The organism is Cellulomonas sp. H30R-01 (assembly GCF_010119915.1).
Lineage (GTDB): Bacteria > Actinomycetota > Actinomycetes > Actinomycetales > Cellulomonadaceae > Cellulomonas > Cellulomonas algicola.
Genome location: NZ_CP048210.1, coordinates 4424539 through 4480929 on the forward strand (window position 1 = coordinate 4424539; position 56391 = coordinate 4480929).

Below are 56391 nucleotides of genomic sequence, written 5' to 3' on the forward strand. Positions count from 1 at the left end.
CTCAGGCCCTCCGACTCGAGCTTCTCGTCGACCTGCCCGACCATCGTCCCGCCGAGCAGGGTCGCGCTCACCACGCCGGCCAGCACGAGGCCGAGACCCACGAGGACGGTGATGATGCCGACGAGCCGGTGGACGAGCGGCACGGCGTCCCACCGCGCGCGCAGCGACGTGGGCCGCGTCGGGCGTGCGGAGCCGGGCGTGTCGGGCTCGTCCTCGGGCGGCACGGGAGGCGTGGAGGACGAGGCCGTCGGACCGGGGACCGCCGGGGGCGCCGGGTCGGTGACCGGAGGGCCGGGCGACGGGGACGACGGGGACGACGGCGACACGGTCACGTCGACTCGCGCAGCAGGTAGCCGACGCCGCGCTTGGTGTGGATGAGCGGCGGCAGGCGGTTGCCGTCGTCGTCGGTGAGCTGGTCGACCTTGCGCCGCAGGTAGGAGATGTACGACTCGACGATGTTCGCGTCGCCGCCCCAGTCGTACTGCCAGACGTGGTCGAGGATCTGCGACTTCGACAGGACCCGGCCGGGGTTGAGCATGAGGTAGCGCAGGAGCTTGAACTCGGTGGGGGAGAGCTCGACGGGGTGCCCGGCGCGCACGACCTCGTGGCTGTCCTCGTCGAGCTCGAGGTCGGAGTACCGCAGCACGCTCGACGACAGCTCGATGCCGGGCGACGTGCGGCGCAGGATCGCGCGGATCCGCGCGACGACCTCCTCGAGGCTGAACGGCTTGGTGACGTAGTCGTCGCCGCCGACCGTCAGGCCCTGCACCTTGTCGGCGGTGTCGTCGCGCGCGGTGAGGAACAGCACGGGGACGTGCTGGCCCTTCTCGCGCAGCCTGCGCGTGACGGTGAAGCCGTCCATGTCGGGGAGCATGACGTCGAGGACGACGAGGTCGGGCTCGACGTCGCGGGCCAGCCGGAGCGCGGCACCGCCGTCGGCGGCGGCGTGCACCTCGAAGCCCGCGAACCGCAGCGACGTCGCGAGGAGCTCGCGGATGTTCGGCTCGTCGTCGACGACGAGCAGGCGGGCCTCGGGCTGGGCGGGCGCACCGGTCATCCTCCCAGTCTGGTCCTGGTTCCTGGGTGCCGCCTGGGAGCGCGCTGCGTGCCACGCGCGCCGTGGGCAGCCGCCGTGGGCAGCCGCCGTGGAGCGGCTGCGGGCCGCGCTCGGCCACCACGACGCCCGACGGCGGTGCGCGACGCGTGCCGCGCACCGCCGTCCGGGTGGTGCTGGGTACCGGAGTTCCCGGCCGGGGTCAGCGTCGCGTGCGGACCCGCGGCGTGGCGACCATCGCGGCGCCCGCGACGAGCAGGGCCGCGACGAGCCCCAGGAGGCCTGCCGGGTCGGCGCCCGTGCTCGCGAGCCGCGCGCCCGACGACGTGCCGGCCACCGCGACCGTGAGCTCGATCTGCGCGGTGCGCTGCGACGTGGTGCCGGTCGCGACGACGTGGTGCAGGCCCGCGGCCGTGCCCGCGGGGACCGTCGTCACCAGCGTCGCGACCCCGGAGGCGTCCGCGACGGCCGTGCCGAGCAGCACCGGCTCGGAGTGCAGGTGGAACTGCACGGTCTCGCCGGGCAGGAAGCCGCGCGCGACGAGCGTGACCGACGAGCCGGGGGTCGTCGACGACGTCGAGCCGGCGAGGGCCGGGACCGGTGCGGGCGTCGGGACGACGGGCGTCGGCGTGGGGGTCGGCGTCGGGGCGGACGGCTGCGGGTCGGGCGTCACGACGGGAGCCGTGACGGTGAGCGCGTGGTACGCCGAGTCGGCCTGCGCGTACACGCCCTGCGTGCTGGACCCCGAGTAGTGCGCGAGGACCGTGTACGAGCCGGCGGCGAGCGCGGGCGTCGTGACCCCGACGCTCCCGTCGACGAGCGTCGCGTTCACGTGCAGGAGGTAGTGCTCGTCGGCGTCGAGCACGATGAGCTGGACGTCGCCCTCGGGCGTGACGGCCTCGCTGTGCGGCCCGACGACCGTGACGGTCGCCGTGACCGGACCGGCGACGACGGTCGACGGCACGTCGACGGTCACGACGGGACGGGGCGCGACGTGCTCGGCGACGACGAGCGTCTGCGCGGCCGACGTGGCACCGCCGTGGACGCCGTCGCCCGAGTAGGTGGCGGTGACGCCGGTGAAGGTGCCCGCCGGGAGCGGCAGCGTGAGCTCCGCGACGCCCGAGACGACCGGGGCCGAGCCGAGCGAGCCGTCGTCCCACGTGAACGCGACCGTCCCGCCGGGGGCGGCCAGGCCGTCCGTGCCGGTGACGGCGGCGCGCAGGAGGACGGGGTCGACGTCGGTCGCGCTGGTGGGCAGGGTCAGCGTCACGCCGGCCTCGGCCAGCACGTGCACGGGCGAGCCGGCCGACGCGGAGGCCGCGAGGCCCGACGCGCCGAGGTAGCGCGCGGAGACGCTGCGGAGGCCGGGTGCCGGCGCCCCGAGGTCCGTGCGAGCCTCGCCGTGCGCGTCGACCGCGACGGGCGCACCCACGTCGACGCCGTCGACGGAGAACTGGACGGAGCCGGTGGTGACCGCACCGCCGCTCGTGGCCACGGTGGCGACGGCCGGCAGCGTGGCGGGCAGCGTCACCGACGGGGCGACCGCGACCGCGGTGGTCGTCGCGACGACCGGTGCGGCGACCGAGATCGGGAAGCGGCCGGACGACACCCAGGTCTCGCGACCGTCGCCGTCCTCGTACCCGCACCTCACGTCGACGTAGCCCGCGGGCGCGGGGGAGGAGAACCAGACCGAGCCGCTGTAGACCATCTGCGCGTCCGCGAGGACGCCGTGCGCGGTCTTGAGGATGCCGCTGCCCTCCGACGTCACCCAGGACGCGATCGTCCACGGCTGGTCCTCGACCAACGGGCAGACCACCGTCACCGGGATGGTCGTGTGCACCGAGCCCGTGGCGGGGACGTCGGCGACCGGGTAGCCGTCGGGCACGGCGCTCGCGGGCGCGGACAGGCCCACGGCGGCGGCCAGGACGAGCGCGGCGGTCGTCGCGACGGCGCGCAGCCGTCGGGGGAGGGAAGGACGCAGCACGGAGAGACCTCTCGGGGGCGGGGGACGAGGACGACGCCTCTTTCCCGACGCCGCTCGTCCCATCGGCGCACCGCGACCAGGCGTGAGGGGGTGGAACCTGCGACGCGCGTCACGTGCTGACGTGGGCCGACGCCCCGGACGGTCCACAGGACCCGGGTGAGGCGGGTCGTGCACCGGGTACGGTGCTGCCTCGTGACTGCCACGTCCCCCCACGCCCCGGTGCTCACGGTCGTCCAGCTCGACGCCGGTGTGCCGCTCGACCGCTTCGCCGGATGGCTCGACGGCGTCGAGGTGCGCCTCGTGCGCGCCGACCTCGGCGAGCCCCTGCCCCCGGCCGACACCCTGGACGGCCTGCTCGTCCTCGGCGGCCAGATGTCCGCGCTCTCCGACGAGGCGCCCGGCATCCCGGCCACCCGCGCGCTGCTCGCCGACGCCGTGCAGGCCGGTGTCCCGACACTCGGGATCTGCCTCGGCGCCCAGCTGCTCGCGGTCGCGACGGGCGGCCGCGTGCACGTCGCCGCCCCGCCCGGCCGCGAGTCGGGCGTCGTCGACGTGCGCTGGCGCCCGGAGGCCGTGGGCGACGCCCTCGTCGGTGCGCTGGTGGACGTCGACGTGCCCGAGGACCACCGGTCGACCCCGATGCCGAGCATGCACGCCGACGCGATCGTCGACCTGCCGCGCAGCGCGACGTGGCTCGCGCACTCGCGCCAGTACCCCTACCAGGCGTTCCGCGTCGGGTCGGCGTGGGGCGTGCAGTTCCACCCCGAGGCGTCGCCCGCGACGCTGCACGCGTGGGCCGAGCTGCACGACGACGTCGACACGGCCGCGGTCGACGCCGCGACGGCCGAGCACGACGCGTCCGTCGCGCGCGCAGGGGAGACGATCGCCCGCACGTTCGCGGCGCTCGTCGTGGCGCGTGCCGGAGACCGCACGCCCGCCTGACGCCCCCCGGCGACGGCCCGCACGAGGGCGTCGTACGAAGAAGACCGCCCCGACGACGCGGACGACGACCGCACGACGACGGCCGGCCCCCATCCGGGGAGCCGGCCGTCGTCGTGCGTGCGGTGCCGCGAGCGGACCGCGGCGTCACTGCTCGGGCGCGGCCTCCAGCTGCGGCGTGACCGGCGTCGTGCCGAGCGCCTGCGGCGCGCTGCCCTGCTTGAGGGCCGCGAGACGCGCTTCGACCTCGATCTGCGCGCCCGACGCCTCGAGCTCCGCGAACTGCGCGTCGATCGACGACGCGGCCAGCTCGGCCTGGCCCATCGCCATGGCCTCCTCGCGGCGGACCTTCTCCTCGAACCGCGCGAGCTCGCTCGTCGGGTCGAGCACGTTGATCGAGGAGATCGCGGTCTGCACGGTCTGCTGCGCCTGCGCCGACTTCTGCCGCGCCACGAGGGTGTCGCGGCGCGTCTTGAGCTGGCCGAGCTTGTCCTTCATGAGCGCCAGGCCTGACTTCAGCTTCTCGACCGTCTCGCGCTGCGACGCGATGAGCGGCTCGGCCTCGCGGACCTCGCCCTCCGCCTGGATCTGCTTGCCGAGCGCGACCTTGGCCAGGCTGTCGAAGCGGTCGGCCTTGACGGCGTCGCCCGCGGCACGCGCCTGGTCGGCAGCCGTCGACGCGGCGAGGGCCTTGCCGCCCCACTCGCGCGCCGCGGCGACGTCCTCGTTGTAGTCCTGCTCCGCGAGCCGCAGGTTGCCGATCGTCTGCGCGATGGCCTGCTCCGCCTCGGCGATGGAGTTGGTGTAGTCGCGCACCAGCTGGTCCAGCATCTTCTGCGGGTCCTCGGCCTGGTCGATCAGCGCGTTGATGTTCGCGCGCGCCAGCTGGGTGATCCGCCCGAAGATGCTCTGCTTCTCGGTCATCGCCGTGCCTTCCCTCGCTCCGTGGTCGTGCCGTGGTCCTGCGCTGATGCTGTCGTGCTCGTCCTGTGCCGTCGTCGGGCGGGGGCGTCAGTCCTCGGCCGGGTGGCCCGTGGGGTCAGAAGCCGCCGCCGAAGCCGCCGTCCCCGAACCCGCCGCCGTCGAAGCCACCCCCGCCGCCGCCTCCTCCGCCGCCGCCCCAGCCGCCGCCGCCGCGCAGGATCGAGTCGAGCAGGATGCCGCCGAGCACCATCCCGCCGACGCCGTTGAGGCCGCCGCCACCGCGCTGGCCCGTCGACTGGTAGCGGTACGCGTCGGCCTGCTCGACGTCGGCCTGCGCGAGGTACTGCGCGTCGGCGACGAGCTGCTCGGCCTTCCGCGCCGACTCGAGCGCCGCCTCCGGCTCCGTCCCGGCCTCGTCCTCGGCCTGCCGGCACCACCGCTCCGCCTCGGCGAGCCGCGTCCGCGCCTCGGGGCCGACCGCACCGCGACGCGTCGCGACGAAGTCGCTGGTCGCACGCAGCGCGGAGCGCAGCCGGCCGAGCGTCTCGTCGAGCAGGCTGCGTGCGCGGTCGGCACGCTCCCGCGCCTCGCGCAGCGGCGCCAGGGCCGCGTCGATCGCGGCCTCGGCCTCGGTGATGGTGCGCAGCGCCGCGAGCGGGTCACCCGCACCCGTCCGCGCGGACTGCGCCGTGGCGATGGCCGTCTGCGCCGCCGCGACGCGCGGGGCGACCTCCGGCCGGGCGGGGCCCAGGCGCTGCGCGTCGGCGATGTCCGAGGTGATCGACGCGATCGCCGCGTCGAGGCGCGGACCCGCCGACGCGAGGTCGGCGCCCGCGTGGTCGACCGCGTCGAGCAGCACGCGTGCCTGGCCGAGCGCCTCCTCGGCGGCCCGCGCGTACCGGACGGCCGTCGCGCGGTCGCCCTGCTCGAGGGCCGTGCGCCCCTGGGCGAGCGTCGCGCCGGTCTCGTCGAGCAGCAGGCGCGCCTGGTCGGGGTTGTGCACGACCGAGGCGAGCGCCGTCGCCGGGTAGCGCGTCTGGAGCGTCTGCAGCGTCGCGCGGGCCGTGTCGACGCGCGCCTGCAGCGCCGCGGCTTCGCGCGCGTGGGCCTCGATCGCGTCGCCGGCCCGCGACTCGACGTCGCGCAGCTCGTCGAACGCCTGCTTCTGCGCGTCGAGCGCCGCGGAGACCTGCGCGACCGTCCGGATGATGCGGGTCGCCGTGTCGCGCACCTGCGGCTCGGTGTCGGGGATGTCGTCGTCGAGCGTCTGCCGCAGGCGGAAGGCCTCGGTGACCTGCTGCTTCGACGTCGCGAGGACCTGCTCGAACTCGCGCGTCGCGTCCGGCCCGAACTGCGCCTGCGCGAAGCCGAGCTCCTGCTCCGACGTGCGCAGCGCGTCGTCGATGCGCACGAGCGCCGACGAGGACCGCTTGTCCAGCTCGGCCGTCGGGAGCGCCGCGAGCTCGTCGACCGGCCCGACGGCCTGCTGCTGCGCGGGCGGTCCGGACTGACGGTCCCGCCGACGTCGGAGGAAGGCCGACAGGACGAAGAACCCGCCGATGACGACGAGACCGAGCAGCAGCAGCCCGCCGAAGCCGAAGCCGCCGCCCCCGCCGGCACCCGTCGCCGAGTCGCGCAACGAGTCGGCCGTCGCGACGGCCGCACCCGCCCAGTCGTCCTGCGACAGGTGGTCCTCCGCAGCCGTCGCGGCCGCCTGCACCTCGCCGCTCGACAGGTCGCCCGTCGACTCGGGCACGAGCGCGTACCGGCGTGCCTCCGTCGCCACGGCCAGCACGAAGTCGGACTCGCCCAACCCGGACTGCGCCGCCGTCGCCTGCGCCCAGTCGACCGGGTTCTGCCCCCCGAAGTCCGCGACGTACACCACGTACAGGTCGTACGGCGTCGCGGCGGACAGCTCGTCGAGCGAGGCCTGCACCACGCCCTCCGACCCGCCGAGCGCGCCCACCTCGTCGGTGATGTCCGCGGTGATCGACACCGGCTCGGCGGCGCGCAGCGGCACCGCAGCGGCCGGTGGGGCGGCGAGCGCGGGCACGGCCGCGAGGGCGAGCGCAGCGGCCGCGCACGCAGGACCGACGAGGGGCACGGGCGACGACGCGCGGGACCGGGGACGCACGCGACGATCCTTTCTCAGGGTGGTACCCGCCGCAACGAGACACCGGCCGCCCGGGTTCCCGCGGCCGCCGTCGACCGGCCGCGCCCTGTCGGCGCCGGTGGCGCGTCGCCGCAGGTCAGCGCGGCGCGGCACGTTGACCTGCGGTCGCCGGCGGTGGGAGGGTCGTCGCACACAGCGGACTCACAGGGACGAACGCGTCCCGCCGGCCCGCGTCGACAGGAAGGTGGGGCAGGTGCCGCGGACCAGACGCGTGAGCCACGTGGCCGCGGTCGCGGTCCTCACGCTCGTCGGCCTCGTCGCCCTCACCGCACCCGCCCACGGCGCCGGCCCGGCCGGTCACGCCACGGCGGGCACGGTCGTCGCACCGGACGCCCGGACGCGGTCGCTCGTCGACCGCGCTCGTCTCGACGCCGCCGTCACCCAGGTCGTGGGCGACGTCGCTGCCGCCGTGGAGCGCGCCCGGACCGACGTCGCCGCACGCCTCGTCTGGCAGCGGGACGCCGTCGCCGCCTGGTGGACCGGTTCGGCACCCGCCTGGGCGCACGACGCCGCCCGCGTCGGGCCCGCGCTCTGGGACCTCGCCGAGCACGTCCGCGAGCTCATGCGGTCGCAGGCGGTGCGGTGGCTGTCGTGGGCGACGGGCGACGGGGCCGTAGCGCGGGGCTGAGGTCGGGCCGGTTCCCTGCCGACAGGTCGGGTCCAGGTCGCTGTGCTTGTGGTCGGACCTGGACTGCGCTCCGACTACTGCGCTACGTCCAGGTCCTCCGTGCTCGTGGTCGGACCTGGACTGCGCTCCGCAGTCGGCGGATGCCGCCGCAGGCGGCCTCCACCGACTACTGCGCTACGTCCAGGTCCTCCGTGCTCGTGGTCGGACCTGGACTGCGCTCCGACCGCCTGCGCGACGTCCAGATCTCTGTGCTTGTGGTCGGATCCGGACTCCGCTCCGTAGATCGCGAGTGCGGCCTCCGGCCGACCTCACCACCTACTGCGCGACGTCCAGATCCTCCGCGCTTGTGGTCGGATCTGGACTCCGCTCCGTAGATCGCGAGTGCGGCCTCCGGCCGACCTCACGATCTACTGCGCTACGTCCAGATCCTCCGTGCTTGTGGTCGGATCTGGACTCCGCTCCGTAGATCGCGAGTGCGGCCTCCGGCCGACCTCACGATCTACTGCGCTACGTCCAGATCCTCCGCGTCGACGATGGAGTAGGCGTAGCCCTGCTCCGCCAGGAAGCGCTGGCGGTGGGCCGCGAACTCCTGGTCGACGGTGTCGCGCGCGACGACCGTGTAGAAGTGCGCGGTCTTGCCGTCGGACTTGGGGCGCATGATCCGGCCGAGGCGCTGCGCCTCCTCCTGGCGGGAGCCGAACGACCCGGACACCTGGATCGCGACGGACGCCTCGGGCAGGTCGATCGAGAAGTTCGCGACCTTGCTCACGACGAGCTTGTGGATCTCGCCGGCGCGGAACGCGTCGAACAGCCGCTGCCGCTCGCGCACGGGCGTCTCGCCCGTGATGAGGTCGGCGTCGATGTGCTCGGCGAGCTCGTGGAGCTGGTCGAGGTACTGGCCGATGACGAGCACCTGGTCGCCGTCGTGCTGCGCGACGAGCCGCTCGACGACGCGGTTCTTCCCGGCGGCGGTCGCGGCGAGGCGGTACTTGTCCTCGGGCTCGGCGGTCGCGTAGAGCATGCGCTCGTGGTCGGGCAGCGTGAGGCGGACCTCGATGCAGTCGGCGGGCGCGATGTAGCCCTGCGCCTCGATGTCCTTCCAGGGCGCGTCGAACCGCTTGGGGCCGATGAGGCTGAACACCTCGTCCTCGCGGCCGTCCTCGCGGACGAGCGTCGCGGTGAGCCCGAGGCGGCGGCGGGCCTGCAGGTCGGCCGTCATGCGGAAGATCGGCGCGGGCAGCAGGTGCACCTCGTCGTAGACCACCAGGCCCCAGTCGCGCGCGTCGAGCAGCTCGAGGTGCGTGTAGACGCCCTTCCGCTTGGTGGTCAGCACCTGGTAGGTCGCGATGGTGACCGGGCGGATCTCCTTGCGGGCGCCCGAGTACTCGCCGATCTCGTCCTCGGTGAGCGTCGTGCGCTTCACGAGCTCGTCGCGCCACTGCCGCGCCGACACGGTGTTGGTCACGAGGATGAGCGTCGTCGTCGACGACTTCGCCATCGCCCCCGCGCCGACGAGCGTCTTGCCCGCGCCGCAGGGGAGGACGACGACGCCGGACCCGCCGTGCCAGAACGACTCGACCGCGTGCTCCTGGTAGGGCCGCAGGTGCCAGCCGTCCTGCGCGAGGTCGATCTGGTGCGCCTCGCCGTCGACGTAGCCCGCGAGGTCCTCGGCGGGCCAGCCGAGCTTGAGCAGCACCTGCTTGAGGTGCCCGCGCTCCGACGGGTGCACCACGACGTCGGTGTCGTCGAGGCGCGCGCCGAGCAGCCCGGCGGTGCGCTTCGACCGCATGACCTCGGCGAGGACGGCGGCGTCGAGCGCGTGCAGCACGAGGCCGTGCACGGGGTGCTGGACGAGCTGCAGCCGCCCGTACCGCGACATGGTCTCGGCGACGTCCACGAGCAGCGCGTGCGGCACCGGGTAGCGCGAGTACTCCAGGAGCACGTCGACGACCTGCTCGGCGTCGTGCCCCGCGGCGCGCGCGTTCCACAGGCCCAGCGGCGTCAGCCGGTACGTGTGCACGTGCTCCGGTGCTCGCTCCAGCTCGGCGAAGGGGGCGATGGCCCGCCGGCAGGCGTCGGCCTGGTCGTGGTCGACCTCGAGCAGCAGCGTCTTGTCGCTCTGCACGATCAGCGGGCCGTTCGTCACGTGGTCTCCTTCGCCTCGTCGGCGGCAGTGGTGTCGCCCCGGGTGCCGGTCGGGTCGTCGTCGGCGCGCTGCACGGACGCGATGCGGTGCACCGCGACGGTCAGCTCCGCCTCGCGCGCCGGGTCGACGGCCCGCAGCCGTCCACCCTCGACGTGCACCGGTCGCAGCAGCCGCCGCTCGGGCACGCCCTGCGGCCCGACGAGCTCGACCCAGACGGTCGAGCGCTCCGCGGCCGCCTCGCGCAGCAGCACCAACGCCGCGGCAGGGTCGGCTGTTCCCTCGCCCCCGAGGGCGGCTCGGCCCGACCCGCGGGTGCCGCCCGCACCCTCGCTCGCGACGGCGTCACCCGCGCCCGGGAAGGCGCCAGCGCCGCTGCGGCCCGCGCCGCGCGCGTCCCCGACCTCGGCACGCACCGTGCCGCGTGCGCGGACGGCGGCCGCGCGACCGGCGTAGGACGCCCCCGCCTCGTCGACGCTCGTCCCCACGGCGCCGACGCCTGCGGTCGCGCCAGGTGCCGGACCGCTGTCGCCGCCCGCGCGGTCGGAGGAAGACGCACCGGCCCGGGTCGCGTCGTACCCCGGGTGCACGGCGTCACGCGCCGCCCGCGTGACGCGGTCGCTGACGAGCTCGGCGTCGGCCCGGCGGAGCTCGGGGACGAGCGCGGCGAGCCGCTCGTCGGGCAGCGGCTCGCGGAACGCGGTCGGCCCGGTCGGCGCGACGGCGGCGCTCGCGCGGCGGCGGGCCGCGGCCGCACCACGACGCCCCACGCGCCGCACGAGGGGCGCGAGATGCAGCACCTCGCCGTCGGGTCCCTCGGTCACGGGTGCGAGCCCGCGCTCACGGAGCGTCTCGACGAGCTCACGCGTGCTCGCCTGCGCGGCCAGGACGGTCGGCGCGAGCGCGACCAGGCCGAGGTCGGCGAGCCGCGGGTCGTCCACCAGCCCGGCCAGGAGCGTCGGGTCGTCGGCGCGCACGTAGCTCGACGCGGTCCCGGCGCGCAGCCGACCGTGCCGCCGGGCGGCGTCGCGCACCAGGTACTCCAGGGGCTGCGGGACGACGCCCCGCGCGTGCGCCGCGAGGTCCGCGAGCACCTGGTCCGCCGTCGCGCCCGCGTCGAGCGCCGCGCGCACGGTCGTCGGCGTGAACCGCACGGTGAGCGCCCCGCCGCGGGACTCGGCGTGCGACGTCGCGTCGAGCAGCGCCTGCAGCGCGGCGCTCGGGCGGCCCGGGACGATGCCCGTCAGGTCGCCCTGGAGCAGCACCTCGTCGACGGCGGGCGGCAGCGCGGCGGCGAACGCGTCGGCGGGGGCCGGGTCGTCGGGCGCGGAGCCGAGCAGCGCACGCCCCGCCGGCGACAGCGCGCCCGCACCGAGCACGCCGAGCCTTCCGGCCTCGACGAGCACCGCGGTCACGGCCTGCTCGGGGGGCACCGAGCGGGGTGCGCGCCAGCGCAGCACGTCGAGCACCTGGTGCGCGGTGAGCGCCACGCCGTCCGCGTCGGCCAGGACGCCGAGCACCGAGCGTCGCAGCCGCGGTGCCCACGTCCGGTGCAGCTCGGGGTCGAGGGCCGCGCGCACGGCGCCGCGCTCGTCCCGGCTGCCCACGAGCCACGGGGTCCGCGGCGTGGACAGCCACGTGCGCGCGAGCACGGCCCACCGGGCGGGCACGTCGAGCGCGGCCCAGTCGTCGAGGTCGAGCGTGGGCAGGAACGTCGGCGACTCCTCGCCGTCGTCCGCGACGAGCCCCGCGGCGCCCGCGAGCTCGACGACGAACGCCGCCTCGGCCTCGTCGACCTCGAGCGTCGTGGCGACGCGCCGGAGCTCGCGCACGCCCAGCCCACCGGACCGCAGGACGGGTGCGGGGGCCTGCTCCCACAGGTGCGCGAGGCGCGCGACGAGCCGGACGACGTGCTCGCCCGCCGCGGCGGACTCGGCCGTGACCAGCGCGTCGGCGCGGTGCGGGGCGTCCGTCGGCACGGTCGGCGCGAGCGCGGGCGCGCGGTGCGTCCGGCCGCCGCGCAGAGCGAGCGCGACGCGCCGCGGCAGGACGACGTGACGGCTGTCGCCGTGCACGAGGAGCCCGCGCCGCAGCAGCCACTGCACGGCGCCCGCGGTCGCGGTCGCGTTGGTCGGGGCGAGACCCACCGGAGGACCCCACAGGAGCGCGTCGACGACCTGCCGGGCGCCCGCGGGCGCCTCCTGGAGCAGCGCGCGCACCTCGGCCGGGTCGTCGGGGCCGGTGCCGCGGCCCTCCGCGGGCTGCTCGCCGCGGTGGTGCTCGACCGGTGCGAGGCCCGCGGGGTACGGGCCGAGGAGCTCCGCGAGCCCGGGTGCCGCGTGCAGGGGCACGTCGGCGCGCGTCGACGACCGGCCGCGGGGACGCGAGCCCGGCTCCGCGAGGTCGGGGTGGATCAGCGCGCGTGCCTGCGCGTCGACGATCGCGGCGTCGACGAGCCGCCCGCCCGCGGCGTCGTCGCCCGCGACCGCGGCGCGCACCGCGGCGGCCGTCACGGGACGCTCGGCGCCGAGCGCGACGACGGCCTCGACGACCTGCAGGACCCCCGCGTCGACGGCGGCGAGCGCCCGTTCGAGGCTCGCGCGGCTGGTCGCACGGGCGGCCAGGGACGACAGCGTCGAGGGGGACGGCGACGCGAGGTCCGGGCGCAGGCGCAGCAGCGTGACGAGGTCGTCGTCCCCGCACGCGCGCAGGTACCCGGTGAACGTGGCCATCCGTCCCACGATACGTTCCCGCCCTGGCGGCCGGTGGTGGCCGGGGCGACGCTCCACCGCACGGCGGAGCGTCACGGCCGGCTCCGGACTAGCGTGCGAGACGTCCACCCGCCCTCGTCCGGAGGTCAGCCGTGACCGGATCCCTCGACCCCAGCGCCGGCCACGTCGGCGCCGACGCGCTCGCGGCGCTGCTCGCCGACGCCCGCACGCAGCACGACGGCGTCGTCGCGCTCCGGCACGCGCTGCACCGCTCGCCCGAGATCGGCCTGTCGCTGCCGGCGACGCAACGCCTGGTGCTCGACGCGCTCGACGGTCTCGGGCTGGAGGTCACGACGGGCAGCGGCCTGTCGTCGGTGGTCGCGGTGCTGCGCGGCGCGCGCCCCGGCCCTGCGGTGCTGCTGCGCGGCGACATGGACGCCCTGCCCGTCACGGAGGAGTCGGGTGAGCCGTTCGCGTCCGAGAACCCGGGCGTCATGCACGCGTGCGGGCACGACCTGCACACCGCGGGCCTGGTCGGCGCGGCCCGGCTGCTCGCGGCCCGCCGCGACCAGGTCGCCGGCTCGGTCGTGCTGATGTTCCAGCCGGGCGAGGAGGGCGACCACGGCGCGCGGCTCATGATCGAGGAGGGCGTGCTCGACGCGGCCGGGGACCGGGTCGTCGCCGCGTACGCGCTGCACGTCATGTCGTCGCTGCTGCCGACGGGCGTCGTCATGTCGCGGCCCGGCACGATCCTGGCCGCCGCCGACACGGTGCACGTCACCGTCCACGGACGCGGCGGGCACGGGTCGATGCCGCACCTCGCGGCCGACCCCGTCCCGGTCGCGGCCGAGATCGTCCTCGCGCTGCAGGCGATGGTCACGCGCCAGTTCGACGTGTTCGACCCGGTCGTCGTCACGGTGGGCCACATCCTCGGCGGCACGACGGACAACGTCATCGCCCCGACGGCCCGGCTCGAGGCCACCGTCCGCACGTTCTCGGAGGCCGCGCACGCGGTCGTCCCGGAGCGCCTGACGCGCGTGTGCGAGGGCGTCGCCGCGGCGCACGGGCTGACCGTCACGGTCGACTACCAGCGCGGCTACCCGGTCACCGTGAACACCCCCGACGAGGTCGCGCGGGCGGCGCGCGTCGTCCCGGCGCTGCTGGGTCCCGGCGCGTGGCAGGACGCGGCACAGCCCCTGCCGGGCGCCGAGGACTTCTCCTACGTGCTCGAGCAGGTGCCCGGCGTGTTCGTCGCGGTCGGGGCGACGCCCGTCGGCGAGGACCCCCGCACGGCCGCGTACAACCACTCCGCGCACGCGCGGTTCGCCGACGACGCGCTCGTCACCGGCCCCGCCGTGCTCGCCGCGCTCGCGCTCGACCGGCTCGCGCAGGGCTGACCGCGCCCGCCGAGCGGGCGGGCGGGTGGTCGAGCGGAGAGGTACGCGCACCGCGGCGGCACGGGCCGGTAACCTGGAGGGTCAGGACGTCGAGGGGACGTCGTCACGCAGAAGGACAGGGGTTGCCGTGCCCACCGGCAAGGTCAAGTGGTTCGACACCGAGCGCGGGTTCGGGTTCATCGCCGACGACGACGGCGGCGAGGTGTTCCTGCACGCGTCCGCGCTCCCCGCGGGCGTCGCGCCCAAGCCCGGCACCAAGGTCGACTTCGGCGTCGCCGACGGTCGTCGCGGGCCGCAGGCGCTGTCCGTGAAGATCCTCGACCCGCTGCCGTCCGTCGCGAAGGCCGCGCGCAAGCCGGCCGACGACATGGCCGTCATCATCGAGGACCTCATCAAGGTGCTCGACCGCGTCGGCAACGACCTGCGCCGCGGCCGCTACCCCGAGAAGGCACGCGCCACGCAGTACGCCACGCTGCTGCGCCGCGTCGCCGACGACCTCGAGGCCTGAGCATGGCGGTCGCCACGAAGGACGCCGTCCTCGGCAACGCCGTCGACCTGGCCCGCGAGGTCGCGATCGGTATCGCCGAGAACCCGGCGGACGTCGGCGAGCACCTCGGCCACGTCGTCGAGGGCGAGCGGCTCGTGTCGCACCGCTTCGCGTGCCTGGCCCGGGGCTACCGCGGGTGGGAGTGGACCGTCACCGTCGCGCGCGTGCCGCGCGGCCGCACGCCCACGGTCTGCGAGGCCGAGCTGCTGCCCGGCGACGACGCGATCCTCGCCGCCACCTGGGTGCCGTGGTCCGAGCGGCTGCGCCCCGGCGACATCGGCCCCGGCGACGTCCTGCCGTTCCGCGCCGACGACCCGCGCCTCGAGCCCGGCTGGACGCCCACCGGTGACGACGAGCTCGACTCCGTCGCGATCGACGAGCTCGCCCTCGCCCGCGCCCGCGTGCTGTCCCCGCAGGGTCGCGACGAGGCCGCCGAGCGCTGGTACCGCGGCTCGCACGGCCCGACGACCGCGGGGTCGCTCGCAGCGTCCGCGGCCTGCGCGTCCTGCGGGTTCCTCGTGACGCTGCAGGGGTCGCTCGGCACCGTGTTCGGCGTCTGCGCCAACGAGTGGTCGCCCGACGACGGCAAGGTCGTGAGCCTCGACCACGGGTGCGGTGCGCACTCCGAGACCGAGGCCGAGGCGCCGCCGAGCGACTGGCCCGCGCCCGACCCGCTGATCGACGAGATGCGCGTCGAGGTCGTGGCCCACGCCGCGCCGGTCCCTGCCGCGGACGAGGTCGTGGTGGTCGAGGCCGCGGCGGGCGAGGCCGTGGTCGTGGAGGCAGGAGCGGACGAGACCGTCGTCGTCGTGCCGGCCGCCGCCGACGAGGCCCACGCCGACGGCGCCGTCGCCGACGAGGCGGGCGCGGACGAGGGCGTCGGCGGCGAGGCTGCTGCGGACGAGGTCGTCGTGGAGCCCGCGGTGGCGGCGGAGCTCGTGGAGGAGGCCCTCCTCGAGGAGCCCGTCGCCCGGGACGACGCCCCCGCCGGCACGCCGGCGGCCGAGACCAGGACCGACCCGGAGCAGTGACGCCCGACGCCCTCGGCACCGCGGCCCTGCGCGCCGCCGTGCTGGGGGCGTGGCGCGCGTCCCCGGCACGCCTGCGGGAGGACGCGAACACCGAGGAGGACCACGCGCGCGGCTACTACCGCGACCGCGTGGTGGTCGAGCTCGCGCAGAACGCGGCCGACGCGGCCACGCGCGCGGGCGTCGACGGGCGGCTGCTGCTGCGCCTGGCGCGCGCCGACGACGGCACGCTCGTGCTGGTCGCCGCGAACACGGGTGCGCCGCTCGACGAGGCGGGGGTCGCGTCCCTCGCGTCGATGCGCGCGTCGTCGAAGCGACCGGACGGGGGCACCGCGCCCGAGCGTCGGGTCGTCGGACGGTTCGGGGTGGGCTTCGCCGCGGTGCGCGCGGTGTCCGACGAGGTCTCGGTCGTGTCGACGTCGGGCGGTGTGCGGTTCAGCCTGCGGGACACGGCGGGGCTGCTCGCGGACGCGGCCGCGGAGGTGCCCGCGCTCGCGGACGAGGTGCGTCGCCGGGACGGCTCGTTGCCCGCGCTGCGGCTGCCGTTCCCGGCGGACGGCCCGCCTCCCGCGGGCTACGACACCGCGGTCGTGCTCGAGCTGCGCGACGAGGTCGCGGCCGACGAGGTGCGGGGCCTGCTGCGCGCGGTCGACGACGCGCTGCTGCTCGCGCTGCCGGCACTGGTCGAGGTGGTCGTCGAGGACCTGACGTCCGACGAGCCGCCCCGGCGCGTGGCGGACGTGGGCCGCCGGTGGCTCGTGGCGTCGGCGGAGGGTGAGCTGCCGCTCGCGCTGCTCGCGGACCGCCCGGTCGAGGAGCGGGCCGCGCGGGACTGGCGCGTCACGTGGGCGCTGCCGCGGTCGGGCGTGCACGCGGGGGCGCGCGTGGTGCACGCGCCGACGCCGACCGACGAGCCGTCGACGCTGCCCGCGCTGCTCGTCGCGACGCTGCCGCTCGACCCGACGCGTCGGCGTGTCGCGCCCGGGCCGCTCACGGAAGCCCTGCTGGACCGCGCGGCGCAGGTGTACGCGACGCTCGCGCAGCGGGTCGCGGCGGACGGCGGGGACGCACTCGCGCTGGTCCCGACGGGCCTCGCGGACGGCGCGCTCGACGGTGCCCTGCGGGCGCGCGTCGTCGAGCGGCTGGCGCGCACGCCCCTGCTGCGGCGTGCGGGCACCACCGGCCGCCCGGACGCGGACGGAGGGCGCGCGGATCACCCCGACGCCGACCGCGACGCGGGGCGGCGCCCGGATCGCGCCGACCTCGACGCGGGGCGGCGCACGTCGGCCGTGGTGGACGGCCCGGACGACGGCGGCGGTCTCGTCGCGCCGCGCGACGCGGTCGCGGTGCAGGGGGAGGCCGGTCGGGGGGACGCGGTCGCGGCACTGGGCGCGCGCGTGGCGGGCCTCGTCGAGCTGCCGCCGGGTCGCGAGGCGCAGGCGCGGACGCTGGGCGTCGAGGTCCGGTCGCTCGCGGACGTCGTCGAGGACCTGCCGGCGGTGGCGGACGCGTCGTGGCCGGACCTGTACGCGGCGCTCGAGGGGCTCGCGGACGACTCGCGCGCGCGGGAGTCGCTCGGCGCGCTGCCGGTCCCGCTCGCGGACGGCCGGGTCGTGCGGGGCGCGCGCGGCACGCTCATGCTGGACGGCGACCTCGCGGACCGGCTCGGCGCGGACGCGCTCGACGTGCTGGGCCGGTGGGGGCTGCGGATCGTCCACCCGGCGGCGGAGCACCCGTTGCTGCAGCGGCTCGGGGCGTTCGACGCGGACGCGGAGGCGCTGCTGACGCAGCCGGCGGTCAGGGCGGCGGTGCTGGCGGCTGCGGACGACGACGACCTCGACGCGGCCGTGGAGGTGACCGACGCGGTGCTGACGGTCGTCGCGGCGACGCTGCCGGGCGGCCCGCCGCCGGAGGCACGCCCGTGGCTCGGGCTGCTCACGCTCACGGCGGCCGACGGTGAGCCGACCCCGGCCGACGGGCTCGTGCTGCCCGGCGGTCCTGCGGCGGCGCTGCTCGACGACCGCGTGCTCGCGCCCGTGTCGGTCGGGGACGTCGACCGGTGGGGTGCGGACGTGCTCGAGGCCGCGGGGGTCCGGGCGGACCTCGTCGTCGTGCGCGTGGACCACGTCGTCGCGGACGCCGCGTCGCTCGGCGACGACACGTCCGACCCGTGGGTGCTCGCCGCGCAGTCGCTGGACGGCTGGGAGGAGTACCTGGACCACCTCGCGGACCGCCTGGGCCCGGGCGCCTACGTGGGCGAGGCAGTGGCGGTCGCGGACCTGGACGCGGTCGCGGACGGCGCGTGGCGGGCGGTGCTCGCGCGGGTCGGCGGGGAGCCGGCGCTGCGTCGCGCGCTCGTCGAGCGGGTGCGCGGGGAGGACGGCGCGACGGCCCCGTCGTACACGGCGTGGTGGCTGCGGACGCACGCGGACCTCGCACCGGCGGGTCCGTTCGCCGCGAGCGGCCCGGGTGGGGAGGCCGGCGCGGACGCGGTCGTCGCCGCGCTCCTGCCGCCCGCGCCCGACCTGCTCGCGGCGTGCGACGTGGGCGTGCAGCGCGCGCTCGGGGGTGTGGCCACGCTCGCGGAGGTGGACGAGCCGGCGTGGACGGCGCTGCTCGACGCGGGGACCGTCGGGTCCGCGGTCGACCCGCGCGTCGCCGCGGCCGTGTGGCGTGCCGCCCGGCCGGACGTGCCGCCGCAGCGGGTGCCGGCGCTGGTCGGCGTGGGGCGCGTGGCGGTCGTGCGGGCCGACGACGCGGCGGTCGCGGACCGGCCGATGTGGTGGCAGCGCACCGACGTGGCGGCGGTCGTGCCCGGGTCGGCACGCACCGCCGAGCTGCTGGACCTGCCGCTGGTCGACGAGCTCGCGCCGGGCGAGGTCGGTCCTGGGGGCGAGGTCGTCGACGTGCCGGCCGAGGCGCGGGCGCTGCTGCCCGACGCGCCGGCCACGTGGGTCGAGCACGACGACCTCACGGTCGACGGCGCGCCGGTCGACTGGTGGGTCGAGGGCGCGGGCCGGGACGCCGTGGTGCACGCCGTGCACGTGTCCGGGCTCGCCGCAGGGCTCGCGCAGGCGGCCGGGCGGTGGGCGGCGAGGTTCGCGGTCGAGACGGTGCTCGTCGACCCGACGCGCGCGGCTGAGGTCGCGCTCGACGCCGCCTGGGGCCCCGAGGGCTGATCTCCGCCCGCGGGTCAGGCCGCGGCGGTCGCCAGGGCGGTCGCGGTCGCGAGGGCCTCGGGGATCGCCGCGAGGTGCACGTGCGCGACCTCGATGGGCTCGTACCCGGCGGCGACGACGGCGGCCGTGTCGTTCTCCTCGTGCGCGAGCACCGCGGCGAGCACGGGACCGAGCGGGCCGGTCTGGTCGCGCAGCGCGTCGGCGATGGCCTCGGAGACGCCGGACCGCTCGATGATCGAGTCGATCGACAGCTTGAGGTGCGACGCGACCGCGGACAGCATCCCGACGACGTACCCGGCGTCGGTCCCGGCGAGCCGCGAGCAGGTGAGCGCGCGCGTGAGGACCGACCACAGGGGGCCGACCGCGGCGGTGCGCGCGTCGACGAGCGACGCCATGGCCAGCGCGTTGAGCTGGCGCGGGCCGACCAGCACGACGGCCTGACGCACGGAGTCGATCCGCCGCCGCACGCCGCTCGCCGAGGAGTTCACGAGGTGCAGGACGCGCATCGTGAGCTCGGGGTCCGACTCGACGACGTGCACGACGGCGTCCTGGTCGGGGTACTCGGCGGACAGCAGCCGGACGAGCTCGAAGCACTGCACCTCGCCCGCGGACAGCTGGCGGCCGGCGTCGGAGCGGTGCCGCTCGAACATGGGGCCCTGCAGCAGGTCCGCGCCGGCGGACAGCGCCGCGTGGATGCGGTCGCGGGAGTCGGCGCGCTCGGCGATGACGTGCGCACCGCACTTGTGCACGTGCGCGACGAGCTGGTCCAGGCGGTCGAGCTGCGCGGCGACGTCGATCTTCACGTAGTCGACGATCGAGAGGAACTCGTCGTGCGCGGGCAGGCCCGCGTAGTCGCCGAGCGCGAGCCCGTAGCCCATGTGCTTGAGCGCGATGACCTGCTCGGCCGCGTCCTCGCCGGACGTCATGTGCCCGGGGATCTCGACGACGACCCCGCCGCCGGCGGGCGGCAGGTCGTGGCCGCCCATCATCACGCGGGTCGTGGCGCGCAGGATCAGCAGCTTGTCGCCGGACAGGAGGTCCGGGTCGAGGATCCGGTACTGCGCCTCGACGAGGTGCTCGACCCGGTGCTCGGGCTCGACGGAGCCGTCCGGGGCCATGACGGACGCACGGACCGCGTACCCGAACACCGACCTGTCGGGGTGCACGATCGGCTGGCGGTGGACGACGGCCGATCCGACGTGGGCGGGCGGCTGGTCCAGCTGGTACATGCGGTCGTCCCTCTCCTCCGAGGTGCGAAGTGCTGCTGGTCCACCTATCGGCAGGAGCCGCGCGGAAGTGAGGAGACGGGTGCGAGCACGCCCGTCCGGGCGTGCTCGGCGCGCCCCGGCGTCAGCCGACCGGCGCGCGCAGCGGCCAGTCCTCGTCGAGCACGGACTGCACGGCGAGGCCGCGGACCCGGTCGACGAGCACGGGTGCGAGGAGGTTGGCGGTGGGCGGCTCGCCGGCCGCGCCGGGGTGCACGACCACGAGCACGACGACGTCGGCGGGGTCGGTGTCGTCGCCGAGGACGCCCGGGCGGATCCGCGGGTGGTAGTCCGGGAAGTACAGCGTCGGGCTGACGACGAAGAGGCGGACCTCGCGCTCGTCGTCGTCGACGGACCGCAGCGCGAACAGCACGCCGGTGTCGTCGAGCGCGTCGAGCACGTAGGAGGTGCGTCCGGGCAGGCCCGGCAGGGCTGTGACGAGCCGCAGCTCGCCAGGCACGTCGAGGACGTGGCCGCCGACGGCGACCCGGACGGTGGCGGGGGCGATGTTCATCGGAGGAAGTCCATGAGGCTCGGCTGGAGGACCTTGCCGGCGGCGCCGAGCGCCCCCTTGTAGGCCACCTCCTGCATCTGGATGTCGAGGATCGTCTGCGCGAGGTCGATGTCCTCGATCCCGGACAGCTGCGTCTTGGTGGTGAGCTGGTTGCTCACGATCGAGGTCTGCGCGGAGCCGACCTGGTTCTGCCGGGCGCCGACGGACGACAGCTCGGTGAGCATGGCGTCCATGCGGTCGTCGATGGCGTTGAGGTGGGTCGTGGAGTCGCCGCCGCTGCGCAGCGTCGCGGCGACCTGGTCGAGGAGCGCGAACACGGACGTCGTGCCCTCGCCGAAGACCGCGGACCCGTCGGCGTCGACGCGGACCGTGGTGGCGTCGCCGACGCGGCGGTCGACGGACGCGCCCGCGGTGCCGGTCCAGCTGTAGTCGGCCTGGAACGCGCGCCCGGCGTCCGAGGTGCCGGCGAAGACGGAGCGTCCCGCGTACGACGCGTTGGCCTGGTCCATGAGCGCGTCCCGGACGCCCTCGATCTCCGCGGCCAGGGCCTCGCGCGACGTCGGGCCGAGCCCGCCGTTGCCGCCCTGGATGGTGAGGTCGCGGGCGCGCCGCATGGCGGTCATGGACGACTGCAGCGCCGCGTCGACCGTCGTGAGCCACGAGTCGCCGTCGGTCGCGTTGCGCGCGTACTGCGTGAGCGCGCGCTGCTCGCCGCGCAGGCGCAGCACGTCGGAGGCGCCGGCCGGGTCGTCGGACGGCACGGTGATCTTCTTGCCGCTCGAGAGCTTCGCCTGCAGGTCCGCCATGGACGTGAGGTTGCCCTGCAGGTTGGACAGCGTCTGGCGCTGCACGGTCAGGTGCGTCACCCGGGGGATCATCGCGTCACCTTCCGACGAGGCCGGTCTTGTTGATGAGCACGTCGAGCATCTGGTCGACGGCGGTGAGGACGCGCGCGGCGCCCTCGTAGGCCCGCTGGAAGGCGAGCATGTTCACGGTCTCCTCGTCGGTGTCCACGCTGGTCGCCGCGAGCTGCTGCTGCTCGGCGGTCGCACGGGCGGACTCGGCGACCTTGGCCCGCGAGCTCGCGCTCGAGGCGCGGACGCCGAGGTCGACGACGGTCGACGACCAGTGGGCGTCAGGGCCGGTCGTGCTGGTCTTGAGCGCGGCGATCGCGTCGCCCACGGTGCCGTCGAGGGGGCCCTTGGTGGGGTCGGCGACGGCGACGTCCGCGGCGGACGTGAGCGCGACGGTGAGGCCGAGCGCGGCGGGCCGGCCGGCCTGGAACGTCCAGAAGTCGCCGGTGGTGCGGCCGTCGGCGGTGACCGCGCCGCCGTGCAGCGCGTTCACCTGGTCCGCGATCGTGGTCGCGAGCGCGTCGTAGCGGGCGGCGGCCTCGGTGAGCATGCCGCCGGTGCCCGTCGCGTCGGGCGGCGCGAGCACGGAGAGCAGCCCGGCGACACGGCCGCCGTCGAGACCCGCGCTCTGCGTGGGGCGCTCGGCCCAGACGACGGTGACGGCCTGACCGGCGGTGGCCTGCGCGAACGACGCGGCGCCGGTGACGGCGAGCTCGTGCACACGCTTGCCGGACACGAGCGCGTTGCCGCCGACGAGGACGTCGACCTGCCCGTTCTCGCGGGTCGTGGCGCTCGCGCCGACGAGCGACGAGAGCTGCGTGACGAGCTGGTCGCGGCGGTCCATGAGCTCGTTGGCGGTGCCGCCCGCGTTGGTGATCTCGAGGATCCGGGCGTTGAGGTCGGCGACGCCGGCCGCGGTGGTGTTGACCTGCTCGACGAGCCCGGCGGCGGTCGTGCGGGCCTGCGTCCACTGCGTCTGGACGGAGGTGTAGAGGCTCGCGATGCGGTCGGCGACGGCCTTGGAGTCCTGCAGGACGACGGCGCGCGCGGCGTTCTTGTCGGGGGTGTTGGACAGGTCGGACCAGGCGCCCCACATCGTGGCGAGCTGGCTCGCGAGGCCGGTCTCGCCGGGCTCGCCGAGGCTCTTCTCGAGCACGCCGTACGCCTCGGCCCGCGCCGACAGGTACGACGCGCCCGCGGTCTGGGTGCGCAGGCGCAGGTCGAGGAACACGTCGCCGAGGCGCTCGACGCCGGTGACGCGCACGCCCTCGCCGGCGCCGTTGTTGACGGAGAACATCGACGGGACGTTGGCGGAGGGGAGGGCCGACAGCGACGCGCGCTGGCGCGTGTAGCCGACGGTGTTCGCGTTGGCGACGTTCTGCCCCGCGACGTCGAGGGCCTGCCGCTGCGCGATCAGGGAGCTCAGCGCGGTGCCGAGGCCGGAGAAGGTGCTCATGCGGGTGGGGGTCTCCTCAGAAGGTGCGGTCGACGAGGCGCGCGGCGGGTGCGGCCGCCGCGGTCGTGCCCGCGCCCGTGTACGTGTGGACGTCCTGCAGCGTCGCGAGCGTCTCCTGGGTCGCGCGGTGCGACAGCGCGAGGAGCTCGCGGTTGCCGTCGGACAGCTGGGCGATCTCGGCGGCGAGCGTCCCGAAGGCGTCGCGGTGCGCGCGCAGCAGGTCGTCCCAGGGGGCCGGTGCGGCGGAGGCGATCTCGGCGAGGCTCGCGTCGCCGGGGAGGCCGAGCGTGACGGCGGCGAGCTCGGCGGCGAGCGCGCGGCCGAGCTCGGCGGTGCGGATCTCGTCGAGCACCGTCTCGACCTCGCGGGTCGCGTGCCCGAGCCACCGCGAGCGCCCGCTCGTGAGGATCAGCTGCTCCTCCTCGAGCTTGAAGAGCAGGAGCTCGAGCAGGTTCCGCTGCTGCCACAGTGCGTCGGAGAGCCCGTTGAGGGGCATGGGGGTGTCCTCCAGGTCCTGCCCGCCGGGGTCCGTCGGGCGTCTGCTCCCTCCATCGGCACGGGTCGGGCGATTGTGACGAGTTCGCCGGAGATCGCGTGGTCCGAGGGTGGGAGCGCTGTCACACCATCGGGTCACCGGCGTGTCGTCGAAGCGGTTCCGGACTCACCCGTCCGGTGCGCCTGGAACAGTCCGAATGCTCCCGCAGGGCCATTCGGGTGTGATGCGCGTCACACCGATTGCCTGCGGAAACGCTCTCATGAATCGATTCCGGGTGTTCCCCCAGGACGAACCGGACCCCCCTCCATCTGGTCGCGTGTCCAGTCATGGGCGAACCCGAACCCATGACTCAAGGGTGCTGCCACCTGGGCCGAACGAGTGCAGGTGAGCAACAACACAGCGGCGACCGACGAGCTCGTCACGACGCACCTCCCCCTCGTCGGGTACGCGGTCAGCGAGATGCTGCACCGCGTCCCCCCGACCGTCTCGCGCGACGAGCTCGCGTCGGCCGGCAGCCTCGCCCTCGTGCTCGCCGCACAGGCGTACGACCCGGAGACCGGCGTGCCGTTCGCCCGCTACGCCTCCCTGCGCATCAAGGGCGCACTCGTCGACGAGCTGCGCTCGATGGACTGGGCGTCCCGCGGGGCCCGGCAGCGCGTCCGCGAGCTCGCCGCCACCACCGAGCGGCTCACGAGCGTCCTCAAGCGCAAGCCGACGCGCGAGGAGCTCGCCCACGCCATGGGCGTCGACCTCCGCGTCGTCGACGACGCGACCCGCGACGCCGAGCGCCGGGTCCTGTCCATGGACGCGACCGAGGGTGCCGTCGCCGACCTCGTCGTCGACCGCGAGCCCACGCCCGAGGAGAGCGTCCTCGCCGACGAGCGCCACCGCTGGCTGCGCGCCGCCGTCGTCACGCTGCCCGACCGCCTGCGCACCGTGATCGAGGGCCTGTTCCTCCAGGACCGCAGCGTCGCCGACCTCGCCGCCGAGCTCGGCGTCACGCAGTCCCGCATCAGCCAGCTGCGCACCGAGGCCCTCGGCCTGCTGCGCGACGGCATGAACGCGGGCCTCGACCCCGACCTCGTGCCCGCCCCCGAGCGCGCCGACGGCGTCGCCGAGCGCCGCCGCCAGTCCTACTTCGCCGCCGTCGCCGCACGCGCCGCGCTCGTCACGTCGATCCCGACCACCGACCGGCTGTCGGTCGTGCCGAGCCAGCGCGACGTCGTCGCCGCACCCGACGGCACGCCCGTCGCGGCGCGCCTGCGCGGCGCCTGATCCTCGGCGGCCGGCGCCGGCGGGGGGGACCGTCGAGAAATTCTTCGACGCAATCCCTCACCGACCGTCGGAACCCGCCGATCTGCAGGGTGTGCCCACGGATGGGCCGCTCCGGACCCGAATCAAGGAGGAAGAGAACCATGGGTCTCTCGATCAACCAGAACATCGCGGCGACGAACGCGTACCGCAACCTGTCCAACACGCAGAACGACCTCTCGAAGTCGCTCGAGAAGCTGTCCTCGGGCTTCCGCATCAACCGTGCGGCGGACGACGCGGCCGGTCTGGCGATCTCCGAGGGTCTGCGTTCGCAGGTCGGTGGCCTCAAGGTCGCCGCCCGCAACGCCCAGGACGGCATCTCGGTCGTGCAGACCGCTGAGGGCGCCCTGACCGAGGTCCACTCGATCCTGCAGCGCGTGCGTGACCTCGCGGTGCAGGCCGGTAACGACTCGAACAACGCCGAGGCGCGCAAGAACATCGACACGGAGGCCACGCAGCTGGTCGACGAGCTCGACCGCATCGCCGCGTCGACGAACTTCAACGGCACCAAGCTCCTCGACGGCTCCGCCGGCGGCGGCTCGGGCAAGCTGACCTTCCAGGTCGGCGCCGACGGCGACACCAACAGCCAGATCCAGGTCGACCTGTCGGGCGCCAACATCAAGACGATCGCCGCCGACCTCACCACGGGCTCGCTCGCGACCGGTGGCACGAAGTTCGACGTCGACAACACCGCGGTCGCCGCCGGCAACTACACGTTCTCGGTCGACAACGGCTCGGGCGTGACCAGCGACGTCGTCGTCGCGATCTCGGGCGCCCAGGCGACCGCGATCTCGAACGCGACCACGGGCAGCGTGCAGAAGTTCGCCGACGCCCTCGCGGCCGACACGAACTTCGCGGCGAACTTCTCCGTGAACGTCGTCAAGGACGCCAACGGTGCCGCGACCGGCATCGAGGTCAAGGCGCTCAACGGCGGGACCGTCGCCGCGGGCACCGACCCGGGCACCGGTGTCGACAACGGCGCCACGGTCGCCAACACGACGGCCGGCCTGGACTTCTCCTCGGCCACCGCCGCGCAGGCGTCCATCACGAAGATCGACGAGAAGATCTCCTCGGTCTCGACGGCTCGCGCCAACCTCGGTGCGCTGCAGAACCGGTTCGAGCACACGATCAAGAACATCAACGTCTCGGTCGAGAACCTGTCCGCGTCGGAGTCCCGCATCCGCGACACCGACATGGCGTCGGAGATGGTCTCCTTCACCCGCGCGCAGATCCTGTCGCAGGCCGGCACGGCGATGCTCGCGCAGGCCAACCAGATCCCCCAGGGCGTGCTGTCCCTCCTGCGGTGATCCACCCGGTGACCACCCCCCGACCGGGGACGGCCACCACCTAGAGCGCTCCGGTGGCGGGCGGCCCACCAGCCGCCCGCCACCGGCGCCTCACCCCCGCACCACCACCACGACGAGCGGAGCGACCGCGCATGGCGACGATGGGCATCGACGGCCTGGTCTCCGGGCTGCAGACGACCGACCTCATCAACCAGCTGATGCAGGTCGAGTCGGCCCCCCAGACGCTGCTGAAGTCGAAGCAGGCCGCCACGACGAACCTCGTCACGGCGCTGCAGTCGCTCAACACCAAGGTCTCGTCGCTCAAGGACGCCGCGACGAAGGCCGCCACCGCCTCGTCGTGGGACGTCACGAAGGCGAGCGCCTCCGCCGCGTCGGTCACCGCGACGACGAGCACCGGCAGCACGCCGACCGAGCTGACGTTCCGCATCGACGCGCTCGCGGCCAGCCAGGTCTCCCTCGTCGACCACGGCACCCTCCCCGCGGCGGGCGAGAAGCTCACGTTCAAGGCGCCCGACGGCACCCTCACCGAGGTCGTCGTCGGTGCCGACGCCGCGGCGACGGCCCGCGCGATCAGCGCGTCGAAGGCCGGCGTCAACGCGGTCGCCGTCACGGTGGGCGGCACCACGCGGCTTCAGCTCACCGCGGCCGAGTCCGGCGCGAAGCACGCGTTCGAGGTCTACGCGGGCACGAAGGACCAGGTCACCGCAGCCAGCGCGCCGAAGGTGCCGATCGTCGACACGCGCACCGCGAAGGACGCGGAGATCACGCTCTGGGCCGGGGTCGTCGGCGCCGAGCAGAAGGTCACCTCGTCGTCCAACACGTTCTCCGACGTGCTCGCCGGCACGTCGATCACGATCTCGAAGGTCGAGGCCGACCCGGTCAGCCTCACGGTGAGTCGCGACACGGCCGCGATCACGTCGCTGGCCTCGGGCCTCGTCGGTGCGCTCGGTGTCGTCTTCTCGGAGGTCGCGTCCCGCACGTCGACCACGACGACCACCGCGGCGGACGGCCGCACGGTCGTCAGCGGTGGCCTGTTCGCGGGGGACAGCGCCGTCCGCGGCCTCAAGCAGGCGCTCCAGACCGCCGCGTCCTACCCGGTCGACGGCACGTCGCCCTCCGAGGTCGGCATCACGATCGGCAAGGACGGCGCGTTCACGTTCGACGACGCCAAGTTCAAGGCGGCGCTGGCCGCCGACCCCGACAAGGTCCAGAAGGTCGTCTCGGGCCTGGCGCAGCGCGTCGCCGACGTCGCGGTCGAGGCCTCCGACAAGGTCGACGGCACGCTGACCCGCAAGATCACCGGCCAGCAGGACCTCGTCAAGACCCTCGGCACGCAGATCGACGCGTGGGACCGACGCCTCGAGGTGCGCCGCGAGAGCCTGCAGAAGACCTACTCGGCGCTCGAGGTCACGCTGTCCAACCTGCAGTCGCAGTCGAGCTGGCTCGCCGGCCAGCTCTCGTCGCTGTCCGCGTCGTCGAGCTCCTGACGCCCACCGGAAGGTCGCACCCCATGCCTGACATCCGCTCGCGGTACGTGGCCGACGCGGTCGCCACGGTCGGACCCGCGCGTCTGCTCACGATGCTCTACGACCGGATGCTGGTCGACGTCGACCGTGCGGCCGAGTCGTTCGAGGCCGGGGAGGTCGTCGCCGGTCGCGGTCACCTGCAGCACGCGCAGGAGATCGTCGCCGAGCTCATCGTCAGCCTCGACGAGGCCGCCTGGGACGGCGGCCCGCAGCTCATGTCGATCTACCGCTTCCTGCTCGGCGAGCTCATCCGCGCCGGTGCGCGCGGCGACGTCGAGATCACCCGGTCCTGCCGCGCGCTGATCGAGCCGCTCGCGGAGGCCTGGCACGAGGCTGCGCGCTCGCTCGCGCAGGTCCAGATCCCCACCCCGGCGGACGCGCCCGCGCTGGAGACCGCGACCGCGGTCGGCCTGCTCGGCGTCGGCTGACATGCTCGCCCCGGCGGCCGGCACGACCGGCACGCCCGCGACGGACTTCCACGCGGCGTGGGTCCGCGCGCTCGACGCGCTCGAGGTCGACGTCGCCGCGGCCGAGGAGCTGCTGCGGACCGCGCACCTCGCGCCCGTCGACGAGGTCGCGCGCGCCGCCGTGTGGCAGCCGCCGCGGGACCTCGGCACCCTGCCCGTCTCGCTGCGGGAGCGCGGCCAGGCGCTGCTCGACCGCCAGCTCGAGGTCGCCCGCCGTACCGCGGAGGCGCTCGTGCGCAGCCGCCGCCAGCTCGTCGCCGCCGACGCGCTGCGCCCGGTCCGCCCGGACCTCCCGGTGTACGTCGACGCCCAGGCGTGATGTCACCCGTTCGCCCGTCCTGAAACCTCTCATCGGCCCGGACGCCCGGCCGATGGGGGGAGTGAGCAAGGACTCGCTCACGCAACAGGCCACGGATCGGCCGCCCCACCCGTCCTCGGGAGAGGTGTACCTGTCATGGGTCTGTTCGACTCCGTGAGCTCCGTCGCGCTCAACAGCGCGCTCGACGGGCTCGCGCTGCGCCAGCGCGCCATCGCGGACAACGTCGCGAACATCCAGACTCCCGGCTTCCAGGCCCGTCGCGTCCGGTTCGAGGACGAGCTGACGCGCGCCGTCGCGCACGGCAGCGGCGCGGTCGAGGCCACCACGCACCGGTCGCTCGAGCCGACGCGCGAGGACGGCAACAACGTCAACCTCGACGCCGAGACCCTGCTCAACATCGACACCAACCTGCGCTACCAGCTCGCGACCCAGGCGGTCTCGGGCCAGTTCTCGTCCGTCCGCACCGCCATGAGGACCAGCTGATGACCATCTTCGGAGCGATCGGGATCGCCTCCACCGGCCTGACGGTCCACCGCAAGTGGCTCGACGCCGTGAGCGACAACCTCGCGAACCTCAACACCGTCCGCCCCACGTCGGAGGACGCGTTCCGCGCCAAGTACGTCGTCGCGGCGGAGAGCGCGGGGGAGAACCAGGGCGTGCAGGTGGCCGGCATCGTCGAGGGCAGCGCCGAGGGCCGGCTCGTGTACGAGCCGTCGAACCCGCTGGCCGACGAGGACGGCTACGTCCGGTACCCCGACATCGACATGTCGAGCCAGATGACCCAGCTGATCATGGCCCAGCGCGGCTACCAGGCGAACGCCACGGTCGTGGACCGGGCGCGCGAGACCTACCAGGCGGCCCTGCAGATCGGACGGCAGTGATGACCTTCGCCGTGACCCCCGTGACGGGGGTGCTCCCCACCGGTGCGCTCGACGCGACGCGCGCCGCGACCGCCGCCGACCCGGCCGCGGGCGCGCAGTTCGCGGGCGTGCTCGGTTCGATCGAGAACCTCCAGCAGCTCCAGTCGACGTCGAACGAGCTCGCGGTCCGTGCCGTCACGGGTGACCTCGACGACGTGCACGACTACACGATCGCGTCCGCGCAGGCGTCGACCGCGCTCGAGCTCACCGCCGCCGTGCGGAACAAGGCCGTCGAGGCGTTCACCGAGATCATGAGGATGCAGGCCTGATGCCCGCCCAGGTGCAGGCCGCCGTGGACCGTCTCACGGGGGCCGTCAAGCAGTTCTCGCTCGCGCAGCGCACGCTCGCGCTCATCGGCGTCGCCGTGCTCGTGCTGGGCGCGTTCGCGCTCTCGACGTGGATGTCGCGCCCGACGATGAGCCCGCTGTTCACAGGCCTGTCCGGTGCGGACGCGTCCGCGGTCGTCGACCAGCTCACCGCGGACGGCGTGCAGTACCAGCTCGCCGACGGCGGCTCGACGGTCCTCGTCCCGGACAAGTCGCTGTACGACCAGCGCATCAAGCTCGCCGCGGCCGGCCTGCCGACCAACGCGGACGGCGGCGGCTACTCGCTGCTCGACGAGATGCCGATGACGTCGAGCGAGTTCCAGCAGCAGACGACGTACCAGCGCGCGCTCGAGGGCGAGCTCGCCCGCACGATCGGCGCGATCGACGGCGTCGAGTCCGCCACGGTGAAGCTCGCGCTGCCCGAGGACTCGGTGTTCGTCTCGGAGAAGGCGGACCCGACGGCGTCGGTGTTCGTCCGCACCCGTCCCGGCACGTCGCTGTCGGTCGACCAGGTGCAGGCGATCGTCCACCTCGTGTCCGCCGGCATCGACGGCATGAAGCCGCTCGACGTGGCCGTCGTCGACTCGACGGGCGAGGTCCTGTCCGCGGTCGGCACCGGCACCACCGGTGGCGTCGGCGGCCAGCAGGCCAGCGACTACGAGGCGCGGGTCGCCGCGTCCGTCCAGGCGCTGCTCGACCGCGTCGTCGGCCCCGGCAGGTCCGCCGTGACGGTGACCGCCGAGGTCGACCAGAGCCAGACGGACCGGACGACGGAGGAGTTCGCGGCCACGCCCGACACCCCGCCGCTCGCGTCGTCGACCACGACCGAGACGTACGAGGGCGGTGCCGCCTCGGGCGCCGCCGGCGTGCTCGGCCCGGACAACATCCAGGTGCCGGGCGGCGACGGGACGAACGGCTCCGGCTCGTACGAGTCGACGACCGAGGACCGCACCAACGCGATCAACAAGACGACCGAGCGCGTCCAGCAGGGTCCCGGCGCGATCGAGCGGCAGTCCGTCGCCGTCGTCCTCGACGAGAAGGCCGCCGCGCCGATCGACCTCGCGGAGCTGCGCGACACCATCGCGGCCGCCGCGGGCATCGACGCCGAGCGCGGCGACACCGTCGCCGTCCAGGCGGTCCCGTTCGACACCACGCAGGCCGAGGCCGCCGGTGAGGCGCTCGCCGCGGCGGACGCCGCCGCCAAGGCCGCCGAGCAGCGCTCGCTCATCCAGCAGGCCGCGATCGGAGCCGTCGTCCTGGCGCTCCTGCTCGCGGTCGCGATCGCCATGACCCGCCGCTCGCGCCGGTCGCGCCGCACCGCGATCGACCTGGGCGAGCTCCAGCCGGTGCTCGACGACGACGCGCGCCTCGCGCTCGAGGGCCTCCCCGAGGACGCCCTGCCGGAGCTGCCCGCCGGGCCGCTGCCGACCGAGCCCGACCCCGTCGCCCGCAAGCGCGCCGAGATCACGGCCCTCGCCGACGAGCAGCCCGAGGAGGTCGCGGACCTCCTGCGCGGCTGGCTCGGCACCGCGACCCCGGCAGGTCGACGCTGATGGCCGCGCTCACCGGAACCCAGAAGGCCGCGATGCTGCTCCTGCAGCTCGGCCGCGACCGCGCCGCGCGCGTCATGGCGCAGCTCGACGTCAACGAGATCGAGGAGCTCACGGCCGAGATCCTGCGGCTCGAGCGGGTCGACCAGCGGCTCGCCGACGAGGTGCTCGAGGAGTTCCACGCGGTTTCTGTCGTCGGACCCGGCGTCGGCGGCGGCATGGGCCTCGCGCAGCACCTGCTGGTCGCGTCGCTCGGGGCCGAGCAGGCCGCCGACGTGCTCGAGCGGCTCCAGACGACCCTGCAGGGTCAGCCGTTCGAGTTCCTGCAGCACGCCGACGCGCGTCAGGTCGTCTCGCTGCTGTCCAGCGAGCACCCGCAGGCGATCGCGCTCGTGCTCGCGCACCTCAAGCCCGACCACGCGGGCATCATCCTCGCGGGCCTCGACCCCGAGCTGCAGGCGGACATCGCGCACCGCATCGCGCTCATGGAGCGCGCGTCGCCGGACGTCGTCCAGGTGATCGCGGAGACGCTGCAGCGCAAGGCGTCGAGCGTCCTGCAGGCCAACGACTTCGCCGCCGTCGGCGGTGTGCAGCCGCTCGTCGAGATCATCAACCGCGCCGACCCCGGCACGGAGAAGGTCATCCTCGAGGGCCTGGCCGCACGCGACGAGGAGCTCGCGGAGGAGGTCCGCAGCCGCATGTTCGTGTTCGCGGACATCACGCTGCTCGAGGACCGGGCGATGCAGCTCGTGCTGCGCCAGGTCGAGACCGCCCAGCTGTCCGTGGCGCTCAAGGGCGTCAGCGACGGGGTCCGCGAGACCGTCATGCGGAACCTGTCCGAGCGGGCGCGGGAGAACCTGCTGGAGGAGATCGAGCTGCTCGGCCCCGTGCGTCTCTCGCTCGTCGAGGACGCCCGTGCGGCGATCGTCCAGGTGATCCGTCGCCTGGAGGAGAGCGGCCAGATCGTCATCCGGCGCGACGCGGAGGACGAGCTCGTTGCCTGACCTCGGATTCGTGCCCACGCCGCGTCCCACGCCGGACGCCACGGCGACCCCCACGACGGACGTGCCGGCGGTGGCCCCCGTGTTCGCCGCCGCGCTGCCCGGCGGTGCCGTCGTCACGCCCGCCGTCCCCGTGCCGGCCGCGTTCGTCGCGACCGGTGCGACGGCGTCGACCGCCGCGCGCCCCGTGGGCGAGCCCGTCGTGTTCACGCCGTCGCCGCTCGCGGCGGCCTCGACCGCTGCTCCTGTGATCGACCGTGCCGCGTCCGAGGCCGCGCGGGCCGAGGGGTTCGCCGCGGGCTACGCCGCGGGGGCCCGTGAGGCCGCGCGCGTCGCCCAGGAGGAGTCGGTGCGGGTCCGTGCCGTCGCCGAGCAGCGTCGGGTCGCCGCGCAGGCCGCGCTCGACCACGCGCTCGACGCGCTCCAGGCCGCCGCGTCGGCCGCCGCCGCGCGCACCGTGCCCGTCGTCGCCGAGGTGGACCGTCGTCTGCACGCCGCGGCGCTCGACCTCGCCACCGCGGTCCTGGGCATCGAGCTCGCCGACCACGCGCAGGGTGCCCGTGCGGCGCTGACCCGCGTGCTCGCCCAGGTCGACCCCGCGGAGCCCGTGACCGTCCGGATGCACCCCGACGACCTCGCGGCGGTGGCCGCCGTGACGACCGCGACCGGTGGCACCGCCCCGACGCTGCCCGCGACCGTGACGCTCGTCGCGGACGCGGCGCTCGCAGCCGGTGACGCCGTCGCCGAGCTGCCCGACGGCTACCTCGACGCGCGCGTCACGACCGCGCTGGCCCGCGCCCGCGCCGCCCTGGAGCAGGCGTGACCGCGACCCTCGACGCGCCCGTGGCGCTCGTCGCCCCCGGCGCTCCCGTCGTGCCCGTCGCACCCGTCCGCGCGTCCGCCCCCGGTGCCCCCGGGTCCCCCGCGTGGGACCGCGCGCTCGCGGCCGCCGCGCCCGAGCGCATCGGCACGGTGCGTGCGGTCGTCGGCCTGACGATCGAGGTCGTCGGCACCGGTGCCGCGGTCGGCGAGCTCGTGCGCGTCGGCGACGACGTCCTCGCCGAGGTCGTCGCGACCGCGGGCGCCACCGCGCGCTGCATGCCGCTCGGCCCGACGACCGGCCTGCGCGCCGGCATGCCGGCCCGCCCGCTGCGCGAGCCGCTTCGCGTGCCCGTGGGCCCCGGCCTGCTGGGCCGCGTGCTCGACGGCCTCGGCCGGCCCATCGACGGCAAGGGCCCGTTGCGGGCCGCGGCGTGGGTGCCGATCGACGGCCGCGCCCCGCACCCGCTCGAGCGCAGCCGCGTCGAGGAGCCGCTCGACCTCGGCGTGCGCGTGCTCGACACGCTCGTCACCGTCGGCCGCGGCCAGCGGCTGGGCATGTTCGCCGGCTCGGGCGTCGGCAAGTCGAGCCTGCTGTCGATGGTCGCGCGCGGCACCGACGCCGAGGTGTCGGTCATCGCCCTCGTCGGCGAGCGCGGCCGTGAGGTCCGCGAGTTCCTCGAGGACGACCTGGGCCCCGAAGGGCTCGCCCGGTCCGTCGTCGTCATCGCGACGTCCGACGAGCCGCCGCTCGTGCGCCTGCGCTCCGCGTTCCTCGCGACCCGCATCGCCGAGGCGCTGCGCGACGAGGGCCGGCACGCGGTCCTCATGATGGACTCGCTCACGCGCGTCGCCATGGCGCAGCGCGAGATCGGCCTGTCCGTCGGCGAGCCGCCCGCGACCCGCGGCTACCCGCCGTCGACGTTCGCGCTGCTCGCCCAGCTCCTCGAGCGGGCCGGCACCGGCGCGACCGGGTCGGTCACCGGCCTCTACACGGTCCTCGTCGACGGCGACGACCACAACGAGCCCATCGCCGACGCCGCCCGCTCGATCCTCGACGGGCACGTCGTCCTCGACCGCCGCCTCGCGGTCGCCGGGCACTTCCCGAGCGTCGACGCGCTCGGCTCGATCAGCCGCGTCGCGTCCCGCGTCACCACCGCCGAGCAGCGCGACGCCGCCCGCCGGCTGCGCGCCGTCATGGCCGCCCGCCGCCAGGCGCAGGACCTGCTCGACGTCGGCGCCTACGTCGCCGGCTCGAACCCGCTCGTCGACGCAGCCGTCACGCACGGCCGGGCGATCGACGCGTTCCTGCGCCAGGACATCGAGGACGTCGTGCCGTCCGCCCAGGCCTGGGCGCACCTGTCCGCCCTCGTCCAGCAGCTGGGGGACGTCGCATGACCCGCTCCTTCCCGCTCGCCGGCCTGCTCCGCGTGCGCGCCCTCGCGGAGGAGCGCGCCGCGGCCGAGCTCGCCGCCGCACGCCGGGCCGAGCGCGCGGCCGCCGAGCGTGCCCGCGAGACGCGCGAGCGCCTCAGCGGCTCGACCCTGCCCGACGTCGCCGACGGCCTCGCCTTCCGCGCGTCCGTCGCGTCCCGCGCGTCGCTCGTCGCGCTCCTCGAGGAGCAGGGCGAGCAGGTCGTCGCCGCGCAGACGCACACCGAGGAGCGGACCGACGTGTGGGCCGCGGCCCGCCGGGACGCGCGCGCCGTCGAGCGGCTCGAGGAGCGTCACGACGCGACCGTCCGCGCCGACGAGCTGCACGCCGAGCAGGTCGTGCTCGACGAGGTCGCGGGCCGCCGCGTGGCCCGGGAGGACGCATGACGATCGACGCCATCGCCTCCGTGCAGGCGCGCATGGCCGAGCTCAAGGCGCTCGTCGCGCCGCCGCGCCCGGCCGCACCGACGACGACCACCGCCGCCACGGCGACCGCTCCGGCCACGACCGGCGACGACTTCCAGACGCTGCTCGCGTCGCTGACCGGCACGTCGGACGCGGCTGCCTCCTCGGCGACCCCGGCGCGTGGCGCGAGCGCGCAGTCCTTCGTCGCCGCCGCGCAGAAGTACGTCGGCGTCCCCTACGTCTGGGGTGGCGAGTCGCTCGACGAGGGCGGGCTCGACTGCTCGGGCCTCGTGGTGCGCGCGCTCGCCGACGTCGGCATCACCGACGTCCCGCGCGTCGCCCGCGACCAGCAGAAGATGGGCGAGCCCGTCGCCTCTCTCGCCCAGGCGCTGCCGGGGGACCTCGTCGTGTTCGGCGGCGGCACGCACATCGGCATCTACGTGGGCGACGGGAAGATGGTCGACGCCCCCAAGCCCGGCGCGCACGTCGTCGTGCGGGACGTCTACGCGACGCCCACCGCGATCCGCCGCGTCCTCCCGCAGGAGCAGGCGACGACGGTCTCGGCGCTCGTCCCGAGCCTGTCCGGCGGCACCGGCGGCACCGGGCGGAGCGGGTTGCCGGGCCTGCCCGGCCTGCAGAGCCTCTCCGGCCTCGGCGGCACGACCGCCCTGACCGCCCTGACCGGCCTGACCGGGCTCGGCGGGACCTCCGCCGGCACGTCGGCCACGGCCGCGAGCCAGCGCGCCGCGATGGAGCTCCTCGCGTCGCTGTCCAGCACCCGCGGCTCGTCCGTCGCGGGCCTCGCGACCTCCCTGGGGGTGGCCTCGTGACCACGACCTCCGCCGTCACCACGACCGCGGCGCGCACCGCGCGCACGTCGGCGGGCACGGGCGTACCGGGCGCGGGCGACGCGTTCGCACGCACCTTCGACGCCGTCCAGGCGCGCGCCGACGTGCGTCCGGGCGCGGCCCGCGACGGTGCCGCCGCCACGGCGCCGCACCACGTCGTCGCGGACCGTCCCGGCGACCGCGCGGCGACCCGGGCCGGACGCCAGGCCGACCGTGCCGACCGGGCCGCGGACCGCGTGGGCGGTGCGGACCGGTCGAGCCGCACCGACCGGCTCGACCGCACCGACCGGCTCGACCGCACGGACCGCGCCGACCGGGCGGACCGCGCCGACCGTACGGACCGCATCGACCGGTCCGCCCGCTCCGACCGCGCCTCCGGCGGCTCCGCCGCCGACGCCTCGGGGAGCCCGGGCACCGCCGACGCCACCTGCGACACCGCCACGTCCACCGCCGGCGGCCCGACGACCACGGATGCGGCGACGCCCACGGATCCCGCCACGACCGACCTGGCCACGACCGACCCGGGCACGACGGGCTCCGCCGTGGCCGGCGTCGCGACGACCGGGCTGACGGCGGCGTCCACGGCTCTGCCCGTGTCCGCGACGACCGTCGTCCCCGCCGCCACGGTGCTCGCCGCTGTCGCCGCGGGCACCTCGTCCGCGCTCGCCGCCGACGCAGCCTCGACCACGCCCGGCACCGTCACCGCCCTGGCGAGCGCCGGGGGTGCCGAGGGGGAGGGCCCCGCCACCGACGGCGCCACGTCCGCGACCGCACCGACGGGTGCCGCGACGACGAGCGACTCCACCGCCACGACCGGGACGGCGGGCACGACCGCGACCTCGGCGGGAATCGCGGCCGCGGGCGCCGCGACGACGTCCGCGTCCCCGGCGACGCCCTCGACTCCGGCCAGCACCGTCGCCACCGGCGCCCCGACGTCGACGCCGGGCACGCAGCCCGACGCCCCGGCACGGGCCGCCGCGCCGATCGGTGACCTCACCCGCACCGCGGCCGGCCAGGCCGAGGCGCCCCCGGGGACGGCGACCGGCACGACGCCGTTCGCCGCGGCGCTCGCCGGCCAGACGACGACCGCCCCGACCGCGTCGACGGCCGCCACGGCCCCGGCGCACCCGAACGCGGCCCCGACCGGCCCGGCCCCGGCACCGTTCGCGGAGCAGCTCGGCGCGCGCCTGACGGCGCTCGGCGGCCTCGCCCACGGCCGTCACGTCCTCACGGTCCCGGTCGACCCGGAGCACCTGGGCCCGGTCCGGGTCGTCGCGCACATCGCGGCGGACCAGGTCCGCGTCGAGCTCGTGGGCGGCTCGGAGGCGTCGCGCGAGGCGCTGCGCGGCGCGCTCGCGGACCTGCGGCGCGACCTCGCCCGTGACCTGGGCGGCCTCGACGTGCAGGTCGGCGTCGGCGGCGACGCGCCGTCGGACCGCCCGGACCAGGACCAGGGCCCGGCCCGCACGGCCGCGGACACCGGGCCCGGTCGCGGCGCGGTGACGGCCGACGCCGGACCGTCGACCGCGACCACGGGCCCGCGCCGGTCGTCCGGGCTGGACGTGGACCTGTGACCGCCGGCCCGCGCCCGCCCGCCCGGCCGGCCCCGCCGGCCCGACGCGCTCGGCCGGCACCGCCACCCCGACCCGCACTCCACGACGCCGGCACCCGCCCTGAGACCCGCATCCTGCAGGAGGCACCATGAGCATCGACGTCTCGTTCCTCGGCGCGACGAGCCGCACCGCGGACACGTCGGGCCAGAAGGCCGCGACCAAGGAGCTCGACAAGCAGGCGTTCCTCGACCTGCTCGTCGCCCAGCTGCGCAACCAGGACCCGTCGGCCCCGATGGACTCGTCGCAGCTCATGACGCAGACGACCCAGCTCTCCACGATGGAGTCGCTGGTCGCCCTGGCCGACACGCAGCGTGAGTCGTTCGCGCTGCAGATGCGGATGTCGGCGGCCCAGCTCGTCGGGCAGCAGATCACCTGGACCGACGCGGACGGGGCCGAGAAGTCGGGCACCGTCACCGGCGTGTCCTACGCGGGCCCTGTGCCCACCGTGAAGGTCGGTGACACGGACGTCACCCTCGACGCGGTCTCCTCGGTGGCTCCTGCCGCCGTCGCGCCCGTCACCCCCGCCACCACCGCCTGACCCCGCGCAGCACCCCTGCCGAAAGGAACCACCGCCATGCTCCGCTCGCTCTTCTCCGGCATCTCCGGTCTGCGCGCCCACCAGACCCAGCTCGACGTCACGGGCAACAACATCGCGAACGTCAACACCACGGGCTTCAAGTCGTCGCAGACGCAGTTCCAGGACACGCTCAGCCAGATGCTCCAGAACGGTGCGGGCGCCCAGGCGGGCGTCGGCGGCACCAACCCGGCGCAGGTCGGCCTGGGCGTGCGCGTCGCGGGCATCACGACGAACTTCACGCAGGGCGCGTCGCAGATGACGGGCCGCAGCACCGACATGATGATCCAGGGCGACGGCTTCTTCGTGGTCCGCAAGGGCAACGAGTCGTACTACACGCGCGCCGGGTCGTTCGACTTCGACGCGACCGGCCAGATGGTGCTGCCGGGCGAGGGCGCGCTGGTGCAGGGCTGGGCGGCGGTGAACGGTGTCGTCGACACGAACGGCCCGCTCGTCGACCTGCGCGTCCCGGCCGGCACGCTGATGCCCGCGGTCGCGACGTCGACGGCGGCCTACGAGGGCAACCTCGACGCCGACGCGGCGGACGGCACGACGATCAACCGCACGATCGACGTGTACGACGCGACAGGTGCGTCGCGCGAGCTCGAGCTCACGTTCACGAAGTCCGCGACGGGCTGGGCCCTGACGGCGTCCGACGGCACCGCGACGGTCAACGCGGGCGCGATGACGTTCACCGCCGCGGGCGCCCTCACGACGCCGACGACGGTCACGGTCGGCGGCGTCGCGGTCGACCTGTCGACGATCACCGGCTTCTCGGGCATCGACTCCGTGAAGGCGCGCACCCAGAACGGCCAGGCGGCCGGCGTCCTGCAGTCGTTCGCGCTGGGCGCCGACGGCACGATCACGGGCGCGTTCTCCAACGGTCTGAAGCAGACGATCGGGCGTCTGGCGATCGGCTCGTTCACCAACCCGTCGGGGCTGGAGAAGGCGGGCGGCTCGCTGTTCCGCACGTCGGTCAACTCGGGCGACGCGCAGGTCGGCGCGGCGGGCACGGGCGGCCGCGGCACGCTCGCGGGCGGCGCGCTCGAGATGTCGAACGTCGACCTGTCGAGCGAGTTCACCAGCCTGATCATCGCGCAGCGCGGCTTCCAGGCGAACAGCCGCGTCATCACGACGTCGGACGAGGTCCTGCAGGAGCTGGTCAACCTCAAGCGCTGACATCGACGCTCCCCCCGCGACGGCCCCGCACCTCCTCCACGGTGCGGGGCCGTCGCGCTGCGCACGCGCCCTCGCGGTCCGTCGAAGCGCGTGGTCGAAGCGGATCGACCGGCTTGACGACGCACTTAAGCGATTAGGCACACGGCTTCCCCTCGCGTCGGTGCGGTGACGTCGGGTTTCCTCGTCGGGACCCCGAGACCGCCGAGCCACCAGGGAGCACCCCGCATGTCCACCCGCAGAACCGCCGCCGCGCTCCTCGCAGCCGCGGCCGTCGCCGTCGGCGGTCTCACCGCCGTCACGGCCAGCGCCGCGCAGGCCGCCGCCGGCTGCCGCGTGAGCTACGCCGTGACGAACCAGTGGCAGGACGGCTTCGGCGCCAACGTCACCATCACCAACCTCGGCGACCCGGTGTCGTCGTGGAAGCTCGACTGGACCTACGGCGCCGGCCAGAAGATCACGCAGCTCTGGAACGGCAACGCCACGGTCAACGGCTCGCAGGTCTCCGTGACCAACGTGTCGTGGAACGGCCAGATCGGCACGGGCGGCACCGCGTCGTTCGGCTTCAACGGCTCGTGGAGCGGATCGAATCCGGTCCCGGCGTCCTTCAGCCTCAACGGCACGACGTGCACGGGCGGCACCGTCCCGACCTCGACGCCGACGGTCACCCCGACCCAGACGCCCACGCCGACCGTGACGCCCACGCCGACGCCCACCCCGACGACGACGGTCCCGCCGCAGCCCTCGGGCAGCTTCTACGTCGACACGGCCAACCAGTCCTACCGCGCGTGGCAGTCGGCGTCGGGCACCGACAAGACGCTGCTCGCGAAGATCGCCCTCACGCCGCAGTCGTACTGGGTCGGCAACTGGACCGAGGCGTCGAAGGCGCAGGCCGAGGTCGCCGACTACACCGGCCGTGCCGTGGCCGCGGGCAAGACGCCGACGCTCGTCGTCTACGCGATCCCGGGCCGTGACTGCGGCTCCTACTCGGGCGGCGGCGTCGCGGAGTCCGAGTACGCGCGCTGGATCGACACGATCGCGCAGGGCATCAAGGGCAACCCGATCGTCGTGCTCGAGCCCGACGCGCTCGCCCAGCTCGGCGACTGCTCCGGCCAGGGCGACCGCATCGGCTTCCTCAAGTACGCCGCGAAGTCCCTCACGCTGAAGGGCGCGAAGGTCTACATCGACGCCGGCCACTCGTCGTGGCTGTCGGTCGACACGGCGGTCAACCGCCTCAACCAGGTCGGCTTCGAGTACGCCGTGGGCTTCGCGCTCAACACGTCGAACTACCAGACGACCGCCGCGAGCAAGTCCTACGGCCAGCAGATCTCGCAGCGCCTCGGCGGCAAGGGCTTCGTCATCGACACCTCGCGCAACGGCAACGGCTCGAACGGCGAGTGGTGCAACCCGCGCGGCCGTGCGCTCGGCGAGAAGCCCACGTACGTCAACGACGGCTCCGGCCTCGTCGCGCTGCTGTGGGTCAAGCTGCCCGGCGAGTCCGACGGCACGTGCAACGGCGGCCCGGCCGCCGGCCAGTGGTGGCAGGACATGGCCCTGGAGCTGGCGCGCAACGCCAAGTGGTGAGCGGGCGCCCCACCTGAGCGGGCCCCCGACGAGCCCCGCGGACTCCCTCGTCCGCGGGGCTCGTCCGTGCCCGGGCACGGGCACGAGGACGGGCGGACGGCGGAGCGGAGGAGGATGGGCAGGTGCCACCCAGACGACGGACCTCGCCCGACGACGGACGCACCGCGCTCGACGTGTGGCGCGCTGACCCGGCCGCTGTGCCGGTCGCGGCGCGCCGCACGGCGGTCCGCTTCACGCTCGAGGAGCTCGCCGACGTCGCACCGGGCAACGCGGTCGAGGTGCGCGTCCCGCCCGACGGCGCGGTGCAGGCCGTCGAGGGCCCTCGTCACACCCGCGGCACCCCGCCCAACGTCGTCGAGACCGACCCCGCGACGTGGCTGTCCCTCGTGACCGGCGCGACGACCTGGGCCGACGCCGTCGCCGCCGGTGCGGTGCGGGCGTCGGGGGAGCGCGCCGACCTGTCGGCGTGGCTCCCGCTGCAGGCGGCCCGCCGACGTGGCTGACGCGCCGCTGACCTAGGATCGCGGGGTGTCGTCGACCGCCGCCCCCACCCCCGCCGACCCCGCGGACCGACCGACGTCGGACCAGCCCGCCTCGCACGAGCCCGCCTCGCACGAGCCCGCACCCGGGACCGGGGACGCTGACGCGGCCCGTCCTGGGCCGGTCGCTCCCGGTGAGCCCCGCCCGGCGACCCCCGTCGACGACGACGAGCCCCCCGTGCCCTCCGAGGCCGAGCTCCTCGCGACGGCCCGGCCCGCGACCGTGCGCCGCGCGCCCAAGTACAGCGTCTTCATCGGCGCGGGCGCGGTCGTCGGGATCGTCGTGGGCCTGGTCCTGGTGGCCGTCCTCAAGGATCCCCAGGTCGAGTGGATCGCCGACGGGACGGGGTTCGTCTGGTTCCTCGAGGGCGAGGGTGCGGTCCGCACCGTGACGGCCGTCGCCCTGGGCGTGCTCGGCGGGTTCGTGGGCGGCGCGCTGGCCGTGCTCGCCGACCGCCGCTCGCGCGACCCGTACGCCCGCCGCCGCTGACGCAGCCGCGCCCACCCCTCGTCCGCGCGGCGCCGACGTCCGCGATCACCGCGGTCGACGAGCGGCCGCCCGCGCCGGTGATCCACCCGTCCGGACGTCGGGCGCGGCCCCGGACGCGTCGGGGCGGTGTGCGACCATAGGGCCGTGGCCCCCCGCGCAGACGGACGACTGAACCACGACCTCCTCCCCGGCGAGAAAGGCCCGCAGGACGCGTGCGGCGTCTTCGGCGTCTGGGCACCGGGCGAAGAGGTCGCCAAGCTCACCTACTTCGGCCTCTACGCGCTGCAGCACCGTGGGCAGGAGTCGGCGGGCATCGCGACGTCGAACGGCCAGCAGCTCCTCGTCTACAAGGACATGGGCCTCGTCTCCCAGGTCTTCGACGAGACCGCGCTGAACGCCCTGCAGGGGCACATCGCCATCGGGCACGCGCGCTACTCCACGACGGGCGGCTCGACGTGGGAGAACGCGCAGCCGACGCTCGGCGCCACCGCCGCCGGCACCGTCGCCCTCGGCCACAACGGCAACCTCACCAACTCCGCCGAGCTCGTCGACCTCGTCGCCGAGCGGTACGGCAACCAGCGCCGCGGCGAGCTCGCGCGCGGCAACACGACGGACACCGCGCTCGTGACCGCGCTGCTCGCGGGCGACCCGGACCACACGCTCGAGGCCACGGCGCTCGAGGTCCTGCCCCGCCTGCGCGGCGCGTTCAGCCTCGTCTTCATGGACGAGCACACCCTGTACGCGGCGCGCGACCCCCAGGGTGTCCGCCCGCTCGTGCTCGGCCGGCTCGAGCGCGGCTGGGTCGTCGCGTCCGAGACGCCCGCGCTCGACATCGTGGGTGCGTCGTTCGTGCGCGAGGTCGAGCCCGGCGAGTTCATCGCGATCGACGCCGACGGCCTGCGCTCGACGCGGTTCGCGCCCGTCGACCGCGCCGGCTGCGTCTTCGAGTACGTCTACCTCGCGCGCCCCGACACGACGATCGCGGGCCGCTCGGTGCACGCCGCGCGCGTCGCGATGGGCCGCCGCCTCGCGATCGAGCACCCGGTCGAGGCCGACCTCGTCATCCCGGTGCCCGAGTCGGGTACGCCCGCGGCCGTCGGTTTCGCGACCGAGTCGGGCATCCCGTTCGGTCAGGGCCTCACCAAGAACGCCTATGTCGGCCGGACCTTCATCCAGCCGTCGCAGACGCTGCGCCAGCTCGGCATCCGGCTCAAGCTCAACCCGCTGCGCGAGGTCATCCGCGGCAAGCGGCTCGTCGTCGTCGACGACTCGATCGTCCGCGGCAACACGCAGCGCGCGCTCGTCCGCATGCTGCGGGAGGCCGGCGCCGCCGAGGTCCACATCCGCATCAGCTCGCCGCCCGTGAAGTGGCCGTGCTTCTACGGCATCGACTTCGCGAGCCGTGCCGAGCTCATCGCGAACGGCCTCGGCGTCGACGCGATCGCGGCGTCCCTCGGCGCCGACTCGCTCGGCTACATCTCCGAGGAGGGCATGGTCGAGGCTACCGAGCAGCCGCGCTCGCAGCTGTGCACCGCGTGCTTCTCGGGCCGCTACCCGATCGAGCTGCCGCCGGCCGACCGCCTCGGCAAGCACCTCCTCGAGCAGAACGAGCTGCCCCTCGGCGCCCCCGAGGACGGGCTGCTGACCATCGTCCCGTCGACCGGTGGCGCGACCGCCCTGGAGCACCCGTGAGCACCCCGCAGGTCACCTACGCCGCCGCCGGAGTCGACACCGAGGCCGGCGACAAGGCCGTCGAGCTGATGAAGGACGCCGTGCGTGCGACGCACGGCCCGCAGGTCCTGGGCGGTGTCGGCGGGTTCGCCGGGCTGTACGACGCGTCGCTGCTGACCCGCTACCGCCGCCCGCTGCTCGCGACGTCGACCGACGGCGTCGGCACCAAGGTCGCGATCGCGCAGGCGCTCGACGTGCACGACACGATCGGCTTCGACCTGGTCGGCATGGTCGTCGACGACATCGTCGTGGTCGGTGCGAAGCCGCTGTTCATGACGGACTACATCGCGACCGGCCGCGTCGTGCCCGAGCGCATCGCCGACATCGTGCGCGGCATCGCCGCGGCGTGCTCGGTCGCCGGCACCGCCCTGGTCGGCGGCGAGACCGCCGAGCACCCCGGACTGCTGCGCCCCGACGAGTACGACGTGGCCGGCGCCGCGACGGGTGTCGTCGAGGCCGACGAGCTGCTGGGCCCCGACCGTGTGCGCGGGGGGGACGTGCTCGTCGCGCTCGCGTCGAGCGGCCTGCACTCGAACGGCTACTCGCTGGTCCGCAAGGTCGTCGAGGTCGCCGGCTGGGGCCTCGAGCGCCACGTCGACGAGCTCGGCCGCACCCTCGGCGAGGAGCTCCTCGAGCCGACCCGTGTCTACGCGAGCGACGTCCTGGCCCTGGTCGAGCGCGCCGGTGTCGCCGGGATCCACGCGTTCAGCCACGTGACCGGCGGCGGTCTCGCGTCGAACGTCGCACGCGTGCTGCCGCAGGGCCTGGTCGCCGACGTGGACCGCGGCGGCTGGCAGCTCCCGCCGGTCTTCTCGCTCGTGCAGCGGCTCGGCGGCGTGCCGTGGCACGACCTCGAGGGCACGCTCAACCTCGGCGTCGGCATGGTGGCCGTCGTCGCGGCCGACGCGGTCGACGGCGTCCTCGCGCACGCGTCCGAGCTGGGCCTGCCGGCCTGGGTGCTCGGGACGGTGCGTGACGCCGACCCGACGCGTGACGTGGCCGGCTCGCCGGACGTCGTCGCGGGGACCAAGGGTGTCGACGGGGGAGCCGTCCGCCTCTCGGGGACCTACCGCGTCTGAGCCGCGCGCGGGGCACCGGGTCCGTCGCGACCCGCCGCGACCGATGGTCGAGCGGAACGGCACGCGCGCGACCGATGGTCGAGCGGAACGGCACGCGCGCGACCGATGGTCGAGCGGGACGGCACGCGCGCGGCCGACGGTCGAGCCTGACGGCACGCGCGCGACCGACGGTCGAACGGGACGGCACGCGCGCGACCGACGGTCGAGCGGGACGGCACCGTCCGACGCATGCGCCAGGTCGGCTCGACGGCGCCGTCGGGCTCGCCGACGTGCGACGAGGCCGCACGCACCAACCGGCCGGTGACGTCGTGAACGTCACCGGCCGGTGAGTGTGTGGTGAAGCGACCGCTGTGCCGCACCGTGCTGGTCGGCGGTGGACGGGTCCGAGCGGGGACGACCTCAGCGGGGCGGAGGGGTCACGCTCGGTGGGGCCGTCGCGCCGACCCCACGACCTCAGCCGTCGTCGGACCAGCGACGGTAGTCGTCGTCCTCGTCCCGGGACCAGTCTCCTGTGTCGACGGCGCTGCCGCGACGCTCGGATCCCAGATCGTTGTGGCTCAGCGAGCCGAGCTCCTGCTCGAGGGCTCGGTAGTTGGTCTCAGGGCTGAAGTACTTCAGCTCCCGGGCCACCTTGGTCTGCTTCGCCTTCTGACGGCCGCGCCCCATGGCATCGACCCCCTCTAACGTGGATGCGGGGCGGCACCGTGCTCACACGTGCGGCCCCGGGGTGCTGAATCGTCTCTTCGTGGGGCAACGGTACATGCTCCCGCGCTATTCCGACCACTCGCGAGCGAGCGACACACATCACGTGGCGTGGTGGGGTCGTGATGACCGATTCGCCGGGTTTAGGCTGACGGTACGGTTCGTGTAACGATGCATGATGAGAGTTGGATGAGAGTGATGCGGCATCCGTGACCAAACTGTGTCCCGGAATGCGTCATCTGACCGTTTCGTTCATGCTAGTGAGACTGCCCGCATCACCCGCACCACCGCGCTACCCGCGCACCGCACCAACCGCACCCGACGGGGCGGATCCGGCGCACCGCGTCGGCCGCCCGCACGCTTGCCGCAGGAGGCAGCTGATGACCGCTCACCCCGCAGAGTCCGAGGCGCTGCTCACGCCGTCCGAGGTCGCCACTCTCTTCCGGGTCGACCCGAAGACCGTGACCCGTTGGGCGAAGGCAGGGAAGCTCTCCTCGATCCGCACGCTCGGTGGCCACCGTCGCTACCGGGAGTCCGAGGTGCGCGACCTGCTCAACGGCGTGCCTCAGCAGCACGTGTCCGACGACTGATCTCCCGCCGGACGACACCGGGGCGGGCGCTCCACCCGTCCGCCCCTCTCGCCGCCTCGTGCGGCCCCTGACGCCGGCGCCCTGAGGGCGCCGACGTCCTCGTGTCCGGACGGGGACCCCCACGCCCCGCGCCCTCTCCGGGCCTCGGGACGAGCGAGCCGACAGCGGCCTCGGGGACGACGACGACGTCGTGACCCGGCCGCCGCTCCACCACGGCCGCGGACGAGCCGCGAGCCCCGCGACGAGGCACGGCACCCCGCGCGACGGCACCGCCGCGTGACGACACCCCCGCGCGACGGCACCCGCCCGACGACACCCGCGCCCGACGACACCCGCGCCCGGCGACACCCGCGCTCGACGACACCCGCGCCCGACGACACCCGCGCCCGGCGACACCCGCGCTCGACGACACCCGCGCGGCGACACCCGCGCTCGACGACACCCGCGCTCGACGACACCCGCGCGGCGACACCCGCGCCCGACGACACCCGCGCCCGACGACACCCGTACGACGCCCACGACGACGACCGCGGCGCCCGTCCGGCGCGCCGCGGTCGTCGTCGAGCAGTCGGTCAGCCCTTGCGGCGCAGGCCTGCGGCCGCGAGGAGCGCGACGACCGCCACGGCGCCGCCGATGACGGCCCGCGCGCGCTTCTGGCGGTGCGGGTCGGCGTCCTTGGTCGTGGCGTCCGACCACAGCCGCTTGGTCCCGTCGACGGCGCTCTTCGCCTGGGCGCGCGGGTCCAGCCGGTCGGCGAGCGCGTCGACCGTCGCGGCGAGCTCGGCGCGTGTGCGTGCGACCTCGCTCTCGGCCTCGACCATGCGCGGCGTGGTGATCGCCGGCTTCTGGTCGTCGGTCGTGTCGTCCTTCTTCGTGGTCTGGTCGCTCACGCGTTCCACCCCGCCTTCACGGCCTCGAGGTCCTCGTGCACGTTCTCGATCGCCCGGTCCGGCGTGGGGGGCGAGCCGCGCTTGACCAGCCGGATCCCGATCAGCGCCAGGATGATCGTCACGATCAGCAGGAACACCGTGACGATGAGCGCCGCGAGCCACGCGTCCATGACCGTCGAGAGGCCCAGGATCGCGGTCGTGATCGCGGCGGCCAGGACGTAGAGCGCGAGGATGCCGGCGGCGGCCAGGAGGCCGGCACCGATCCCGAGCTGCTGCGCCTTGGCCTGGATCTCGGCCTTCGCGAGGTCGAGCTCGGCACGGACCAACCGGGACGTCTGCTCGCTCAGGTCGCTCACGAGCTGACCGATGCTCCGGGGCTCGCCCGTCGGTCCTGGCTGCGTGGTCATGGTGACGCCCTCTCGTCGCTCGTCGCCCGGCGTCCTCCGACCGGGACTCCCAGTGTGCAAGCGCAGGTCGCGGGCCGCATCCGTGCGGCGACATCGGGCGTGCGCCCGGACCGGGTCCGGAGCGGCGCGGGGGTCAGTCGGACCAGGGGTGGACCTGCTCCTCGGCGGGGTGCGAGACCTCGTGCGCGCGGGTCACGCTGACCGCGGGCCCCTTCGGCAGCCGGGAGCGGGCCCATGCGGCGAGGCCGCCGGCGACGATGATGAGCGCGGCGCCGACGAGGAGCGCCGCGAGCCACAGCTCGACGGCGTGCGCGAGGCCGACGACCGCGGCGGTGATGAACAGCGCGAGGCCGAAGAACGTGAGCAGCGCAGCGGCGCCGAACCCGATCGCCGACGGCCGGACCTGCACGGCTCGTGCGCGCACGCTCGCGCTGACGGCGTCGATCTCGGCCTGGATCGCCTCACGGACCCGGTCCTCCGCCTGTCCGATCTTCTCGCGGGCGATGTCGGCGAACGGTTCGGTGAAGCGCTCGAAGAACGGCTTGCGAGGGCGCTCGGGTCCGGTGCTGCTCACGGGTTCCTCCGTCGGCGGGACAGTGCGGTGCGTGTCCCAGCCTAGGCGGGAGCACGTGTGCCGGCCGGGATCATCGGCCCAGGTCATACCGCCCGAAGATGCACGAAGGCCCCCTGGTGATCCAGGGGGCCTTCGTCGCGGTGGCTCCGACCGGCGTCGATCCGGTGACCTTTCGATTTTCAGTCGAACGCTCTACCAACTGAGCTACAGAGCCTCGGAACGAGAACGCCGGTCCGAGGACCGGCGCTTCGAGCGACCCCGACGGGACTTGAACCCGCGACCTCCGCCGTGACAGGGCGGCGCGCTAACCAACTGCGCTACGGGGCCTTGGTGGAACAAGGCCTTGCTGTACTGCTTCACTGCACCTGCTCGTACCCCCAACGGGATTCGAACCCGTGCTACCGCCGTGAAAGGGCGGGGTCCTAGGCCGCTAGACGATGGGGGCGTGTCCCGCCCCTGACGACGAGGCGCCGGATGACCGGAGACGAGCATACGGGAGCCAGGGCCCGAACTCCAAAAGCGCTGCCGTCCGCGCCCGCCGTCACGCGACCGCAGTGCGGTGAGCAGGCAGGATGGTCCCGTGGTGGAGATGTCGCGCGACGAGTTCGAGGACGCGGTGCGTGACGCGCTCGACGAGATCCCGCCCGAGCTGGCCCGGCTGATCGACAACGTCGTGGTCCTGGTCGAGGACGAGGGGCCGCCTGACGAGCCCGAGCTGCTCGGGCTCTACGAGGGCACGCCGCTCACGGAGCGCGGCGAGTGGTGGGCTGCCGGGTCGCTGCCGGACCGCATCACGATCTACCGCAAACCCACGCTCGCGATCTGCGAGGACCGCGACGAGGTGGTCGAGGAGGTCGCGGTGACGGTCGTGCACGAGGTCGCGCACCACTTCGGCATCGACGACGACCGGCTGCACGAGCTCGGCTGGGGCTGACCGCGCGACGGGTCCGCGGGGTCGGCATCGTCGCCGGCCGGGTCTCGCCGACGGCGGCTAGGGTCGGCGCATGGTCGCCGTCGGGATCGTGCTGCTGCCCCAGGACCGCTGGTCACGTGCGAAGGCGCGGTGGCTCCAGGCGGAGGAGTGGGGCTTCGACCACGCGTGGACGTACGACCACCTGGCGTGGCGCACGCTCGCCGACGGGCCGTGGTTCGCGACCGTCCCGCTGCTGTCCGCCGCCGCGGCGGTGACGGAGCGGATCCAGCTGGGCACGTTCGTGGCGTCGCCGAACTTCCGGCACCCGGTCCCGTTCGCGAAGGACGTGCTCGGGCTCGACGACGTGTCGGGCGGGCGGTTCCTGCTCGGGATCGGTGCGGGCGGTGAGGGCTTCGACGCGGCCGTGACGGGGGAGCCGTGGTCGCGGGGCGAGCGGACGCGGCGGTACGAGGAGTTCGTCGGGCTGCTGGACCGGCTGCTCACGCAGCCGTCGACCGAGTTCACGGGCGAGTTTTACGAGGCGCACGACGCGCGCATGATCCCCGGGACGATCGCCTCGCCGCGCGTGCCGTTCCTCATGGCGGCGGCCGGGCCGCGCACGATGGCGCTCGCCGCGCGGCTCGGGCAGGGGTGGGTCACGTACGGGCCGACGTACGACACCGAGGGTGCCGAGGGCGACCCGGCGGGCGCGCAGGAGCGCTGGTGGAGCGGGCTCGCGGACGTGTCGGCGCAGATGGACGCGGCGGAGGTCGCGCACGGGCGGGACGGGGTCGCCGCGCCGCGGCTGCGCCGGTACCTGAGCCTCGACGGTGCGCCCGTGTTCTCGCTGACGTCGCTCGACCTGGCCGTCGAGGGCGTCGAGCGCGCCGCCGCGCTCGGGTTCACCGACGTGATCGTGCACTGGCCGCGGCCCGACGGCGTCTACGCGGGGAGCGAGTCGGTGCTCGAGGCGTTCGCGGACCGGCTCCCGCATCTCCAGGCGCTGCCGGTCGCGCCGCGCTGACCGTCGCCTGTCGCCGCGGCGGGCGCGCCGCGCGTCCGTCGACGCTGCCGGCTCGCCGCGGACCCGCAGACGCCACGAGGTCGCCGAACCCCGCAGGGCGCGGCGACCTCGTGGCGTGGGGCGTCAGTGCGCCTGCCGGGCCTCCCACGCGCTCGCGACCATGTCGCGGAGGGTGTGGGTCATGCGCCAGCCGAGGTCACGAGCGGCGGCGTCGCCGGACGCCACGATGCGGGCGGGGTCGCCCGGGCGGCGCGGCGCGACCTCGGGCTCGAAGGCGATCCCCGTGACGTCGGCCATCGCGGTCATGATCTGGCGCACCGAGACGCCGTCGCCCGAGCCGAGGTTGTAGACCGGCAGGAGCGGGCTGCCGTCGGCGAGCGCGCGGGCGGCGGCGACGTGGGCGTCCGCGAGGTCGGCGACGTGGATGTAGTCGCGGACGCAGGTGCCGTCGGGCGTGGGGTAGTCGGTGCCGTTGATGCGCGGTGTGCGACCGGACGTCAGGGCGTCGAGGACCAGCGGGAACAGGTTGTGCGGGCTGGTGTCGTAGAGGTCGGGCGTGCCGGAGCCGACGACGTTGAAGTACCGCAGCGACGTGTGCCGCAGGTCGGTGGCGACGCCCTGGTCGCGCAGCAGCCACTCGCCGATGAGCTTCGACTCGCCGTAGGGGGACTCGGGGCGGGTCGCGGTCTCCTCGGTGACGAGGTCGACGTCGGGCGTGCCGTAGACGGCGGCCGACGACGAGAAGACGATCGCGTCGACCCCCTGCGCGGCCATGGCGTCGAGCAGGTGCGCGGTGCCGGTGACGTTCTGCGCGTAGGTGTGCAGCGGGCGCTGGACCGACACCCCGGCGTACTTGAAGCCGGCGAGGTGCACGACGCCCTCGACCTGGTGCTCGGCCAGGGCGCGCGACACCAGCTCGGTGTCGAGGATCGAGCCCTCGACGAAGGCGACGTCGTCGGGCACGAACCCGCGGTGGCCGCTCGACAGGTCGTCGAGGACGACGGGCGGGATGCCCGCCTGCTGGAAGGCCCGCACCACGTGCGACCCGATGTACCCGGCACCACCCGTCACCATCCACGTCATGCTCGCCACGGTACCTCACTCATGTTGATCTGTGTTCGATCATGGTGAAATCTGATCGGAAATTGATCGGCCCGCGCTGCATCCAGACGGTTCGCTCGCGCCGAAGAGAGGGCGTGCTGCTGCATCCGTCCGGTGGCGTCCGGACGAATACTCAGTACGCTGACCATTCCGTCGGGGGCCGTGCCCAACGATCACCCGCGGTTCGCACCGAAGAAACCGGGAGGGCACGTGGACGAGGGCGACCTTGCCGTCGCCGGCGGGAGCCTGCGCTCCACCGCCGAGCTCGCACTGGCCGTCGAGGACGTCACCGCCCGGGCGGATGCCGCCCTGCGCGACCTCCTCGTGGAGCGCGCGTCGCGCGCCGGCCGGCACGCCGTCGAGGCACGCACGCTGTGGGAGGACCTGAGCGGCACGCTCGGCGGCAAGCTGCTGCGGCCCCGGCTCGTCGCCGCCGCCTACCTCGGCCTCGGCGGACGCGTGTCGTCCGTCGTCGTCCCCGTCGCCGCCGCGCACGAGGCGCTGCACGTCGCGATGCTCGCGCACGACGACGTCCTCGACCACGACGACCGACGCCGCGGCCGGCTCAACGCCGGCGGTGCCGCCCGGCAGCGCGCCCGGACCGCCGGGCTGCCCGAGCACGTCGCCGACGAGCGCGCACTCGCCGCCGGGCTGCTCGCAGGCGACCTCGCGCTCACCACCGCGTTCCGACTCCTCGCGCGCGCGCCCGTCCCGGGCGACCTGCGCGAGCACCTCGCCGACCTGCTCGCCGACGGCATCGAGACCGCGGTCGCGGGGGAGCTGCTCGACGTCGTCTCCGAGTCGCTCGCGCCGCGCGACGTCGACGCGCTGCTCGTCGCCGCGCTCAAGACCGCCGAGTACACGTGCCGGTCGCCGCTCGCGTCCGGGGCCGCGCTCGCGGGCGCCGACCTCGACGTGCGGCGGCGGCTCGACGACGTCGGCGTCGCCCTCGGGCTCGCGTTCCAGCTCGCCGACGACGACCTCGGCGTGTTCGGCGACCCCGCCGCGACCGGCAAGTCGACGCTCTCCGACCTGCGCCGCGGCAAGCGCACCGAGCTGCTCCGCCTCGCCTACGCGGGCGCCGGGCGGACGGGCCGCGCGGTGCTCGACCGGTACGTCGGGCAGCCCGACCTCGACGAGCGCGACGCCGAGCTCGTGCGCACGGTCATGGTCGACTCCGGGGCGCTCGCCGCCGTGCGTCTGCTCGTCGAGCGGACGGCCGACACGGCCCGTGCGCACGCCTCGCAGCTGCCCCACCCGCTGGGCGACTACCTCGTGGGTGTGGTCGACGACCTGGCCGGACGGGGACACTGATGACCGTGGACCAGTCCCGCGACACCGCACGCCCCGACGTGCGCGCCGCCCACGTGCGCTCCGTCCGGCTCTACGACGCGACCGCCGGTCGCACGAGCGCGCTCGTGCTGTCCGCCTACTCGACGTCGTTCGGCATGGGAGCGCGGCTGCTCGGCACGCGCGCGCACCGCGACATCGAGGCCGTCTACGCGCTCGTCCGGCTCGCCGACGAGGTCGTCGACACGTTCCAGGGGCCGACCGCGGCCGACGAGCTTGACGAGCTCGAGGCGCAGACCGTCCGCGCGCTGCGCACCGGGTACTCGACCAACCTCGTCGTGCACGCCTTCGCGCGCACCGCGCGTCGCGTCGGCATCACGACCACCGAGACCGAGCCGTTCTTCGCGTCCATGCGGGCCGACCTCACCGTCGAGGAGCACGACCGCGAGAGCTTCGACCGGTACGTGTACGGGTCGGCGGAGGTCGTCGGGCTCATGTGCCTGCGGGTGTTCCTCAACGCCGACCGCACCCCCGGCGACCCGGTGGCGCAGCCCGACGACGAGCAGGTCGCGGGCGCCCGCGCGCTCGGCGCGGCGTTCCAGAAGATCAACTTCCTGCGCGACCTCGGCGTCGACGCGGGCGAGCTCGGTCGCACCTACTTCCCCGGGACCGAGCGCGGACGGCTGTCCGAGGCGCAGCGCGCCGCCGTGCTCGACGAGATCGCGCACGACGTCGCCGTCGCCCGTGGCGCCCTGCCGCGCCTGCCGGGGCGGTCGCGATACGCGGTCGCGGCGACGCTCGCGCTGTACGACCGGCTGCTCGACGACCTCGCGGCGCAGCCGGTCGACACGCTCGTGAGGGCGCGGGCCAGCGTGCCGGCGCCGGTGAAGGCGCGGGTCGTCGCGACGGCCGTCGCGCGCGAGTGGTGGGACGTGCGACGCGGAGGACAGAAGGCGTGACGACGACGGCACCGCGCACCCGGTCCGCGGGCGCGCCCGCACCTCGTGCCTCCGGGCGGGACGGCGGCCCCGGCGGGCGCGTCGTCGTCGTCGGCGGGGGCATCGGCGGGCTCATGACGGCCGCGCTGCTCGCCCGTGGGGGAGCGCACGTGACGCTGCTCGAACGGCACGACCGCGTCGGCGGCCGCATGGGCACGCTCGAGCTCGACGGGTTCCGGTTCGACACCGGGCCGTCCTGGTACTTCATGCCCGAGGTGTTCGCGCACGCGTTCGCGCTGCTCGGCGAGCGCGTCGAGGACCACCTCGACCTCGTGCGGCTCGACCCGGCGTACCGGCTGTTCACCGAGCCCGACCACCCCGGCGGGCTCGCAGGCGGCTTCGAGCTGAGCGGCGACCCCGAGGTCAACTGGGCCACGTTCGAGGCGCTCGAGCCCGGCGCGGGCGAGGCCGTGCGGCGGTACGCCGAGGAGGCGTCGACGGCCTACCGGACCGCGCTGGACCACTTCCTCTGGACCACGTTCCAACGGCCCGACCGGCTGCTGTCCGCGCCCGTCGTGCGGCGCGCCGGGACGCTGGTCGACCTGCTCACGCACACCCTCGCGGAGAAGATCGAGAAGACCGTCGAGCACCCCGTGCTGCGGCAGGCGCTCGGCTACCACGCGGTGTTCCTCGGGTCGTCGCCGTACCGCGTGCCTGCGCTGTACTCGCTCATGAGCCACCTCGACCTCGTCGACGGCGTGCAGTACCCGCGCGGCGGCATGTACACGGTCATGGAGGCGCTCGAGCGGCTCGCCGTGCGCGAGGGCGTCGAGATCCGGACGGGCGCCGACGTCGTCGCGATCGAGGTCGACGACGTGCCGTGGTCCCCGCGGACCCCGCGGCGCACCGGCGTCGCGCGCGGCGTGCGGCTCGCGGGCGGGGCGCTCGTCGAGGCGGACGTCGTCGTGTCGGGCGCCGACCGGCACCACACCGAGACCGCGCTGCTCGAGCCGCGGCACAGCGACCACCCCGCCGCGTCGTGGGAGCGGCACGGGCCCGGGATCTCCGCGCTGCTCGTCATGGCCGGCGTCCGCGGGAAGCTGCCCGAGCTCGCGCACCACTCGCTGTTCTTCACGCGCGACTGGCCCGGCAACTTCGACGACATCCTCGGCTCGGGACGGTCCACCGCGCCCGCCGACCTGCGGGTGCCCGACGTCGCGTCGGTCTACGCGTCCCGCACCACGGCGACCGACCCGACCGCCGCGCCGCCCGGGCACGAGAACCTGTTCCTCCTCGTCCCGTTCCCCGCCGACGCGTCGCTCGGCGACGGCCCGCCCGGCAGTCCCGAGCGCGAGGCCGTCGAGCGGTACGCCGACCGGTTCCTCGACCAGGTCGGGTCGTGGGCGGGCGTGCCGGGCCTGCGCGACCGGGTCGTGACGCGGCACGTCGTCGCGCCTGCCGACTTCGCGCGCGACCTGTCCGCCTGGCGCGGGACCGCGCTCGGCATGGAGCACACGCTCGCGCAGAGCGCGATGTTCCGGCCCGGCGACGCGTCCGCGCGCGTGGCCAACCTGCTGCACGTCGGTGGGGGGACGATCCCCGGCGTCGGGCTGCCGATGTGCCTCATCAGCGCCGAGCTCGTCGCGAAGCGCCTCCTGGGGGAGACGTCGACGCGCCCGCTGCCCGCACCGCTGCGCCGCGGGTTCCTCGACGCCGCTCGCCCGGCCGGGCTCTGGTCCGGCGTACGGTCGGGCGCATGACGGGACTCGCCTACCTGGGGGCGCTGCTGGTGTCCCTCGGTGGCCTCGCCCTGCTCGACCGGCGGTTCCGCCTCGCGTTCTGGCACGACCCGCGCCGCGCCGCGTGGACCGTCGGGATCGGCGTCGTGGCGTTCCTGCTGTGGGACGTCGCCGGGCTGCTGCTCGGCATCTTCGCGCGCGGCGAGTCGCCGCACATGACGGGGATCCTCCTCGCACCCGAGCTGCCGGTCGAGGAGGTCTTCTTCCTCACGCTGCTCTGCTACGTCGCGCTGCTCGCGTGGCGGTGGTTCGACCGGACGGCGTCGCTGCGCGCCGCCGGGGCGCGGGCGCTGCACGACGCGGAGCACGGGTCGGGGACGCCGGGGACGCCGGGGACGTCGGGCGCGGCGGGCGGTTCGGGGCCGTCCGGGCCGTCGGGGCGGGACGGGGGTGCCGCGTGACGAACATCGTGCTGAACGTCGCCGTCCTCGTCGTGCTGCTCGCCGTGTCCTGGCCGACGCTGCGACGCCTGCGCGCATGGCCCGTCGTGTGGACCGTCGTGCACCTGTGCGTGCTGACCGCCGTGTTCGACACGCTCATGATCGCCGCCGACCTGTACGTGTACGCCCCTGACAAGATCCTCGGCGTGTACATCCTCGGCGCTCCGCTCGAGGACTTCGCGTACGCGATCGCCGCAGCCGTCGGGATGCCCGTGCTGTGGACCCTGCTCGGCCGGCGCCGGTCGGGCGTGCCCGCGTCGCCGGGCGGTCGGGCGGACGTCGAGGGGTCGGGGTGAGGGAGGTCGTCGCCGCGTCGCGGCCCTTCTCCTGGATCAACACCGCCTACCCGTTCGCCGCGGGCTACCTCATGGCGACGCAAGGGCGGGTCGACCTGACGCTCGTCGTCGGGACGCTGTTCTTCCTCGTGCCGTACAACCTGCTGATGTACGGCGTGAACGACGTGTTCGACTACGCGTCCGACCTGCGCAACCCGCGCAAGGGCGGGATCGAGGGCGGGCTCGTCGCCCCCGAACGGGCCCGGGCCGTGCACCGCCGCATCCTGTGGGCGAGCGCGCTGTCGGTCGTCCCGTTCGTCGTCTACCTCGTGGCCGTCGGGTCGGCGGCGGCGACGGTCGTGCTCGCGGTCGTGCTGTTCCTCGTCGTGGCCTACTCCGCGCCTGTGCTGCGGTTCAAGGAGCGGCCGTTCCTCGACTCCTTCACGTCCGCGATGCACTTCGTCGGGCCGCTGCTCTACGCGCTCGTGCTGGTCGCCGCGGACCTCTCGGCGCCGACCGTCTGGCCCGTGCTCGTCGCGTTCGTGCTGTGGGGCATGGCGTCGCACGCGTTCGGTGCCGTGCAGGACGTGCGCGCCGACCGCGAGGGCGGGATCTCGTCCGTCGCGACCGTCCTGGGCGCCCACCCGACCGTCGTGCTCGCCACGCTCGCCTACGTCGCCGCCGCGGCCGTGCTGCTCGTCGTCCCGTGGCCCGGCGTGCTCGCGGCCGTCCTGCCCCTGCCGTACGCGGTGTCGACCGCGATGTTCTGGCGCGTGACCGACGACGACTGCGAGCGCGCCAACGCCGGGTGGCGGCGGTTCCTGTGGCTCAACCTCGTCACCGGCTTCCTGGTGACGATGCTGCTCATCGCGATCGCCCGTACCTGACGGGCGGTCCACGACGGCGGCGGGTGGTCGTCGTCGCCCGCCGCTCGACGGCGCACAGGTCCGCGTCGCTGTCGCCGTCGCTCGAGGGGCGGGTGCGCGTCGCGGTGGCCGGCCGCTCGACGGCGGACGGGTGCCTCGTCGTCGCCGTCGCCCGTCCCGTCCGCGGCGCGAAGCGGGTGGGACGACGCGTCAGGCCGTCGTCAGCGGGCCCGACTCCGGCAGCTCCGCGTCCGCGTCGAAGGCCGGTGCCA

55 protein-coding genes and 3 tRNA genes (2 of these 58 cut by a window edge) are annotated in these 56391 nt (G+C 75.0%); 37 read left to right on the forward strand and 21 right to left on the reverse strand.

Annotated elements, in window-relative coordinates; all coding sequences use genetic code 11:
• The 3 genes from GXP71_RS19720 to GXP71_RS20590 all read right to left on the reverse strand — a co-directional run.
• A protein-coding gene (locus tag GXP71_RS19720) for a cell wall metabolism sensor histidine kinase WalK (RefSeq protein ID WP_162354069.1) crosses the window boundary here: on the reverse strand, positions 1–224 show its beginning. The gene continues 1345 nt to the left of window position 1, outside the view; the window shows 224 of its 1569 coding nt (coding positions 1–224); it begins with the start codon at positions 222–224; its stop codon lies beyond the left edge, outside the window.
• Between the two features lie 104 nt (positions 225–328).
• Complete coding sequence (locus GXP71_RS19725; protein WP_162354070.1) at positions 329–1057, reverse strand: response regulator transcription factor; 729 nt, start codon at positions 1055–1057, stop codon at positions 329–331.
• 199 nt (positions 1058–1256) lie between these two features.
• Positions 1257–3038, reverse strand: coding sequence for an Ig-like domain-containing protein (locus tag GXP71_RS20590; protein ID WP_304515697.1), 1782 nt, complete (start codon positions 3036–3038; stop codon positions 1257–1259).
• A 192-nt stretch (positions 3039–3230) separates the two neighbouring features.
• On the opposite strand from GXP71_RS20590, the gene GXP71_RS19745 reads away from it, so the two are divergent.
• Positions 3231–3980 carry a type 1 glutamine amidotransferase gene (locus GXP71_RS19745; RefSeq protein WP_162354072.1) on the forward strand — a complete coding sequence of 250 codons (750 nt, stop codon included), beginning with the start codon at positions 3231–3233 and terminating at the stop codon, positions 3978–3980.
• A 144-nt stretch (positions 3981–4124) separates the two neighbouring features.
• Here the strand turns inward: GXP71_RS19745 and GXP71_RS19750 are convergent, their stop codons facing one another.
• Together GXP71_RS19750 and GXP71_RS19755 are read right to left on the reverse strand one after the other, a co-directional pair.
• Entirely contained in the window at positions 4125–4901 is a 777-nt protein-coding gene (locus tag GXP71_RS19750) for a PspA/IM30 family protein (protein WP_162354073.1), read from the reverse strand.
• Positions 4902–5016: 115 nt separating this feature from the next.
• Positions 5017–7035, reverse strand: coding sequence for a TPM domain-containing protein (locus GXP71_RS19755; protein WP_162354074.1), 2019 nt, complete (start codon positions 7033–7035; stop codon positions 5017–5019).
• Between the two features lie 232 nt (positions 7036–7267).
• On the opposite strand from GXP71_RS19755, the gene GXP71_RS19760 reads away from it, so the two are divergent.
• Positions 7268–7702 (forward strand): hypothetical protein, encoded by a 435-nt coding sequence (locus GXP71_RS19760; RefSeq protein WP_162354075.1) that lies wholly within the window; start codon positions 7268–7270, stop codon positions 7700–7702.
• A gap of 499 nt (positions 7703–8201) precedes the next feature.
• Here GXP71_RS19760 and GXP71_RS19765 read toward each other — a convergent pair whose 3' ends face one another.
• Together GXP71_RS19765 and GXP71_RS19770 are read right to left on the reverse strand one after the other, a co-directional pair.
• Entirely contained in the window at positions 8202–9848 is a 1647-nt protein-coding gene (locus tag GXP71_RS19765) for a DNA repair helicase XPB (RefSeq protein WP_162354076.1), read from the reverse strand.
• Positions 9845–12577, reverse strand: coding sequence for a helicase-associated domain-containing protein (locus GXP71_RS19770; RefSeq protein WP_162354077.1), 2733 nt, complete (start codon positions 12575–12577; stop codon positions 9845–9847). The genes GXP71_RS19765 and GXP71_RS19770 overlap by 4 nt, the downstream gene beginning before the upstream one ends.
• A gap of 131 nt (positions 12578–12708) precedes the next feature.
• Between GXP71_RS19770 and GXP71_RS19775 the strand changes: the two genes are divergently transcribed.
• The 4 genes from GXP71_RS19775 to GXP71_RS19790 all read left to right on the forward strand — a co-directional run bounded on the left by GXP71_RS19775 (position 12709) and on the right by GXP71_RS19790 (position 18707).
• On the forward strand, positions 12709–13953 hold the full coding sequence (locus tag GXP71_RS19775) for a M20 family metallopeptidase (RefSeq protein ID WP_238402518.1): 1245 nt from the start codon (positions 12709–12711) through the stop codon (positions 13951–13953).
• 127 nt (positions 13954–14080) lie between these two features.
• On the forward strand, positions 14081–14461 hold the full coding sequence (locus tag GXP71_RS19780) for a cold-shock protein (RefSeq protein ID WP_162354078.1): 381 nt from the start codon (positions 14081–14083) through the stop codon (positions 14459–14461).
• A 2-nt stretch (positions 14462–14463) separates the two neighbouring features.
• Complete coding sequence (locus GXP71_RS19785; RefSeq protein ID WP_162354079.1) at positions 14464–15531, forward strand: DUF3027 domain-containing protein; 1068 nt, start codon at positions 14464–14466, stop codon at positions 15529–15531.
• Positions 15528–18707, forward strand: coding sequence for a sacsin N-terminal ATP-binding-like domain-containing protein (locus tag GXP71_RS19790; protein WP_162354080.1), 3180 nt, complete (start codon positions 15528–15530; stop codon positions 18705–18707). The genes GXP71_RS19785 and GXP71_RS19790 overlap by 4 nt, the downstream gene beginning before the upstream one ends.
• 14 nt (positions 18708–18721) lie before the next feature.
• On the opposite strand, the gene GXP71_RS19795 is transcribed toward GXP71_RS19790, so the two are convergent.
• The 5 genes from GXP71_RS19795 to flgN all read right to left on the reverse strand — a co-directional run bounded on the left by GXP71_RS19795 (position 18722) and on the right by flgN (position 23292).
• Positions 18722–19936 carry an EAL and HDOD domain-containing protein gene (locus GXP71_RS19795; protein WP_162354081.1) on the reverse strand — a complete coding sequence of 405 codons (1215 nt, stop codon included), beginning with the start codon at positions 19934–19936 and terminating at the stop codon, positions 18722–18724.
• A 121-nt stretch (positions 19937–20057) separates the two neighbouring features.
• Positions 20058–20486: a flagellar assembly protein FliW gene (locus GXP71_RS19800; protein WP_162354082.1), complete on the reverse strand. Its 429-nt coding sequence runs from the start codon at positions 20484–20486 to the stop codon at positions 20058–20060.
• A complete protein-coding gene (gene flgL / locus GXP71_RS19805) occupies positions 20483–21364 on the reverse strand; it encodes a flagellar hook-associated protein FlgL (RefSeq protein ID WP_162354083.1) in 882 nt (293 codons plus the stop codon). The genes GXP71_RS19800 and flgL overlap by 4 nt, the downstream gene beginning before the upstream one ends.
• A gap of 4 nt (positions 21365–21368) precedes the next feature.
• Positions 21369–22796, reverse strand: coding sequence for a flagellar hook-associated protein FlgK (flgK, locus tag GXP71_RS19810; protein ID WP_162354084.1), 1428 nt, complete (start codon positions 22794–22796; stop codon positions 21369–21371).
• Positions 22797–22812: 16 nt separating this feature from the next.
• A complete protein-coding gene (gene flgN / locus GXP71_RS19815; RefSeq protein ID WP_162354085.1) occupies positions 22813–23292 on the reverse strand; it encodes a flagellar export chaperone FlgN in 480 nt (159 codons plus the stop codon).
• A gap of 384 nt (positions 23293–23676) precedes the next feature.
• On the opposite strand from flgN, the gene GXP71_RS19820 reads away from it, so the two are divergent.
• From GXP71_RS19820 to purM, 22 genes are all read left to right on the forward strand, one after another.
• Complete coding sequence (locus GXP71_RS19820; RefSeq protein ID WP_162354086.1) at positions 23677–24567, forward strand: sigma-70 family RNA polymerase sigma factor; 891 nt, start codon at positions 23677–23679, stop codon at positions 24565–24567.
• A gap of 140 nt (positions 24568–24707) precedes the next feature.
• Positions 24708–25910 (forward strand): flagellin, encoded by a 1203-nt coding sequence (locus GXP71_RS19825; RefSeq protein ID WP_124343048.1) that lies wholly within the window; start codon positions 24708–24710, stop codon positions 25908–25910.
• Positions 25911–26041: 131 nt separating this feature from the next.
• Positions 26042–27397 (forward strand): flagellar filament capping protein FliD, encoded by a 1356-nt coding sequence (gene fliD, locus GXP71_RS19830; protein ID WP_162354087.1) that lies wholly within the window; start codon positions 26042–26044, stop codon positions 27395–27397.
• 23 nt (positions 27398–27420) lie between these two features.
• A complete protein-coding gene (gene fliS / locus GXP71_RS19835; RefSeq protein WP_124344294.1) occupies positions 27421–27864 on the forward strand; it encodes a flagellar export chaperone FliS in 444 nt (147 codons plus the stop codon).
• 1 nt (position 27865) lies between these two features.
• Positions 27866–28222, forward strand: coding sequence for a hypothetical protein (locus GXP71_RS19840; protein ID WP_162354088.1), 357 nt, complete (start codon positions 27866–27868; stop codon positions 28220–28222).
• Positions 28223–28357: 135 nt separating this feature from the next.
• Positions 28358–28705 carry a flagellar basal body protein gene (locus GXP71_RS19845; protein ID WP_200829819.1) on the forward strand — a complete coding sequence of 116 codons (348 nt, stop codon included), beginning with the start codon at positions 28358–28360 and terminating at the stop codon, positions 28703–28705.
• Positions 28705–29103 (forward strand): flagellar basal body rod protein FlgC, encoded by a 399-nt coding sequence (gene flgC, locus GXP71_RS19850; protein WP_124344292.1) that lies wholly within the window; start codon positions 28705–28707, stop codon positions 29101–29103. The genes GXP71_RS19845 and flgC overlap by 1 nt, the downstream gene beginning before the upstream one ends.
• Complete coding sequence (gene fliE / locus GXP71_RS19855; protein ID WP_162354089.1) at positions 29103–29411, forward strand: flagellar hook-basal body complex protein FliE; 309 nt, start codon at positions 29103–29105, stop codon at positions 29409–29411. The genes flgC and fliE overlap by 1 nt, the downstream gene beginning before the upstream one ends.
• The gene (gene fliF, locus GXP71_RS19860) at positions 29411–31021 is read left to right on the forward strand and encodes a flagellar basal-body MS-ring/collar protein FliF (RefSeq protein ID WP_162354090.1); all 1611 of its coding nucleotides are present in this window, start codon (positions 29411–29413) and stop codon (positions 31019–31021) included. The genes fliE and fliF overlap by 1 nt, the downstream gene beginning before the upstream one ends.
• On the forward strand, positions 31021–32022 hold the full coding sequence (fliG, locus tag GXP71_RS19865) for a flagellar motor switch protein FliG (RefSeq protein ID WP_202924295.1): 1002 nt from the start codon (positions 31021–31023) through the stop codon (positions 32020–32022). The genes fliF and fliG overlap by 1 nt, the downstream gene beginning before the upstream one ends.
• A complete protein-coding gene (locus GXP71_RS19870; RefSeq protein ID WP_162354091.1) occupies positions 32015–32842 on the forward strand; it encodes a FliH/SctL family protein in 828 nt (275 codons plus the stop codon). The genes fliG and GXP71_RS19870 overlap by 8 nt, the downstream gene beginning before the upstream one ends.
• Positions 32843–32982: 140 nt before the next feature.
• On the forward strand, positions 32983–34236 hold the full coding sequence (locus GXP71_RS19875) for a FliI/YscN family ATPase (RefSeq protein ID WP_238402772.1): 1254 nt from the start codon (positions 32983–32985) through the stop codon (positions 34234–34236).
• Positions 34233–34658: a flagellar FliJ family protein gene (locus tag GXP71_RS19880; protein WP_162354092.1), complete on the forward strand. Its 426-nt coding sequence runs from the start codon at positions 34233–34235 to the stop codon at positions 34656–34658. The genes GXP71_RS19875 and GXP71_RS19880 overlap by 4 nt, the downstream gene beginning before the upstream one ends.
• Positions 34655–35506, forward strand: coding sequence for a C40 family peptidase (locus GXP71_RS19885; protein WP_238402519.1), 852 nt, complete (start codon positions 34655–34657; stop codon positions 35504–35506). The genes GXP71_RS19880 and GXP71_RS19885 overlap by 4 nt, the downstream gene beginning before the upstream one ends.
• Positions 35503–37098: a flagellar hook-length control protein FliK gene (locus tag GXP71_RS19890; RefSeq protein WP_162354093.1), complete on the forward strand. Its 1596-nt coding sequence runs from the start codon at positions 35503–35505 to the stop codon at positions 37096–37098. Before GXP71_RS19885 ends, GXP71_RS19890 begins: the two co-directional genes overlap by 4 nt.
• A gap of 127 nt (positions 37099–37225) precedes the next feature.
• Complete coding sequence (locus tag GXP71_RS19895) at positions 37226–37675, forward strand: flagellar hook assembly protein FlgD (RefSeq protein WP_162354094.1); 450 nt, start codon at positions 37226–37228, stop codon at positions 37673–37675.
• Positions 37676–37711: 36 nt separating this feature from the next.
• The gene (locus GXP71_RS19900; protein ID WP_124343032.1) at positions 37712–38890 is read left to right on the forward strand and encodes a flagellar hook protein FlgE; all 1179 of its coding nucleotides are present in this window, start codon (positions 37712–37714) and stop codon (positions 38888–38890) included.
• A 225-nt stretch (positions 38891–39115) separates the two neighbouring features.
• Entirely contained in the window at positions 39116–40471 is a 1356-nt protein-coding gene (locus GXP71_RS19905) for a glycoside hydrolase family 6 protein (RefSeq protein WP_162354095.1), read from the forward strand.
• 122 nt (positions 40472–40593) lie between these two features.
• A complete protein-coding gene (locus GXP71_RS19910; RefSeq protein WP_162354096.1) occupies positions 40594–40974 on the forward strand; it encodes a sterol carrier family protein in 381 nt (126 codons plus the stop codon).
• 214 nt (positions 40975–41188) lie between these two features.
• Positions 41189–41500: a histidine kinase gene (locus tag GXP71_RS19915; protein ID WP_162354097.1), complete on the forward strand. Its 312-nt coding sequence runs from the start codon at positions 41189–41191 to the stop codon at positions 41498–41500.
• Between the two features lie 144 nt (positions 41501–41644).
• Positions 41645–43192 carry an amidophosphoribosyltransferase gene (gene purF / locus GXP71_RS19920; RefSeq protein ID WP_162354098.1) on the forward strand — a complete coding sequence of 516 codons (1548 nt, stop codon included), beginning with the start codon at positions 41645–41647 and terminating at the stop codon, positions 43190–43192.
• The gene (gene purM / locus GXP71_RS19925; protein WP_162354099.1) at positions 43189–44310 is read left to right on the forward strand and encodes a phosphoribosylformylglycinamidine cyclo-ligase; all 1122 of its coding nucleotides are present in this window, start codon (positions 43189–43191) and stop codon (positions 44308–44310) included. Before purF ends, purM begins: the two co-directional genes overlap by 4 nt.
• 453 nt (positions 44311–44763) lie before the next feature.
• On the opposite strand, the gene GXP71_RS19930 is transcribed toward purM, so the two are convergent.
• Positions 44764–44976, reverse strand: a complete 213-nt coding sequence (locus GXP71_RS19930; protein ID WP_124343037.1) for a DUF3073 domain-containing protein — start codon at positions 44974–44976, stop codon at positions 44764–44766.
• Between the two features lie 416 nt (positions 44977–45392).
• Here GXP71_RS19930 and GXP71_RS19935 point away from each other — a divergent pair, with 416 nt between their 5' ends.
• Positions 45393–45602, forward strand: coding sequence for a BldC family transcriptional regulator (locus GXP71_RS19935; RefSeq protein ID WP_162354100.1), 210 nt, complete (start codon positions 45393–45395; stop codon positions 45600–45602).
• A gap of 572 nt (positions 45603–46174) precedes the next feature.
• Here GXP71_RS19935 and GXP71_RS19940 read toward each other — a convergent pair.
• The 6 genes from GXP71_RS19940 to GXP71_RS19965 form a co-directional block, all read right to left on the reverse strand.
• The gene (locus GXP71_RS19940; RefSeq protein WP_238402520.1) at positions 46175–46492 is read right to left on the reverse strand and encodes a DUF3618 domain-containing protein; all 318 of its coding nucleotides are present in this window, start codon (positions 46490–46492) and stop codon (positions 46175–46177) included.
• Positions 46489–46899 (reverse strand): phage holin family protein, encoded by a 411-nt coding sequence (locus GXP71_RS19945; protein ID WP_162354101.1) that lies wholly within the window; start codon positions 46897–46899, stop codon positions 46489–46491. The genes GXP71_RS19940 and GXP71_RS19945 overlap by 4 nt, the downstream gene beginning before the upstream one ends.
• A 133-nt stretch (positions 46900–47032) precedes the next feature.
• Positions 47033–47473 carry a phage holin family protein gene (locus GXP71_RS19950; protein ID WP_124343040.1) on the reverse strand — a complete coding sequence of 147 codons (441 nt, stop codon included), beginning with the start codon at positions 47471–47473 and terminating at the stop codon, positions 47033–47035.
• 141 nt (positions 47474–47614) lie between these two features.
• A tRNA-Phe gene (locus GXP71_RS19955) sits at positions 47615–47687 on the reverse strand.
• Between the two features lie 39 nt (positions 47688–47726).
• A tRNA-Asp gene (locus GXP71_RS19960) sits at positions 47727–47800 on the reverse strand.
• Between the two features lie 45 nt (positions 47801–47845).
• Positions 47846–47918 (reverse strand) — tRNA-Glu (locus GXP71_RS19965).
• A gap of 144 nt (positions 47919–48062) precedes the next feature.
• Between GXP71_RS19965 and GXP71_RS19970 the strand changes: the two genes are divergently transcribed.
• Together GXP71_RS19970 and GXP71_RS19975 are read left to right on the forward strand one after the other, a co-directional pair.
• Positions 48063–48407 carry a metallopeptidase family protein gene (locus GXP71_RS19970; RefSeq protein WP_162354459.1) on the forward strand — a complete coding sequence of 115 codons (345 nt, stop codon included), beginning with the start codon at positions 48063–48065 and terminating at the stop codon, positions 48405–48407.
• A gap of 70 nt (positions 48408–48477) precedes the next feature.
• The gene (locus GXP71_RS19975; RefSeq protein ID WP_162354102.1) at positions 48478–49410 is read left to right on the forward strand and encodes an LLM class flavin-dependent oxidoreductase; all 933 of its coding nucleotides are present in this window, start codon (positions 48478–48480) and stop codon (positions 49408–49410) included.
• 123 nt (positions 49411–49533) lie between these two features.
• Here the strand turns inward: GXP71_RS19975 and galE are convergent, their stop codons facing one another.
• The gene (galE, locus tag GXP71_RS19980; RefSeq protein ID WP_162354103.1) at positions 49534–50493 is read right to left on the reverse strand and encodes a UDP-glucose 4-epimerase GalE; all 960 of its coding nucleotides are present in this window, start codon (positions 50491–50493) and stop codon (positions 49534–49536) included.
• A gap of 228 nt (positions 50494–50721) precedes the next feature.
• Between galE and GXP71_RS19985 the strand changes: the two genes are divergently transcribed.
• From GXP71_RS19985 to GXP71_RS20010, 6 genes are read left to right on the forward strand one after another with little or no spacing between them, the layout of a single operon-like run.
• Positions 50722–51825, forward strand: a complete 1104-nt coding sequence (locus tag GXP71_RS19985) for a polyprenyl synthetase family protein (protein ID WP_162354104.1) — start codon at positions 50722–50724, stop codon at positions 51823–51825.
• The gene (locus GXP71_RS19990; protein ID WP_162354105.1) at positions 51825–52760 is read left to right on the forward strand and encodes a squalene/phytoene synthase family protein; all 936 of its coding nucleotides are present in this window, start codon (positions 51825–51827) and stop codon (positions 52758–52760) included. The genes GXP71_RS19985 and GXP71_RS19990 overlap by 1 nt, the downstream gene beginning before the upstream one ends.
• Positions 52757–54499, forward strand: a complete 1743-nt coding sequence (gene crtI / locus GXP71_RS19995; protein ID WP_370520957.1) for a phytoene desaturase family protein — start codon at positions 52757–52759, stop codon at positions 54497–54499. Before GXP71_RS19990 ends, crtI begins: the two co-directional genes overlap by 4 nt.
• Positions 54496–54939, forward strand: coding sequence for a lycopene cyclase domain-containing protein (locus tag GXP71_RS20000; protein WP_162354106.1), 444 nt, complete (start codon positions 54496–54498; stop codon positions 54937–54939). Before crtI ends, GXP71_RS20000 begins: the two co-directional genes overlap by 4 nt.
• Positions 54936–55274 carry a lycopene cyclase domain-containing protein gene (locus GXP71_RS20005; protein WP_162354107.1) on the forward strand — a complete coding sequence of 113 codons (339 nt, stop codon included), beginning with the start codon at positions 54936–54938 and terminating at the stop codon, positions 55272–55274. The genes GXP71_RS20000 and GXP71_RS20005 overlap by 4 nt, the downstream gene beginning before the upstream one ends.
• The gene (locus tag GXP71_RS20010; RefSeq protein WP_162354108.1) at positions 55271–56140 is read left to right on the forward strand and encodes a prenyltransferase; all 870 of its coding nucleotides are present in this window, start codon (positions 55271–55273) and stop codon (positions 56138–56140) included. Before GXP71_RS20005 ends, GXP71_RS20010 begins: the two co-directional genes overlap by 4 nt.
• Positions 56141–56329: 189 nt before the next feature.
• Here GXP71_RS20010 and surE read toward each other — a convergent pair whose 3' ends face one another.
• Positions 56330–56391: the 3' end of a 5'/3'-nucleotidase SurE gene (gene surE / locus GXP71_RS20015; RefSeq protein ID WP_162354109.1), read on the reverse strand. Its footprint extends 706 nt past the window's final position; the window shows 62 of its 768 coding nt (coding positions 707–768); its start codon lies beyond the right edge, outside the window — the gene reads right to left on this strand; the stop codon is at positions 56330–56332.

Excerpts from the sequence above, each read along its gene's own strand:
- GXP71_RS19905 (WP_162354095.1), top strand. The coding sequence starts at position 39,116 with ATGTCCACCCGCAGAACCGCCGCCGCGCTCCTCGCAGCCGCGGCCGTC.
- GXP71_RS19770 (WP_162354077.1), bottom strand. The coding sequence starts at position 12,577 with ATGGCCACGTTCACCGGGTACCTGCGCGCGTGCGGGGACGACGACCTC.
- GXP71_RS19900 (WP_124343032.1), top strand. The coding sequence starts at position 37,712 with ATGCTCCGCTCGCTCTTCTCCGGCATCTCCGGTCTGCGCGCCCACCAG.
- fliE (WP_162354089.1), top strand. The coding sequence starts at position 29,103 with ATGACCTTCGCCGTGACCCCCGTGACGGGGGTGCTCCCCACCGGTGCG.
- GXP71_RS19990 (WP_162354105.1), top strand. The coding sequence starts at position 51,825 with ATGACCGTGGACCAGTCCCGCGACACCGCACGCCCCGACGTGCGCGCC.
- GXP71_RS19800 (WP_162354082.1), bottom strand. The coding sequence starts at position 20,486 with ATGAACATCGCCCCCGCCACCGTCCGGGTCGCCGTCGGCGGCCACGTC.
- fliF (WP_162354090.1), top strand. The coding sequence starts at position 29,411 with ATGCCCGCCCAGGTGCAGGCCGCCGTGGACCGTCTCACGGGGGCCGTC.
- GXP71_RS19975 (WP_162354102.1), top strand. The coding sequence starts at position 48,478 with ATGGTCGCCGTCGGGATCGTGCTGCTGCCCCAGGACCGCTGGTCACGT.
- flgK (WP_162354084.1), bottom strand. The coding sequence starts at position 22,796 with ATGAGCACCTTCTCCGGCCTCGGCACCGCGCTGAGCTCCCTGATCGCG.
- GXP71_RS19750 (WP_162354073.1), bottom strand. The coding sequence starts at position 4,901 with ATGACCGAGAAGCAGAGCATCTTCGGGCGGATCACCCAGCTGGCGCGC.
- flgN (WP_162354085.1), bottom strand. The coding sequence starts at position 23,292 with ATGCCCCTCAACGGGCTCTCCGACGCACTGTGGCAGCAGCGGAACCTG.
- GXP71_RS19795 (WP_162354081.1), bottom strand. The coding sequence starts at position 19,936 with ATGTACCAGCTGGACCAGCCGCCCGCCCACGTCGGATCGGCCGTCGTC.
- flgL (WP_162354083.1), bottom strand. The coding sequence starts at position 21,364 with ATGATCCCCCGGGTGACGCACCTGACCGTGCAGCGCCAGACGCTGTCC.
- fliS (WP_124344294.1), top strand. The coding sequence starts at position 27,421 with ATGCCTGACATCCGCTCGCGGTACGTGGCCGACGCGGTCGCCACGGTC.
- GXP71_RS19885 (WP_238402519.1), top strand. The coding sequence starts at position 34,655 with ATGACGATCGACGCCATCGCCTCCGTGCAGGCGCGCATGGCCGAGCTC.
- fliD (WP_162354087.1), top strand. The coding sequence starts at position 26,042 with ATGGCGACGATGGGCATCGACGGCCTGGTCTCCGGGCTGCAGACGACC.
- galE (WP_162354103.1), bottom strand. The coding sequence starts at position 50,493 with ATGACGTGGATGGTGACGGGTGGTGCCGGGTACATCGGGTCGCACGTG.
- GXP71_RS19895 (WP_162354094.1), top strand. The coding sequence starts at position 37,226 with ATGAGCATCGACGTCTCGTTCCTCGGCGCGACGAGCCGCACCGCGGAC.
- GXP71_RS19845 (WP_200829819.1), top strand. The coding sequence starts at position 28,358 with ATGGGTCTGTTCGACTCCGTGAGCTCCGTCGCGCTCAACAGCGCGCTC.
- GXP71_RS19880 (WP_162354092.1), top strand. The coding sequence starts at position 34,233 with ATGACCCGCTCCTTCCCGCTCGCCGGCCTGCTCCGCGTGCGCGCCCTC.
- fliG (WP_202924295.1), top strand. The coding sequence starts at position 31,021 with ATGGCCGCGCTCACCGGAACCCAGAAGGCCGCGATGCTGCTCCTGCAG.
- GXP71_RS19725 (WP_162354070.1), bottom strand. The coding sequence starts at position 1,057 with ATGACCGGTGCGCCCGCCCAGCCCGAGGCCCGCCTGCTCGTCGTCGAC.
- GXP71_RS19930 (WP_124343037.1), bottom strand. The coding sequence starts at position 44,976 with ATGGGGCGCGGCCGTCAGAAGGCGAAGCAGACCAAGGTGGCCCGGGAG.
- GXP71_RS19825 (WP_124343048.1), top strand. The coding sequence starts at position 24,708 with ATGGGTCTCTCGATCAACCAGAACATCGCGGCGACGAACGCGTACCGC.
- GXP71_RS19935 (WP_162354100.1), top strand. The coding sequence starts at position 45,393 with ATGACCGCTCACCCCGCAGAGTCCGAGGCGCTGCTCACGCCGTCCGAG.
- GXP71_RS20000 (WP_162354106.1), top strand. The coding sequence starts at position 54,496 with ATGACGGGACTCGCCTACCTGGGGGCGCTGCTGGTGTCCCTCGGTGGC.
- GXP71_RS19785 (WP_162354079.1), top strand. The coding sequence starts at position 14,464 with ATGGCGGTCGCCACGAAGGACGCCGTCCTCGGCAACGCCGTCGACCTG.
- GXP71_RS19840 (WP_162354088.1), top strand. The coding sequence starts at position 27,866 with ATGCTCGCCCCGGCGGCCGGCACGACCGGCACGCCCGCGACGGACTTC.
- GXP71_RS19970 (WP_162354459.1), top strand. The coding sequence starts at position 48,063 with ATGTCGCGCGACGAGTTCGAGGACGCGGTGCGTGACGCGCTCGACGAG.
- flgC (WP_124344292.1), top strand. The coding sequence starts at position 28,705 with ATGACCATCTTCGGAGCGATCGGGATCGCCTCCACCGGCCTGACGGTC.
- GXP71_RS19945 (WP_162354101.1), bottom strand. The coding sequence starts at position 46,899 with ATGACCACGCAGCCAGGACCGACGGGCGAGCCCCGGAGCATCGGTCAG.